This window comes from Candidatus Nomurabacteria bacterium, from assembly GCA_020631905.1.
GTDB lineage: Bacteria > Patescibacteriota > Saccharimonadia > Saccharimonadales > VXPC01 > JACKGQ01.
This window is the reverse complement of sequence record JACKGQ010000002.1, coordinates 1-56,677: the sequence shown is the minus strand read 5'-3', so window position 1 is coordinate 56,677 and position 56,677 is coordinate 1. Positions and strand designations below refer to the sequence as shown.

Annotated in this window: 61 protein-coding genes and 3 tRNA genes (1 of these 64 cut by a window edge); 44 read left to right on the top strand and 20 right to left on the bottom strand. The window is 45.7% G+C overall.

Annotated elements, in window-relative coordinates:
• The 3 genes in view from H6798_04370 to H6798_04360 are tightly spaced (at most 37 nt apart) and all read right to left on the bottom strand, a layout consistent with a single transcriptional unit that may run on beyond the window.
• A protein-coding gene (locus tag H6798_04370) for a hypothetical protein (GenBank protein MCB9821741.1) crosses the window boundary here: on the bottom strand, positions 1 to 309 show its 5' portion. The gene continues 126 nt to the left of window position 1, outside the view; 309 of the gene's 435 nt are visible here — the first part of the coding sequence; its start codon is at positions 307 to 309; the stop codon falls past the left edge of the window.
• On the bottom strand, positions 309 to 1,499 hold the full coding sequence (locus tag H6798_04365; protein MCB9821740.1) for a cation:proton antiporter: 1,191 nt from the start codon (positions 1,497 to 1,499) through the stop codon (positions 309 to 311). The genes H6798_04370 and H6798_04365 overlap by 1 nt, the downstream gene beginning before the upstream one ends.
• A 37-nt stretch (positions 1,500 to 1,536) precedes the next feature.
• A complete protein-coding gene (locus H6798_04360; GenBank protein MCB9821739.1) occupies positions 1,537 to 2,055 on the bottom strand; it encodes a hypothetical protein in 519 nt (172 codons plus the stop codon).
• A 189-nt stretch (positions 2,056 to 2,244) separates the two neighbouring features.
• On the opposite strand from H6798_04360, the gene H6798_04355 reads away from it, so the two are divergent.
• Complete coding sequence (locus tag H6798_04355) at positions 2,245 to 3,027, top strand: hypothetical protein (protein MCB9821738.1); 783 nt, start codon at positions 2,245 to 2,247, stop codon at positions 3,025 to 3,027.
• Positions 3,028 to 3,051: 24 nt separating this feature from the next.
• On the opposite strand, the gene H6798_04350 is transcribed toward H6798_04355, so the two are convergent.
• Entirely contained in the window at positions 3,052 to 3,738 is a 687-nt protein-coding gene (locus H6798_04350) for a hypothetical protein (protein MCB9821737.1), read from the bottom strand.
• A gap of 90 nt (positions 3,739 to 3,828) precedes the next feature.
• The gene (locus tag H6798_04345; GenBank protein ID MCB9821736.1) at positions 3,829 to 4,794 is read right to left on the bottom strand and encodes a hypothetical protein; all 966 of its coding nucleotides are present in this window, start codon (positions 4,792 to 4,794) and stop codon (positions 3,829 to 3,831) included.
• A gap of 98 nt (positions 4,795 to 4,892) precedes the next feature.
• Between H6798_04345 and H6798_04340 the strand changes: the two genes are divergently transcribed.
• The 4 genes from H6798_04340 (at position 4,893) to H6798_04325 (ending at position 11,894) form a co-directional block, all read left to right on the top strand.
• Positions 4,893 to 5,882 (top strand): hypothetical protein, encoded by a 990-nt coding sequence (locus H6798_04340; GenBank protein MCB9821735.1) that lies wholly within the window; start codon positions 4,893 to 4,895, stop codon positions 5,880 to 5,882.
• Between the two features lie 145 nt (positions 5,883 to 6,027).
• Positions 6,028 to 8,700: a hypothetical protein gene (locus H6798_04335; GenBank protein ID MCB9821734.1), complete on the top strand. Its 2,673-nt coding sequence runs from the start codon at positions 6,028 to 6,030 to the stop codon at positions 8,698 to 8,700.
• Between the two features lie 95 nt (positions 8,701 to 8,795).
• On the top strand, positions 8,796 to 9,947 hold the full coding sequence (locus H6798_04330; GenBank protein MCB9821733.1) for a hypothetical protein: 1,152 nt from the start codon (positions 8,796 to 8,798) through the stop codon (positions 9,945 to 9,947).
• A 354-nt stretch (positions 9,948 to 10,301) separates the two neighbouring features.
• Complete coding sequence (locus H6798_04325; protein MCB9821732.1) at positions 10,302 to 11,894, top strand: hypothetical protein; 1,593 nt, start codon at positions 10,302 to 10,304, stop codon at positions 11,892 to 11,894.
• 500 nt (positions 11,895 to 12,394) lie between these two features.
• Here the strand turns inward: H6798_04325 and H6798_04320 are convergent, their stop codons facing one another.
• The 3 genes from H6798_04320 to H6798_04310 form a co-directional block, all read right to left on the bottom strand.
• Entirely contained in the window at positions 12,395 to 13,102 is a 708-nt protein-coding gene (locus H6798_04320; protein ID MCB9821731.1) for an aspartate/glutamate racemase family protein, read from the bottom strand.
• Positions 13,099 to 13,677, bottom strand: a complete 579-nt coding sequence (locus H6798_04315; GenBank protein ID MCB9821730.1) for a hypothetical protein — start codon at positions 13,675 to 13,677, stop codon at positions 13,099 to 13,101. The genes H6798_04320 and H6798_04315 overlap by 4 nt, the downstream gene beginning before the upstream one ends.
• A gap of 174 nt (positions 13,678 to 13,851) precedes the next feature.
• Positions 13,852 to 13,928, bottom strand: a tRNA-Gly gene (locus H6798_04310).
• 481 nt (positions 13,929 to 14,409) lie between these two features.
• On the opposite strand from H6798_04310, the gene H6798_04305 reads away from it, so the two are divergent.
• The 14 genes from H6798_04305 (at position 14,410) to H6798_04240 (ending at position 25,122) form a co-directional block, all read left to right on the top strand.
• Positions 14,410 to 14,586 carry a hypothetical protein gene (locus tag H6798_04305; GenBank protein MCB9821729.1) on the top strand — a complete coding sequence of 59 codons (177 nt, stop codon included), beginning with the start codon at positions 14,410 to 14,412 and terminating at the stop codon, positions 14,584 to 14,586.
• 69 nt (positions 14,587 to 14,655) lie between these two features.
• A complete protein-coding gene (locus tag H6798_04300; protein MCB9821728.1) occupies positions 14,656 to 14,832 on the top strand; it encodes a hypothetical protein in 177 nt (58 codons plus the stop codon).
• Positions 14,833 to 14,923: 91 nt separating this feature from the next.
• Complete coding sequence (locus H6798_04295) at positions 14,924 to 15,103, top strand: AbrB/MazE/SpoVT family DNA-binding domain-containing protein (GenBank protein MCB9821727.1); 180 nt, start codon at positions 14,924 to 14,926, stop codon at positions 15,101 to 15,103.
• 57 nt (positions 15,104 to 15,160) lie between these two features.
• Positions 15,161 to 15,694 (top strand): hypothetical protein, encoded by a 534-nt coding sequence (locus tag H6798_04290; GenBank protein ID MCB9821726.1) that lies wholly within the window; start codon positions 15,161 to 15,163, stop codon positions 15,692 to 15,694.
• On the top strand, positions 15,687 to 16,703 hold the full coding sequence (locus H6798_04285) for a hypothetical protein (protein ID MCB9821725.1): 1,017 nt from the start codon (positions 15,687 to 15,689) through the stop codon (positions 16,701 to 16,703). The genes H6798_04290 and H6798_04285 overlap by 8 nt, the downstream gene beginning before the upstream one ends.
• A 71-nt stretch (positions 16,704 to 16,774) precedes the next feature.
• Complete coding sequence (locus H6798_04280) at positions 16,775 to 17,335, top strand: LemA family protein (GenBank protein ID MCB9821724.1); 561 nt, start codon at positions 16,775 to 16,777, stop codon at positions 17,333 to 17,335.
• A gap of 17 nt (positions 17,336 to 17,352) precedes the next feature.
• Positions 17,353 to 18,249: a M48 family metalloprotease gene (locus H6798_04275; GenBank protein ID MCB9821723.1), complete on the top strand. Its 897-nt coding sequence runs from the start codon at positions 17,353 to 17,355 to the stop codon at positions 18,247 to 18,249.
• A gap of 3 nt (positions 18,250 to 18,252) precedes the next feature.
• The gene (locus tag H6798_04270; GenBank protein MCB9821722.1) at positions 18,253 to 19,179 is read left to right on the top strand and encodes a hypothetical protein; all 927 of its coding nucleotides are present in this window, start codon (positions 18,253 to 18,255) and stop codon (positions 19,177 to 19,179) included.
• Positions 19,176 to 21,176, top strand: coding sequence for an NAD-dependent DNA ligase LigA (gene ligA / locus H6798_04265; protein MCB9821721.1), 2,001 nt, complete (start codon positions 19,176 to 19,178; stop codon positions 21,174 to 21,176). The genes H6798_04270 and ligA overlap by 4 nt, the downstream gene beginning before the upstream one ends.
• Before the next feature lie 51 nt (positions 21,177 to 21,227).
• The gene (locus tag H6798_04260; protein ID MCB9821720.1) at positions 21,228 to 21,800 is read left to right on the top strand and encodes a hypothetical protein; all 573 of its coding nucleotides are present in this window, start codon (positions 21,228 to 21,230) and stop codon (positions 21,798 to 21,800) included.
• A gap of 107 nt (positions 21,801 to 21,907) precedes the next feature.
• Positions 21,908 to 22,186 carry a hypothetical protein gene (locus tag H6798_04255; GenBank protein ID MCB9821719.1) on the top strand — a complete coding sequence of 93 codons (279 nt, stop codon included), beginning with the start codon at positions 21,908 to 21,910 and terminating at the stop codon, positions 22,184 to 22,186.
• Complete coding sequence (locus tag H6798_04250) at positions 22,171 to 22,917, top strand: hypothetical protein (GenBank protein ID MCB9821718.1); 747 nt, start codon at positions 22,171 to 22,173, stop codon at positions 22,915 to 22,917. The genes H6798_04255 and H6798_04250 overlap by 16 nt, the downstream gene beginning before the upstream one ends.
• 58 nt (positions 22,918 to 22,975) lie before the next feature.
• A complete protein-coding gene (locus tag H6798_04245; GenBank protein ID MCB9821717.1) occupies positions 22,976 to 23,836 on the top strand; it encodes a hypothetical protein in 861 nt (286 codons plus the stop codon).
• A 167-nt stretch (positions 23,837 to 24,003) separates the two neighbouring features.
• Positions 24,004 to 25,122 carry a hypothetical protein gene (locus H6798_04240; protein ID MCB9821716.1) on the top strand — a complete coding sequence of 373 codons (1,119 nt, stop codon included), beginning with the start codon at positions 24,004 to 24,006 and terminating at the stop codon, positions 25,120 to 25,122.
• A gap of 3 nt (positions 25,123 to 25,125) precedes the next feature.
• Here H6798_04240 and H6798_04235 read toward each other — a convergent pair whose 3' ends face one another.
• The 3 genes from H6798_04235 to H6798_04225 all read right to left on the bottom strand — a co-directional run bounded on the left by H6798_04235 (position 25,126) and on the right by H6798_04225 (position 26,950).
• Positions 25,126 to 25,845 carry a hypothetical protein gene (locus tag H6798_04235; protein MCB9821715.1) on the bottom strand — a complete coding sequence of 240 codons (720 nt, stop codon included), beginning with the start codon at positions 25,843 to 25,845 and terminating at the stop codon, positions 25,126 to 25,128.
• A gap of 180 nt (positions 25,846 to 26,025) precedes the next feature.
• Positions 26,026 to 26,102 (bottom strand) — tRNA-Ala (locus tag H6798_04230).
• A gap of 329 nt (positions 26,103 to 26,431) precedes the next feature.
• A complete protein-coding gene (locus H6798_04225; GenBank protein ID MCB9821714.1) occupies positions 26,432 to 26,950 on the bottom strand; it encodes a hypothetical protein in 519 nt (172 codons plus the stop codon).
• 206 nt (positions 26,951 to 27,156) lie between these two features.
• Between H6798_04225 and H6798_04220 the strand changes: the two genes are divergently transcribed.
• The 8 genes from H6798_04220 to H6798_04185 all read left to right on the top strand — a co-directional run bounded on the left by H6798_04220 (position 27,157) and on the right by H6798_04185 (position 36,151).
• Entirely contained in the window at positions 27,157 to 28,032 is an 876-nt protein-coding gene (locus H6798_04220) for an MYG1 family protein (protein ID MCB9821713.1), read from the top strand.
• A gap of 47 nt (positions 28,033 to 28,079) precedes the next feature.
• Complete coding sequence (locus H6798_04215; GenBank protein ID MCB9821712.1) at positions 28,080 to 28,961, top strand: hypothetical protein; 882 nt, start codon at positions 28,080 to 28,082, stop codon at positions 28,959 to 28,961.
• Positions 28,962 to 28,993: 32 nt separating this feature from the next.
• Positions 28,994 to 30,256 carry a hypothetical protein gene (locus H6798_04210; GenBank protein MCB9821711.1) on the top strand — a complete coding sequence of 421 codons (1,263 nt, stop codon included), beginning with the start codon at positions 28,994 to 28,996 and terminating at the stop codon, positions 30,254 to 30,256.
• Positions 30,257 to 30,958 carry an alpha/beta hydrolase gene (locus H6798_04205; GenBank protein MCB9821710.1) on the top strand — a complete coding sequence of 234 codons (702 nt, stop codon included), beginning with the start codon at positions 30,257 to 30,259 and terminating at the stop codon, positions 30,956 to 30,958.
• Positions 30,955 to 32,088: an aminotransferase class I/II-fold pyridoxal phosphate-dependent enzyme gene (locus H6798_04200; GenBank protein MCB9821709.1), complete on the top strand. Its 1,134-nt coding sequence runs from the start codon at positions 30,955 to 30,957 to the stop codon at positions 32,086 to 32,088. Before H6798_04205 ends, H6798_04200 begins: the two co-directional genes overlap by 4 nt.
• Entirely contained in the window at positions 32,075 to 33,058 is a 984-nt protein-coding gene (locus H6798_04195; GenBank protein MCB9821708.1) for a peptidoglycan bridge formation glycyltransferase FemA/FemB family protein, read from the top strand. Before H6798_04200 ends, H6798_04195 begins: the two co-directional genes overlap by 14 nt.
• On the top strand, positions 33,055 to 34,068 hold the full coding sequence (locus H6798_04190) for a peptidoglycan bridge formation glycyltransferase FemA/FemB family protein (GenBank protein ID MCB9821707.1): 1,014 nt from the start codon (positions 33,055 to 33,057) through the stop codon (positions 34,066 to 34,068). The genes H6798_04195 and H6798_04190 overlap by 4 nt, the downstream gene beginning before the upstream one ends.
• A gap of 1,012 nt (positions 34,069 to 35,080) precedes the next feature.
• A complete protein-coding gene (locus tag H6798_04185; protein ID MCB9821706.1) occupies positions 35,081 to 36,151 on the top strand; it encodes a sigma-70 family RNA polymerase sigma factor in 1,071 nt (356 codons plus the stop codon).
• A gap of 18 nt (positions 36,152 to 36,169) precedes the next feature.
• On the opposite strand, the gene H6798_04180 is transcribed toward H6798_04185, so the two are convergent.
• From H6798_04180 to H6798_04170, 3 genes are read right to left on the bottom strand one after another with little or no spacing between them, the layout of a single operon-like run.
• A complete protein-coding gene (locus tag H6798_04180) occupies positions 36,170 to 37,048 on the bottom strand; it encodes a hypothetical protein (GenBank protein ID MCB9821705.1) in 879 nt (292 codons plus the stop codon).
• A complete protein-coding gene (locus tag H6798_04175) occupies positions 37,041 to 37,661 on the bottom strand; it encodes a hypothetical protein (protein MCB9821704.1) in 621 nt (206 codons plus the stop codon). Before H6798_04175 ends, H6798_04180 begins: the two co-directional genes overlap by 8 nt.
• A complete protein-coding gene (locus H6798_04170) occupies positions 37,654 to 38,280 on the bottom strand; it encodes a hypothetical protein (GenBank protein MCB9821703.1) in 627 nt (208 codons plus the stop codon). The genes H6798_04175 and H6798_04170 overlap by 8 nt, the downstream gene beginning before the upstream one ends.
• Before the next feature lie 251 nt (positions 38,281 to 38,531).
• Here H6798_04170 and H6798_04165 point away from each other — a divergent pair, with 251 nt between their 5' ends.
• Positions 38,532 to 39,209: an NUDIX domain-containing protein gene (locus H6798_04165; GenBank protein ID MCB9821702.1), complete on the top strand. Its 678-nt coding sequence runs from the start codon at positions 38,532 to 38,534 to the stop codon at positions 39,207 to 39,209.
• Here H6798_04165 and H6798_04160 read toward each other — a convergent pair.
• Positions 39,206 to 39,796, bottom strand: a complete 591-nt coding sequence (locus H6798_04160) for an ATP-binding protein (protein MCB9821701.1) — start codon at positions 39,794 to 39,796, stop codon at positions 39,206 to 39,208. The genes H6798_04165 and H6798_04160 overlap by 4 nt on opposite strands.
• A 133-nt stretch (positions 39,797 to 39,929) precedes the next feature.
• Between H6798_04160 and H6798_04155 the strand changes: the two genes are divergently transcribed.
• Positions 39,930 to 40,472 carry a hypothetical protein gene (locus H6798_04155; protein ID MCB9821700.1) on the top strand — a complete coding sequence of 181 codons (543 nt, stop codon included), beginning with the start codon at positions 39,930 to 39,932 and terminating at the stop codon, positions 40,470 to 40,472.
• Positions 40,473 to 40,597: 125 nt separating this feature from the next.
• Positions 40,598 to 43,528, top strand: coding sequence for a class I tRNA ligase family protein (locus H6798_04150; GenBank protein ID MCB9821699.1), 2,931 nt, complete (start codon positions 40,598 to 40,600; stop codon positions 43,526 to 43,528).
• Here the strand turns inward: H6798_04150 and H6798_04145 are convergent.
• From H6798_04145 to H6798_04135, 3 genes are all read right to left on the bottom strand, one after another.
• Positions 43,525 to 44,202, bottom strand: coding sequence for a hypothetical protein (locus tag H6798_04145; GenBank protein ID MCB9821698.1), 678 nt, complete (start codon positions 44,200 to 44,202; stop codon positions 43,525 to 43,527). The two genes, H6798_04150 and H6798_04145, sit on opposite strands and share 4 nt — an antisense overlap.
• Positions 44,203 to 44,246: 44 nt before the next feature.
• Entirely contained in the window at positions 44,247 to 44,483 is a 237-nt protein-coding gene (locus H6798_04140; protein ID MCB9821697.1) for a hypothetical protein, read from the bottom strand.
• 454 nt (positions 44,484 to 44,937) lie between these two features.
• Positions 44,938 to 45,075 carry a hypothetical protein gene (locus H6798_04135; protein MCB9821696.1) on the bottom strand — a complete coding sequence of 46 codons (138 nt, stop codon included), beginning with the start codon at positions 45,073 to 45,075 and terminating at the stop codon, positions 44,938 to 44,940.
• Between the two features lie 249 nt (positions 45,076 to 45,324).
• Between H6798_04135 and lepB the strand changes: the two genes are divergently transcribed.
• The 11 genes from lepB to H6798_04080 all read left to right on the top strand — a co-directional run bounded on the left by lepB (position 45,325) and on the right by H6798_04080 (position 52,162).
• A complete protein-coding gene (lepB, locus tag H6798_04130) occupies positions 45,325 to 46,836 on the top strand; it encodes a signal peptidase I (GenBank protein ID MCB9821695.1) in 1,512 nt (503 codons plus the stop codon).
• A gap of 100 nt (positions 46,837 to 46,936) precedes the next feature.
• A complete protein-coding gene (locus H6798_04125; GenBank protein MCB9821694.1) occupies positions 46,937 to 47,086 on the top strand; it encodes a hypothetical protein in 150 nt (49 codons plus the stop codon).
• 57 nt (positions 47,087 to 47,143) lie between these two features.
• Positions 47,144 to 47,644 carry a transcription antitermination factor NusB gene (nusB, locus tag H6798_04120; GenBank protein MCB9821693.1) on the top strand — a complete coding sequence of 167 codons (501 nt, stop codon included), beginning with the start codon at positions 47,144 to 47,146 and terminating at the stop codon, positions 47,642 to 47,644.
• Positions 47,619 to 48,140, top strand: a complete 522-nt coding sequence (locus H6798_04115) for an NUDIX domain-containing protein (GenBank protein ID MCB9821692.1) — start codon at positions 47,619 to 47,621, stop codon at positions 48,138 to 48,140. The genes nusB and H6798_04115 overlap by 26 nt, the downstream gene beginning before the upstream one ends.
• Complete coding sequence (gene rnc, locus H6798_04110; GenBank protein MCB9821691.1) at positions 48,140 to 48,826, top strand: ribonuclease III; 687 nt, start codon at positions 48,140 to 48,142, stop codon at positions 48,824 to 48,826. The genes H6798_04115 and rnc overlap by 1 nt, the downstream gene beginning before the upstream one ends.
• Positions 48,827 to 48,911: 85 nt before the next feature.
• Positions 48,912 to 49,361, top strand: coding sequence for a 30S ribosomal protein S16 (gene rpsP, locus H6798_04105; GenBank protein MCB9821690.1), 450 nt, complete (start codon positions 48,912 to 48,914; stop codon positions 49,359 to 49,361).
• A gap of 279 nt (positions 49,362 to 49,640) precedes the next feature.
• A complete protein-coding gene (locus H6798_04100) occupies positions 49,641 to 50,078 on the top strand; it encodes a KH domain-containing protein (GenBank protein MCB9821689.1) in 438 nt (145 codons plus the stop codon).
• A 285-nt stretch (positions 50,079 to 50,363) separates the two neighbouring features.
• Positions 50,364 to 51,017, top strand: a complete 654-nt coding sequence (gene trmD, locus H6798_04095) for a tRNA (guanosine(37)-N1)-methyltransferase TrmD (GenBank protein MCB9821688.1) — start codon at positions 50,364 to 50,366, stop codon at positions 51,015 to 51,017.
• Positions 51,010 to 51,468: a hypothetical protein gene (locus tag H6798_04090; GenBank protein MCB9821687.1), complete on the top strand. Its 459-nt coding sequence runs from the start codon at positions 51,010 to 51,012 to the stop codon at positions 51,466 to 51,468. The genes trmD and H6798_04090 overlap by 8 nt, the downstream gene beginning before the upstream one ends.
• A gap of 30 nt (positions 51,469 to 51,498) precedes the next feature.
• Complete coding sequence (gene sodN / locus H6798_04085) at positions 51,499 to 51,891, top strand: superoxide dismutase, Ni (protein ID MCB9821686.1); 393 nt, start codon at positions 51,499 to 51,501, stop codon at positions 51,889 to 51,891.
• 34 nt (positions 51,892 to 51,925) lie between these two features.
• Positions 51,926 to 52,162 (top strand): hypothetical protein, encoded by a 237-nt coding sequence (locus H6798_04080; protein ID MCB9821685.1) that lies wholly within the window; start codon positions 51,926 to 51,928, stop codon positions 52,160 to 52,162.
• Positions 52,163 to 52,210: 48 nt separating this feature from the next.
• Here H6798_04080 and H6798_04075 read toward each other — a convergent pair whose 3' ends face one another.
• The gene (locus H6798_04075; GenBank protein ID MCB9821684.1) at positions 52,211 to 53,017 is read right to left on the bottom strand and encodes a ZIP family metal transporter; all 807 of its coding nucleotides are present in this window, start codon (positions 53,015 to 53,017) and stop codon (positions 52,211 to 52,213) included.
• Positions 53,018 to 53,294: 277 nt separating this feature from the next.
• Between H6798_04075 and H6798_04070 the strand changes: the two genes are divergently transcribed.
• Complete coding sequence (locus H6798_04070; GenBank protein MCB9821683.1) at positions 53,295 to 55,433, top strand: AAA family ATPase; 2,139 nt, start codon at positions 53,295 to 53,297, stop codon at positions 55,431 to 55,433.
• Between the two features lie 2 nt (positions 55,434 to 55,435).
• Positions 55,436 to 55,729 (top strand): DUF167 domain-containing protein, encoded by a 294-nt coding sequence (locus H6798_04065; GenBank protein ID MCB9821682.1) that lies wholly within the window; start codon positions 55,436 to 55,438, stop codon positions 55,727 to 55,729.
• Here the strand turns inward: H6798_04065 and H6798_04060 are convergent.
• Positions 55,718 to 55,990, bottom strand: a complete 273-nt coding sequence (locus tag H6798_04060; protein ID MCB9821681.1) for a hypothetical protein — start codon at positions 55,988 to 55,990, stop codon at positions 55,718 to 55,720. The two genes, H6798_04065 and H6798_04060, sit on opposite strands and share 12 nt — an antisense overlap.
• A gap of 240 nt (positions 55,991 to 56,230) precedes the next feature.
• On the opposite strand from H6798_04060, the gene H6798_04055 reads away from it, so the two are divergent.
• Positions 56,231 to 56,305, top strand: a tRNA-Gln gene (locus H6798_04055).
• Positions 56,306 to 56,677 lie beyond the last annotated feature (372 nt).

The window sequence follows — 56,677 nt, the reverse complement described above, 5'->3', positions numbered from 1 at the left end:
CTTTATCTGGCGGGTATCATCGTCTGTCCGCCTGCCAAGATAGTAGCGACAGTACCACTGAAACCAACCCATCGGGTCTTGGGGGTGGATCCAGCCCTTTTGTTGCCATACCTGTAACGGTTGCGAGGCCTCTATTTCGTAGTAATTAAGCATCGGGTCGGGCTTACCATTCTTCGATAATCTTGCGGACTTAAACCAGTCTATTGGGAACTCGCCAGGTATGTCTTCGAAATATGCTCCACCAAAAACACCTAGCTCGAGCATATCTTTTGGACTCAATTCTGGCTTGAACTCGTCGTGTATATCCATCAGCTGTTTATTACTGCTTGCTCAGGGTTAGCTTTTTGCCAACGAGGGATTAAGTAGGCTAAGACTGGCGGAATAATAAACTTAAAGATTATCGTCGAGCCTAGCAGAACTGAATATAACTTACTATCGATCATACCGTTATCGTGAAGTAGTTTAATAATCACGATGCTGGTGCTAAAACGTACCGATAAACCTATGCCCATAATTACCGAGCCATTCACTCCAAAGCGCTTTTTGCCTACAATGATGCTCGCGATAATTTTTGTTAGATTGGCCATTGCAGTGATAAATAAGATTAGTAGCGGAAACTGCACTAAGACGTGTGCATCTGTGTCTAGACCTACCCATAAGAAGAAGATCGGTCCGAACAAACCATAGGCGAGCGTTCTTATTTCAGATTCTAGGTGCTTAAGTTTGGTTTCGGGCAAGAAGTTGCGCAATGCCATACCAGACAATAGTGCGCCTAAGCTGGCTGCATCAATTAATTGGCCTATGCCGACAAAGATAAAGAACAGAAACATTACAAACAGAAAGAAGTAATCAAACCGATAATATCTAATTCTTTGGGCTGGCTTTCGGATACCAGTAAGCAGAATAGCCAAGCCAAACATTATACCGAGTACACTTGCGAATGTAGCAATTTTGAAGTGTGAGTGCCCAGACTGCAAACCGACTGCAATACTCGCAAGAACAATTGTGATTAGCTCGATTATATCGTCTATAACACCAATCCCCAGCATAGTCTGACCTAAGTTTGTTTTAATAACCTTAAACTCTTCCAATATTGGCAATAAAACAGATTCACCAACTGTCGCAAAAGAGGTTGCAGCCAAGATAGCGATTGGCCATTTCACGTCAAAGAAACTATATAAAAGTACAGAACCAATGGCTGCTTCGCTTAAGACGATAAACATTGAAGATGCAACAATATACTTTCCTTGTTTAAGCAAGTCTCGTAAATTAATCTCGAAACCGATTATAAACAACATGAAAAACATGCCCAGTTGGGCAAGAAAGGCGAATGCATCGCTATTAGTCTGGGCAGAAAACGGATTGTGGAAAGATAATGAGGTGCCAATCATCAAAGCTGCAAATATCCAAGGTATGCGCACTTTACGTAAAACCGCGCCGACAATTAAAGTGGCCAAGAAGAAACAAGCCAAAAACAATGGTAGATTGAATTCAAGCATCTATAACCAGTATACCATTAGCTATATCTAAAGGATTTTAAAGACCAAGCAGCTGGAGTACATATTTGGTCAGTGGGTCGGCTGTTTCCCCATATACCATTGCCCCGCCAAGCATGCCAGTTACCACCAGACTAATCACCGCTAAAATTGCCATGATCGAAACCAACTTTGGGTTAGCCAGTTTTTGGGCGAATTGCAGAATGCTTCTTTTGGTTTTTGGTTTAAGCCAATTTCTCTTAGCTGCAAACGCTACAACACTTGGCAGAAATTCAATAAACACAAGTAGTCCATAGAATATCGTAGCCAGACTCGAAAACAGTTCATGACGCTCTAGGAGGTCGTGGTCTCGGACAGTCAGTTCGGCGGCTGCCTCACCGGTCATACGGGCGACTAAGGCGCCAGCTAGTCCGATTAACAACAGCATTCGGTAGGCAAAACTCAGCTGTTTTCTGTATTTAGCAAAACGATTAAACTGCATGATGACTGCCAGGACACTGGCCAAGGTTAGTAGGGCTACGGGAAAATGGACGATAATCGGGTGGATATTGTAGTTCATATTAGACTCCTAAAATTATGAAGTCATTCTAGAGCTTCTATTGCAAGAAGTAAACGCTTATTCTTAATTGCTGAATGCTAATTTTCTCGAGTGCGCCATTATGAAGTAGTTCAACTAAATCTAATTAACCATAATATTGAAATTATTATAAAAAAGTGAAATTATATAAGTCAATCACAAGGAGATAATATGGAAATGCCACTTAGACCTGGCGTTCAAGCACCAAAAAACACTGGTCGAACGCAAACAGTATCGGAAGATCTCGGTAACAGATTAGCCGAACTTGTTGAATCTAGTGGTCGGAATGCGAGATTCGAACTAGCTGCGGCTATCGGTGGCACCGCCACAATAGCGGTTGCGGAATTATTGTCTTGGTCTGCAAAAATAGATGCAGTCGGAGGGCTTGCAATAATCGCTGCTGGCATTAACTGGCTGTCGCGCAAACAAGCTACCCAAGAAGTACAAAGCGAAATCGATCGTATGCCAAAATACGAGCTACTGGCAAATCTGCTACCTAGAATTTCAGAAGAAGTAGACACTAACGGTGTTATCGAACAGCTAAAATCGAATGATGAGCATTTAAAAAGGTCGGTTAAAAAAGTCCAAGACGAGGCGATGATTAATGCAATATACGATCAGCGAATAGTAACCGTATGGTTACTTGGGGTTATGCGCATCACAAAATACCATAGATCACAAGCAGGCTATCTTTACTGGATGGTCAAAGAACTTCATAAGCGATCGACTTGTGTCGGACCTGATGTGCAGAAAGATGATGCAAGTCGTCGACTGCATATTATGCTATGTAAATTAGACGAGTTATTGCCAATAGATCAGCAGGCCGATACCCTCGTGCCAGCCAATCAAATTACCGGAGAAAAAACCTGGGCGGGTTACCTAGAGCTTTTAAATGCTGGAAATGTTGTGAATATCGAAATGCTTGAACAGCAATATAGACTAGCGTCTGCTTAACTCTGAGCATGTACTAAATGATGTCTAGAGCTTATTCTTACGCGTAATAACCATCAGCCAGACAGTCGTGATACTGGCGGTTACCGAGCCAATCAGTGCTAACCAGAAACCAGGCTGGATACTCACGACTAATTTGTCGACCTCATCTCGAGGCATTTGGTTGAAGACCATCACTACTACAAACAACATCGGTAACAGTGAAGCAATCAATATCCAGCGCCAACGTCGCAAATAAGCTAAAGTGGTCAGTAGGGCCGAAAATGACAGCACGGTATAGGCTACCCGTTCCTTAGATTTAAGTTCGTTGGCGCCTAAGTTTCCGATATCAAATTTAAGCTTTAGCCAGTGCATTAGAGTTCCAACGAGCAGCATTAGTATGGCTACGCCAAAACTAATAACTGCAATTTTACGCCACTTATCTCCGTTACCTACACTCGCCGACATCGGTGTGGTTTGCGCGTAGTTTGGCATTGGATTGTATGCCGGTGTAGGGTTGGCGGCCGGCATTGATGCTTCTGCCGCTACCGCAGCAGGGGTTGAGTCCGCAGCTACAGGTTGCTGAGTGGGTTCCTGCATAGCAGGTGGCGTTGTTGACTGAGCCATCGGCTGCTCAGGCGTGGCTGGCATTGTGTTTACTGGTGCTGGGTTTTGTGGTGTGGCTTGATCCATCTGAGGCATCGCTGGCTGTTGAGGTTGGTTGTTTTCGTCCATCAAAAGACTCTCCTATTACTACTCATAATTTAACACGCTTAAGCTTTCGTCGCAATAAAACAGATACACCTGCAATAAACGTTGTTGCACCTATGGAAGGGTCGAAATTTGAGCGCTTTTGACTATCCCGCCAGCTTGCTCATCGAAGTCGCCACAATAAAGTCGATATTCACCACTTGAGCTTGTAGCAATATTCGGGTCATTACAGTCGAGTCCAGTGTCTTTTAAGTTCTCGAATTTTAGACCATCGACAGATGTGGCTGTCATTAGTTTTCTTGTTTCATTAACAAAGAAATACAGCACCACCTCGCCTTTGTCGTTAACTACTGCATCAGGATGCTCGGCAGTCGGAACGAGTGTACCACCAATTCGGACCCCATCCTGGACAGTCCAACTGATTAGATCATCTGATATAGCACTGTAAACATTAAAGGCTTTTAAGCCTTCGCCTGGTCTAGGTAGCTCCGAAAAGTAAGTATGCCATTTGCCGTCGCTCAGTTTGATAGGCGTAGAAATACCCGTAGTTGCATCAACCCCGTCTGGGGCAGTGATTCGAAAGCCATTTTCTTTTACAAAAGTTAGGCCGTCGACTGAGGTTGCGCTCGAAACGTTACCTTGGTCGATAAAGTACATCCGATATGTATTGTCTGCGAGTCTAATTATTCTTGGCATGCCAGCACCGTCGCCCAGACGTGCTCCAGTTTCGGCAGTAAAGTTTAGGCCATCATCACTAATTGCGCTGACAATACCTTGCTCTTGGGCAAAAGCGTAGATGCGCCAGCTACCATTGTCTAGCTGAATTGCCGACACATCGGCAACTGGCAAACCAGCCGTAACCCCAAAAGTACTCGGTTGGAGGCGTATACCATCTTCGAACTCGAGCGTTGAGTCAGAATCACTGGCTTGATTGTCTGTTTTTAGCTCTGTTTGGAGTTGATTATCGGGCTTTGACTGATTGCGTTTATATACGTAGTAGCCGCCAACCCCAGCAATCGCCAAGACCGCAACTACCAAAAATAACTCAACTATCGAGAAACCATTAGAAAGTCTTTTCATAAGCATATCTTAAAGTGCTTATGTTTGTTTGACAATATATCGTAGTTAGGCAGGGGGTTATGTTTAAGAAAATTCCAAACAAATGCTAGAATCAATCTATGTTTAAGCATAAGCAAGATGGTTTTGCGCATTATTTGTTGCTGGTCTTGATGCTAGTGGTGATTGGAGTCGTGGGCTACTTCTCTTACATTAAAGTGTTTAAAAAGGCTGAACCAGACCAGCCAAGTAGTAGCCAGACACAGAAAACATCTTCTGCCAAAACACCGAATTCTAACAGCCAAAACTATAATTGGTCGGAAATGCCTCAAGGTCCTTATCACGACAGTGTTTACTTCGTCGTGTCGAATCGGATTGATCAGTGGCCAAAAACTCCCGGTACATTACTCCAAGAACATGCTAGTGTGCCAGATGTTATCGAGAAAGATGGGGTCTTGTACTTATACTTTGTCGATGTCTCGACCGACGGTTTGCCCGAACAAATTGGTTTGCGGACATCTACAGATGATGGCGAAACCTGGAGTGATCGGCAGTTTATTGCCATCGAAGGTGTAGGCGATCGAGTGCCTGTCGACCCGGCACCGTTCTTGCTCGCGGATGGTCGCATTAGGCTGTTTTATCTAGACTTCAGCACGGCTCGCTCGGGCAGCGGCACCCATGGCATCTATTCTGCAATTTCCGAAGATGGCTTAAATTTTACTCAAGAAGACGGTGCACGGTTTGAATATAGCAATATCTACGACCCAGACGTCGTACAATTCGGTGATTTATGGCGGATGTACACTGGCACAGGTGATCTAAAGGTAATAAGCGCCACCTCAACCGATGGGCTTAACTTCACTTATGAGGGTGTTGCTTATAGCGGAGGGGCTATTCCCAACGTTATTTTAGACCGCTCAACCTACTATCTGTTTACTGGTGGCATAGATATAGCCACCTCAAATGATGGCCAGACATTTACCAAAACAAACTCAAATTATAACCCCGGCGCTATGGCAGCCGATCCCGGTGTAGTTAAACTGTCTAACGGCAGTTACTTGATGGTTTATAAGTCGAGCGACCTCAAGCCGACCGACCCACCAAAAAACTAACCACACTACATATAACTAAATAGACTATCTACATAATTTATGATAAAATAAGCTATCTATTAAGTGATAAATTTGCGAGCGGATTGTATTGAGTGAGCAGACCCAGGTTGACAAAGTAGTTACCTCCGCGGAGCTGGAGAAATTTTTGGACTCCGATTGGGAAACAAGAAGCCTATACGAAGCGATAAATCATCCAGATAAAGCAAAAGTCTTGTCTACTCTAGCATCGATAACTGTTAATCCGGATATTCTGGATGAGGATGGTAAGCGAACTAGCAATTCTCAATATGCTCATCATTCGATTGCCAGTATCATCGACTTTGGAATTAGATATTTCGCATTAACAATCGATGAAATGGCGAAAACCAAAGCTCAAGCAGCAGAAAAAGAACGATTACATGCTGAGTACGAAGGCATGAGTTGGGAAGAACGTGAAAAACGAGGTTGGTGGTCTGAAGAGCGAATTAAGGTAGATGACAGCAAGCTCATTCTAGATACTAGCTGCCTTGATCTAAAAGATGTCGCCAAGCATATGATTTCTCGCCAAATGAATGATGCATTTAATGTTGCGTACCAGGGCGAAACTCGTTTACCGTTTTTTGTGTCGTATAGGGTTGGTGCACCAGTTCAAAAAATACTTATAGCTGGCATCATCTTTTCTAAACATATTGGTGGCTTAAGCCAGGCAGAGCTTTTTGAGTCTGCTTCAATAATCGGTGGTAATACTGAAATGGTAGCAGGTGCATACCGTGACTTCGTGAGGGCAAGTTATGAAACGAGCAGATATCTAGTTTCAGGGCAGCCTGCGGGCTATGGCTACACTCGGGCAGAGGCAGGCTATGGCTTGATGCGCTCCAGTCGGCGAGCAGCCCACTATATACTAGAAGTTTCAAGAGTGTTCTGGGGACATGACTACCATATGTTTAATAATGATACAGATGGGTCCGATACCGAAATGCCGCATTTTACCAGACAAGATGCATTGTTTATGGCTACGGGTGAAATTGCCTTAAAGGTTTTAGTCGACAAAGAATCATATTTTGATCCACTCGATCCTGAACTATTCCTAGAAATACTCCGCTCCATTGAACCGAACAGTCGGGGTAAGCTGCTCGAAGATACACGTCATCTTTATGGTCCGAGTTTCGAGGAACTTGCAGAGGTTTTTGGGCTGAACACCGTAGTATCTGCAAGGGAGTATATATTTGAAATCCTTAAAACAGGCCATAACGATATTCTATGGGAGTATTACCATCGCTATAAAACTCAACCGATTATTGCTCTAGAAATCTTTCGCGGCAACATAGATTACCACAGTTATTTATTTACCGAAGGGATTTTAAATGGCGAACTTACAGATGAACATAGACTTCTCGGGATTACAGAGATTGGTGCGATAGGTATAGAGCAGCTCAAGAAGCTAATTTTAAGTATCCAAGGATTCATTGCTAGAAACGATAAAACTGCAGAGGACTACGCAAGCGAGCAGGCTAAAATCAAGGGTTCTAAAGTTTATGAAAGACTTTGGCGCGTGGCGGTTCGTTTTGACGACACCATATGGGGAAATACTTCGTCAGGCGAAATAGTAAATAAACTATATACTCTCGAGACCCAGATGGAATATCCAGAAGAAGCGACAGCGCCACTTAACACCGACACATATCAGAATAGCGGTAAGGTCGAGATTGTCGAGAGGAAGTCGGAACAAGACTCAATGAATCAAGAAGCAGAGCGCTATATCGATAGCTTCTGCGAGATTGCTAAACTTGCTTGGTCCGAAGATGAAAATCTGGATGTATATAGTGATCGTCTAAGTGATTTACACACTCGAGTTCTTCAGATACACGCTGGGCTCATACAAAAATTAGCAGAAGCAAAATCTGCGAGGCAGGCATTTAGAATCAATCAACAACTATCCGACTACGACAAAATTATCGATGGGAGTTACCTAGAAGATTTGTCCGAGGCTAGTGGTGTAACGGGATTTCTAGAGGCGTGCGCAAAACTTGGACACATCAAGCCGATGCGAGATGCCCTAAGAGAGAAAGCCTTGCGACTTGCAAAGGAGAACTTAGGTCACGAACTAAAGGTTGCCTTTAGACGCCTACTAGATAACACGAGTGTCCTAGACGACCTGAATGCAGTCTTAGAAGTAGTAGACCACTTGATTGTTCAGGAGTTTCTATTGAAGCTGCGGCCGAACGATATCAATTTTGAGGCATTTGTCAGAAGAGAGCTGTTTAACACTTCAGAAGTACGTGCAGCACTCGACAGATTGTTACGACCAAAAATGCAGTCAACTCACGTCAAAACCAAGACGCTACAGTTTATTCCTAACCGAGACATTGGCTTGGAACTGTCTGGACAAATTGGTGATGCTTGTTGGGCAACATCCTATCACAGTATTGCGGCCAGCATGCCTAACCTGACTGCCGTACTAATTGCTGAAGATATGGGTGAGCAGGTTAGATTTGTCGGTAGTGGTTTATTCATAGAGGCAACTACAGACGATGGAGAAGAGATTCTGATTATCCGGGGCTTAAACCCTATTCAGAACACAGTTAACCAGCTCGACGCTAGTGACTTTTTGGAAAAATATTTAACTTACGCCAAGTCGACTGCCGCGCGAGCCGGACGTAGGCTGGCGATGGTATATGACAAAAAAGGTAGCGCTTCAACAAACCGACCTGCTATTCACGACGCCATGTCGACACTTATGACCAATGGTCGATTAACACCAGTATCTGTGCCTGTCGAGCAAGTCCGCTTTAATGGGTATGGCTTGGAAAGCTCAATCTATTTGGTCGATGCTGCGTAGGACTTTACTTTTTTCCAAAAAAACATAACCATATAGACAAGCTGATTATTAAGAGCTAAAATCTTTGTAGCATAAAAAGGTATTTAATAACAAAAATGAAAAAATTAAACAACTCTGGCATTATCCACCATTTATTATTAATTATCGTGGCCGCAAGTGTCATCGCAGCTGTCGGCTTTACGGGTTGGAGAATATTTCTATCTAACGAGCAATCTGCCAACGCCGAAAGCGCCTGCCAATCATGGAGTGGCACAACTTCGCTCGCCGACACAATCAATAAGTACTCTTGTGTAGAAATTCAGCCAGGTACCTACGAAATCTCTAAACCAATTCCCGTTTTTGGCAAAAAGATAGTCAAAGGTGTTTCGGGCAAACGTGATCAAACAGTTCTCAAGGCAGTTGCACCGTGGCAAACTACAATTGGCGACGGTATCTTAAACGTTTTTACAGCCGATGGATTTCTAAATATAGATAGCATCACTTTAGATGCAAACAACATCGCCACCTACAGTTTAGTTTCGATGAATATGAATGTTGATAATGTACGGCTCCGAAATGGCACATGCTCGGCATTGGGTATTACCGGTAAGAACGTCACAGTCAAGAATAGTATTATCGAAAAGTCTGGCTACAAATGTGGCATAACTGGCGGTGTACCGGTTGGAGCTGGTATTTATGGCGAAGTTAATAAAAGTGCCAACGGAACTTACGATCGCTTCCTAAACCCGGTAATAGAAAATAATCTAATCGAAAGAAACTTTGGCCCAGGCGTTGATATCAATGGTGTCTGGGGCGGAACATTCAAAAACAACATTGTACGCTACAACTCAGATTGGGCAGGAGTCAGTATATACGGTGGTAGCTATTGGAATATCTCTTACAACCAGATAAGCCATCCGGCCACAAAATCTTATCAGATATATCACAAATATTGTGCCGGCGGACCATATGGCAAAAAGAGTGCTGCCCTAATCTTGTGCCAAGATACCGGAAAAGATGGTTTACTTACCAACTACAACACTGTTATTGGTAATAAGCTTTCTAGTAACTACGGAATTCTGGTTATTGGTGCCGATGAGCTCGTTAAATGGTATGCTCCTCGCCTAAACACATTTAAAGACAACGATATTTTTGGCTCGTATTATCCATGTGCCGACGATCTTAAGCTCAAGCAGTGGTACTCCGACACAAACACCTGGACTAACAATAAATGTGGCACCTATAACGGCCAACCTATACGTTTTTAGATAGCATTCACTAATTGCAAAAAATAATGACGATATATTTTCTCGATAGCAGTGCGGACTTGTTGTCTGCATTCCTGTCATGTCAAAGTACCTTCCGTTTCCGTTTGGTTTGTTAAGGCGAACTGTGCACGGTTATGCCCAAATCGCCCCAACAAAAGGAAGAAGCTTACTACACCACATTAAACACTACAAGTAAATGAGCTCATCATACAAAGCGACATCTAGTATATATAGTACTCAAATCTTGACTGAATTATTGTAATATCGCAAACAATATTGTAGAGTAGTTTCGGAACCTTACCAAATAACCGTCCCTAGTAATGGGCGATGGTTCATCACATCCAAAGGAGTGGCATGACAGTCACAGATACTAAGCCCGTGATTACGGATCGGGCGATCATCTTCCCTTCGGGGGAGCAAGTGATCGATGATCCGAATGCTGTGCTACGGTGGTGTACTCGTGCACCGCTGGAGGCAGAGCTCGATAGCGAAGAAATACGGAGAAAGAGGCCGCACCTACTGATGTGCTTCTTGGTCGACGACGTCGAAGTCCAGCGTGTGGTTGTGCCTCTAGAGGCCGGCCTGGCCCACCATTCGTTCGAATACCCCGGCGAGACCACCGTCATGATGGTTGTTGTCTGGCCGGAAAACTCAAAGTTGGGATGGCGCAAGCACATTCACCATTTGACTAAGCGGTCTGAGATCGATGGCAGATTCTTGCTCTCGGTTCTCGAGAGGGTTTACGCCGATCCGGCTGGCTTGATGGCTCAGATCGACAAGTTGGAGCGTGCAATTGACTCGCATAAGTGGGATCTGAGGCATGAGTTGGACGCAATGCGTCCGCTCCAGAAGGTCACCGATGGTATGGATCCAGACGAAGTCGAAAGACTTCGCTTGGAAGATGCCCTCGAAGAAGCTGAGTTCCGTCTCGAGCAGCACAATACTGATCCGGAGTTTCGTGAAGCTCATCGGCCGCAAGCCGATCTAGCAAAGATTTCCGAACTCGAAAGCCAGCTGGCTGGGTTGCGAGAGCAACTAAATCTGCTGAAATCGGAGCTCGAGCAAGAGCGGCGTTCGCCAGACCGCGACTACACGATTCAGTTTGTGTCGCGGATTGCTGGTTTCTATCGCTCACGGAACACTGGGCGGGAAGTGGTCGAGATCGACAGCAAGCTGTTCGCCCCGGCCAAAGCCAGTCGACTTGTCGAGTGGCTTGCAAGCAAGCACGAACGCGCCGGCCGGCCGGCCATGAACCAGTGCGATCGTCGCGACCGGGCGTTGGAGGTCTTGACCAAGAACGTCCTCAAGAAGCCGGGCTTGTTCTTGCTGGGGCTACTTGCGTGGCTCTGGAATCTGCATACGGTGGTCGTGTTGGCAATCGTTGGCATCAGGGATATCGACTACGGCGTGCTCGCTTCGCTGAAGCCCGCCTGGCGCGAAGACTTCATCAAAGAGGGCAGAAAGAAGCGACGCCGTACCAGCCGGTGGTTTACGAAGGTCGATGAGAGTGGCTGGTTGCAGGGTGCTACCAATCCAATCTTGTGGGTGTTCAATCCGCTGGTCTTTTCGATTGTTCTGCTAGGCACTTTCATCACCAGTCGGTTCGTCGGTTCGTCCCTCGTCTGGCTGTTGTTGTTGAGCCCAGTTGCGTTGGTGATTGCGGCAGGACTGATCTACCTCTTGCTGTACATCGTCTTCAAGCTGCTTTCCGTATTGCTTGGCAGGCCGCTCAACCAGCTACTCGAACGGCTCTTTGACTCCAATGCCAGGATGGAGAGGCGCCTTGCCGAGATCTCCTGCCGTGTTGGCGGTCCAGACGAACCCCTTGGTATCAACCGGCGTTCGTTGCCTCAAACCAGGCGTGTCCGCTTCGTTGCCAGCAAGGCCAAAGACTTGGTCTGCAAGCCGATTGCCAAGGTGCGTCCGGGGGATGTGAAGAAGAAGTAACCAGTTGGCGAAACTTTAGGCTCCTAGCTGGGGGTTCGCGTCTTCGGACGCGTTCCCCCAGCATGCCTTACTTTTAGAGTAGGGCTATTTATTATTAACCACCAAGTATTTAGAAGTTATGCTTCCGGCTTAAGTCTTAATATCGGCTTTACCAAAACCACTAATTCTAGATACAAAAAGTGGAATTATTTCATTATCTGGAAGCCGACAACTATGAAAATGAGCGACACTACATCTGCCAGCAACTCATTGCGAGTGTTTTGTCTCGATTTACCAATAGAAAATAATACCCATTGTGCTAAGCCCAAGAAAAAAAGGACGCCAACGCGTCCGATAATTCCCATTTGGTGCAAGATAGTTGACGCATTTCAAACATCTGCTATCAATGCACACAATGATTATAGACTAAAGCACTTGGTTGAGATATTTGGATTATCAGGCGACCTGTTGAGTGCTTCAAAGTGAGCTTTGGGCAGGCCGCCTGAGTTATAACAAATCCGTTAGTGTTGATGATAGTAATGAGCTGCTAGGGTTTTTGCCAATACCTCGTTAGAACTTACTATTGTAAGACCATCAGTGTTTTTTGTGTTGTCTATGGCAATCGGTAGTTCTGTGCAGCCTGCAATGACGGCGTCAAAACCTGTATTTTTTGCCGACTTCAACACTTTAGCTAGCAATCTACCCGCTTCTTTTAATTTATAGGCCATCACAAGGCCAATAGCTTCATCCAGCAATTTTTGCTGCTCAGAGTTTGTTACTTGAAACGCAACCTTATATTTTTTCAAATAGCTTTGGTAGAGGCTTTGTTTCTTGGATGTGCTTGATGTTAGCAGTAGGTAGGTTGTGTTAGCCTTTGATGCTTCTTTAGCTACTTCGTCAATTAAATTAACCAAAGTTGTGCTTGAATTGGTTTTTATCTTGCTCAAGTAAATATGAGCCGTATTACAAGCCATTCCTATTACGTTAGCCCCGTTTTGTTCTAGCTGTTTGACCATTGCAACAATGTCAGCTTCAAACTGAGGATTGAGAGTGCCGATATTATCAACTCCTTCTATGCCGTGATTAACCAGTACCACATCTGGATACTCACTATCCTCAACAGCATCATAGGTATCAGCTGCATATTTAAGCAGCTTTGCAAACACATCTGAACCAGCTAATGGTCCAATGCCAGATACTATCCCTATCTTTGGATTGTGCTTTTTCATATCTGCACCTCGCCGTTAAGGCTGTAGTATTGAGCTTCGTAACTTGCAAGGGTCGGAATTACCAGCTTACCTAGAACAACTGCAAGGTTACCTTGCTGCTTTTGATAGGTATCAGGCAGTATCGTCACTTGGTCAGGAGCAAGTTCAGCTTTTTGACCAAGCAGTATATAGTCAAGGAAGACGCAGGTTGGCTTAAAAGTCTCTGTTTTATGGTCAAACATTGTACCTAACCTTACGCCCGAAACTGAAACCACACCCTTTTTCAATTTCACAGCACCGTCATCAAGTAGCTCGCTTACTTTTGTCGGTGCACTCTTAGCAATCTCTGCCTCACTAAAAACGTGGGCAGCTTCCTGTTTCATAGCTTCTGCCGCTAACTCTGCTTCCTCAGTGCTTAAAAATGTGTCACCTGGCTCATGAAAGTCTTGTTCATTGTGGTAATCATCAACGAACAGAACCAAACCTGAATTAGGAAGAGTAGCCGCAAGCTCTTTACCAATTTGCCAGCCTTTAAGGCTTGCCTGTGATGGGCCGTTCACACTGTAATAGTGACCAGCCTCAATTATCGTTTTCACCTGTAAACTCCAGTAAAATTAAAAAGCTCCCTTTTCGGGAGCTATCTTGGAGCCTAATAATATTTAGCAATTACAAGGACAACTCCCGTACATACGTGAGTTGCGGCGAACTTGAATTGTAATTGCTAAATGTAGCATGTTTATTATTATATAGCTATTATGTTTATTTGTCAATGGTGCGGGTGAAGAGACTCTAACTCTCGACCTCTTCCTTGGCAAGGAAGCGCTCTAAACAACTGAGCTACACCCGCGTAAATAATTGAAATATACATGGAAGCTTATTTTGCCATCTTCCTTGGCCTGGCAAGTAAGGTCACGCCAGCGCGACCCCGCAACTTCGTTCTATCAAACAAGTTTGATGAAGAAGATTACCTTGCATCCTGCCACTGGCAGGCTTCACTCTAAACAACTGAGCTACACCCGCGCGTCATTGCTACTTCTGTCAATTTTCCGAACAGAACAAGTTCTTGGTATGAAAAATTGGGGTATGTAACAAGTACTTAGCGTCGGGGATTATAGACGTTTAGAGGTTTCTTTTCAACTGTTAAATTGAGGCGGATTGCCTTAGTAGACGGGTTAGAATATTATTGAAAGCGATAGGCGAAACATCAAGCTAGTCGGCGGAATTACCTAATGGGCCACCGAACAAACTAGTGAAGCCGAATATATCACCCAGAAGGCTAGCGTTTTTGGTCGATAAACGATCTAGTAACTAAACGAAGGGTTAAATACATGCAGAACAAAACTAAGAGCAACCATGACTACGAGAAGGAATATAACTGGAGTCATGAAAACAGCTTAAAGCATTGGCGAGCCTGGGGTAGCTGGTTTAGTTGGGGTTCACCAGTAGGCCTAGGGCTATTCTTTTTAGCAATAGCCGGTGCTATCTGGATAATTGGCAATATATAAAGCCATATCTCCAAAAAAAAGACAGTCTCTATCAGGCGACTGTCTTTTTGCTTGATGTACAATATGATTATGAATAAAACGGTACTTTATATTTGTATGTCGATTTTTGCCGGGATTGGCGGCTATATACCAACTTTGCTCGGCGATACTTCCTGGATGTCCGGCTGGGGAATTTTGGGCTCAACCATTGGCGGCATAGTTGGCGTACTAGTTGCCAGGAAATTATCGAGCGGTTCTGATATCTAGAATGTCGGATATATCACTGCACGGCCAGAAGATGCGCGTTAAAATTTAATTTAAATTTAATTTAAATTAAATTTCTAAGGGGAAGAAGACAATGGGAACAGTCCAATCTGGCAAAGAAGCCGAGCGCAAACTAATCAAAAACAGCAACGGCACTTATTTGGTAACCCTACCACTATCACTTGTCCGTGAGCTTCATTGGCAACAAGGCCAGAAACTAGTCATTAAAAGAGTTGGCCAAAAACTAGTTGTCGAAGACTGGCAAGAAAACTAGCCGATAATAGAGACAAATCAGTAGTTTAGGCTTGCGCCGCAGGTGTATAATATTCGTATGGGTAAATATGTACTTAGGTGTAAGAGATTTTTAGTAAAAAATAAACAATTAGTATTCTTTTTTAGCATCCCGGCGCTTATAGCTATTACTATGTTTGCGGTGCTATATGTGCCTAGCATGTTCTCTAATCCGCAATACGGGTTCATATATCAAAGCTGTTTATATGGTAGGTGCTATTCGAACAACAGTTATATAGTTGATTCAAGTGGAACTGTTCAGGTAGTTGACCCACTTGACACATACAAACCGAATTACGATTATCTGAGTGACAATTCACAACTTTATCTTTACGATCCACTAGACAGTAGCTCTAAACAAATCAGCTTGGAAGAGGCGCAAACCTACAGCTTAGATACATCTGTTACTTCTCCAGACGGCTATAAGCTAGAAAATTCTAGCAACACCAGTGGGCCATTTGTATACTCCTATAACGAAGGTCATGGGATCTACAAGAAGGGTTTATTAAGTAAAAAAATCGATGTAGATAATTTTTACAAAGAACAATTTTTAGGATGGGTCATCAATGAGTAACAAGCAATTACTAGACCAAATACAAACAAGTCTGAAAGCCGGCGAGATAACCGCCGACGAACTTAAAGCGTTACTCAAGAAAACCGACAAGCAAACTCAAGTTGAGCTACAGCCTGGTAAACACATTCATTTTAGTGCAACAAGCGTACTTTATTACATTGGCGGTCTGATAATGTTTGGAGCGCAGGTGGCTTTGTTGGTGCAATCCTGGGATACCTTAGGTAGTTTTGGCCGAATCGTTATGACCTTAGTGATAGGTTTAATGGTCTGGGCGTTCTCGGTGCTATTAAACAAAAACCAGACCTATGGCCCCCGCTACAAAGAAGTTGCCGATGCAGTAATGCTTACAGGTAGCCTGGGTGTTAGTACGGGTGTGTTTGTAACGATCAACGAAATAGCCCAAAAAGTTGGCAATACGGTAGGCCCTTGGCATATTGTTTATGGCTTATGTGTGATTGCGATTGCGCATTGGTTGCTCGATGCTATTGTGCGTAAAGATCTATCAATTTTGTTTGCAATGTTGGCAACAGCAGCAAGCATAACTGCCTTTCTGTTTGCAGTTCTACAAGATGTGGTTAGCGATACGCCAGAATATGGTGCTCTGTCGTTTGTGGCAGGTGCCCTAGTATTTGCAGGTTTGGCTACGGCTGTCGCCAAAGATAACTTACGAGCACATTTAAAGTATCCGGTCTGGTCGGTTTCGGCCTTTGTGGTTTTTGCGGCCATTTTTGGCCTAGCCAGTGGTGGAAACCTAAAGGTACTCTGGCAGTTGCTGTATCCCTTCATGCTCTATGGAGCGTTCGCCATCAGTGCTGCTAAGCGCTTAAGAACATTTTTGTTCACAGGTGGTTTTTACCTGTTTGCCTACATTATGCTGATTGCGATTCAGTATTTTGGCGACAATGGCGCCGGCCTAGCAGCCGCTCTGGCAATTGGTGGTATCGGGGTGATAGCTTCGGGTATATTTCTGGCCAACTTTAACGATCGACACTTTAAGCAAGCCAAATAATCTTTGATTTAGCTAGTGCACATGCTTAGAAATAAGGTATAATATTTGATGTAAATTTTTGGAGGAAAGAAATGCCAATAATAGTAGTTGTATTGATTGTAGTTGTTGTGCTTGGACTGGCTCTAGGTACGATGTATAACGGGCTTGTACGGGCTCGCAACCGTGTCGACGAAGCTTGGAGCGATATCACCGTTCAGCTAAAGCGTCGATACGATCTAATCCCTAACCTAATCGAAACAGTCAAGGGTTATGCAAAGCACGAAAAAGAAACTCTCGATGCTGTCGTTAGCGCCCGCAACCAAGCCATGGGGGCTCATGGTACTGCCGATCAAGCCAAAGCCGAGAATATGCTCGAAGGCACACTAAAGAACTTGTTTGCATTGTCCGAAAGCTACCCAGACCTAAAAGCCAACCAGAACTTTATTCAATTACAAAACGAACTTGTCGACACAGAAGACAAAATTCAAGCATCTCGCCGCCTCTACAACGGCTCTGCTCGTGGATACAACGATAAGACCCAGTCGTTCCCAACCAATATTTTGGCGGGCATGTTTGGCTTTAAGGGCAACCGCGAATACTTCGAAGTCGAAGACCGCGCAGCAGTTGAAGCACCTGTAGAAGTCAAGTTTTAGTAAGGAGTTAGTTAGCCTTGGAATCTCAGATTGCCGCGAATAATCGCAAGACTTGGGTATTATTTGGAGTGTTCTTCGCGGTCGTAGGTGCGATCGCCTACGCCGCCGGGGTTTACTTTGGTAGCTATTCGGTAACTGTTATGGCTATGGTCTTTGCGGTTGGCTATGCTCTTTGGAGTTACTATGCCAGTGCCAAGCTAGCCTTAATGCTTAGTGGTGCCCGAGAGGTAGATAAACAGGCTGCCCCCGAACTTTACCGAGTGGTCGAAAATCTGACGATTACACGCGGCATGCCTATGCCCAAGGTGTACCTTATCGACGACCCCGCCCCGAATGCATTTGCTAGCGGTCGCGATCCAGAGCATGCTGTAGTTGCGGCTACCACTGGCTTGGTGCAAATGATGGACAAAACCGAGCTAGAAGGTGTGATGGCTCACGAGCTAGGCCATGTCGCGAATCGAGACATCCGTGTGAGTATGATTGCTTTTGCACTGGTGGCAGTAATTGGAATACTTAGCGACTTTATGTTGCGATCGATGCGCTGGGGTGGCGCTGGCCGGCGTGATAACGACGATAATCGAGGTGGTAATGCGCTGGTAATCGTTGGAGTTTTGGCGGCCGCTATTTTGGCGCCAATCGTGGCCAAGCTAATCCAGCTGGCAATTTCGCGTCGGCGCGAATATCAGGCCGACACAACTGGTGCTCAAACAACGCGTTATCCGGAAGGCTTAGCACGAGCTCTCGAAAAAATTCAGAGTTATGGATCTAGCCTAAGGATTCAAAACACATCAACAGCCCACTTGTTTTTTGCTAACCCCTTAAAATCTGGAACTTTTACAAAACTTTTTAGCACGCACCCACCGATCGAAGATCGAATTGCAAAACTGCGTGAATTAGAAAATAAAGGGTATTAATTTGTGGTAAAGACATCTAAACCACGTCGTAGTCGGTCGGGCGAGAGACTAAAAAAAACCGACAAGTATCGATCGTTTCGGTTACAAAAAAAGATTCGACCGAGTAACAAACGCTTGCCAAGTTGGTTTAGTCTAACAAAACGGACTTTTAGTCATCTCAAACAGAACAAAATCATTTACCTAAAAGTTAGTCTGATTTATGCGGTGCTCTACCTGCTGCTGGTTCGAGGCATCGGCAGAATCACAGATTTGGATCAGTGGTTTAACCGGATCGATCTGAGTACGTTTGGCAAAAATCTAAACATATTTTCAGAGATAATTAGCGGGGCGACTCCAAGATCTGGAGCAGCTGGTGTATTCCAAGTGGTGATATTCACACTTTTTAGTCTTGCGTTACTCTGGGTAATACGTAGTTTACGTTCGGGTAGTAAAAAACTTAAGGCACTCGACGCCTACTATGCTGGTACCGAGCCATTTGTTCCGTACATTTTAGTTTTTCTGTTTTGTATTTTAATGTTACTGCCGATGGGACTGGGCAGCTTAGTTATCGAGACAGCTCGTCGCAACAACCTAATTATTAGCAACTGGGAGCAGGCAGGCTTTTTGGTATTTGGTTTGTTCATGGCGGCTATTAGTCTATTTCTATTGGTTGGCGGTTTATTCGGTTTGATTGTTGCAAGTCTTGGAAAGGTTCGTCCGGCCGAAGCAATTGCTATCGGCTGGCGGACAGTTCGGCACAGGCGGCCGTTAATCGTCTGGCGGATTTCTGCCATGCTTGTGGTCTGCATGTTTATTGTCACCGTAAGCGTATTGCCAGTAGTGTTCATCTATTCTGCCGCCGCAGAGTACGTTTTTTATCTGACAATCATTTTCTTACTCCTGTTTGTGCACCTATATATTTATGAGCTATATCGTGAGGTTATTGAGTGAGCCAGAGTAGGTACCGCGAACTAGTCGAGCTACTCAACCGCTATCAGTATGAGTATCATGCCCTCGATAATCCAAGTGTCGACGACGCTGTTTACGATGGTTTGATGCAAGAGTTAAAACAGATCGAATCCGAGCACCCAGATTGGGTAATACCAGAATCGGTTACTCAGCGAGTTGGCACGCAAGCAAGCGAGGGCTTTGAAAAATTCACGCATCTCCAAAGAATGATTAGTCTGCTCGACTGTTTCAGCGACGCCGAGGCTGTAGCTTGGTACGAGCGGATAGCCAAGCTTGATGAGCGTGTGGCAACAGCCAACTTTTGGGTAGATAGCAAGAAAGATGGTTTGGCCTGCGCCCTACACTACCAAGATGGCTTGCTTCAGACTGCGGTGACTCGAGGTGATGGTAATGTCGGCGAAATAGTAACCGCCAATGTCAAAACCATTCGAACCGTACCCGTTCGACTGCCGGCTGGACACCGATTTGCTCGCGGCCACACCGAAGTGCGCGGTGAGATAATTATGACCAAGGTCGACTTTGAGCAGCTAAATGCTAATAGGGCAGCAGCCGGTGAGTCTGAGTTTAAAAATCCGCGCAACTTGAGCGCCGGCACGATTCGCCAACTCGATCCGCGTTTAGTTGCCGACCGACCGTTGCGTTTCCATGGTTACGACATGTTAAGGGATGATCCAAGCGAAGTGCCCAGCAATCAGTTTGCATATCAAACAATGCACGAGCTTGGTTTTTTTGTCGACAGAGTAGCCCACCTCGAGCCAGAGCTAAGTGCGGTGCTTGAATATGCTAGCCAGTTCGACACCCTACGTCATAATTTGCCATACAATACCGATGGGTTAGTAGTAAAAATAAACGATCGACAGCTTTACGATAGTCTCGGTACAGTCGGCAAAAATCCGCGGGCTGCGATTGCATACAAATACCCAGCCGAACAAGCAACCACAGTGGTCAAAGATATTGTGATCAGCATTGGTCGAACTGGCGCGGCTACACCAGTAGCAGTCTTTGAGCCAGTAAATGTTGCTGGTACAACCGTCCAGCACGCTAGCTTACACAACGCCGACGAAATTGCCCGCAAAGATGTGCGGATTGGTGACACAGTAGTTATTTTTAAGGCTGGCGATATAATTCCACAGGTCGAGAGTGTCATCTTTGAGCTGCGGCCCAAAACTGCAAAACGCTACGATTTCGAGGATGAACTCGACAAGCAGTTTCCAGACATGCAGTTTGTGCGACCGGAGGGTGAGGCAGTTTACCGCGTAGTAGGCGGAGGAGCACTAGTGCTTAAACGAGCCCTACAACACTTTGCAGCCCGCGGAGCCCTAGACATTGAGGGTCTGGGCGAAAAGAATGTCGAAGCCCTAGTGGATGCTGGCTTAGTCGAAGATCTAGCCGATATCTACACGATTAGCAAACAGCATTTGCTCGAGCTCGAGCGGTTTGCCGAGCTGTCGGCCAGTAACTTAGTCGCGGCAATTGCCGCCAGCAAACAACCTCAACTAGAAAGATTTATCTTTGGCCTTGGGATTCGCCATGTGGGCGCTCAGACCGCCATCGATCTGGCTAATCATTTCGGTAGTATCGAGGCACTCTCGCACGCCTCGATACCCGAACTAGAGGCCATCGATGGCATCGGTTCGGTGGTGGCCGACTCGATTGTGGCATGGTTTGCCGATATCGATAATCGTAATTTAGTCGAGAAGTTTAAGAAACTTGGGCTCAAGCCTGTTTTCGAAGATAAGTCGACGGGCAAACTAGCCGGTAAAAGTTTTGTAATTACTGGTAGCCTCGAGACTATGAGCAGAGATGCGGCCGCCGAGCAAATTCGGGCGCTAGGAGGCACCTTTCAGACAAGCGTCGCCAAGGGTACAACTTATTTAGTTATGGGAGCCAAAGCTGGAGCGAGCAAGGCCGACAAAGCCCGACAACTTGGCACCGAAGTTATCGACGAGCAACAACTCCTTAAGCTAATTGATAAATAGTCAGTTTGATGCTATTATACTATTGTTCATCGTCGAGCTTTAGGAGGAAAGATGAACTGGTTCAACAAGCTGCCCAAGAGCTTGGCGATTGCAATTGCTTTCGTTGTGCCGACCGTGGTCTATGTATTGGCGCTTGGCCTGTTCGCCCAGTTGTGGTCGGACACGCTCAGCATGTGGTGGTGGCGCTGGCCAATGTACAAAGGTTCGGTCGTCGGACTTTGGTTGGCAGTCGCTACTGTTGGTCTGGTTATGACCAAAGTGCTCTACTACAAGCACGACAACTCGGCAGAGGTCTTACTTACGCAAATTGGCCTGGCGTTGTCAGTAGTCTTGGCACTGGGTATATCGCTGATAGCCGATGAGGAACTCGATGTTGTCAACCGGAGCGCAAGGCTCAAGACAACACTCGAGCAGGCCTACGGCTTGCCGGTGGCTAGTGCCCGGGCTTACGACGGCTCGACTGCGAACGCGGTTGTCGAAGTAGCCCCTGGCTGCTACGTGAAAGTCGAGGTACGTGGGAATACTCCCGCAGAAATCTCCTTGGTCTTCACGGAGACCACAGGCATCGTTCATGCCTACCGGCCGGCCGATGCAGGTCAGATGACCAAGCTGTGTGACGATTAGGTAGATTAGCCGCAAGCCGATCTACCACATCCCCCGGGGAAACCCGGGGGATTAACATTTTATTGCTTAAGCTTGCGTTTGTAGCGAACGAACGGTTTAATATAGTTATGAATAATAAAGCCATGCGGAGGTGTAGTTTGGTCGAGTCGGGGGTGGCTCCGTTAGCAGTCGTAATTCGAAACGCCGTCGAATATATAACGGGTGACGTAGTAGATGTAGTTGTGCCAAGTATAGAGGCTAACGATGTAACTCTGGACACCGAGACACTTGCCGATCCAGACTTGTCCAAAGAATGTTTTTTGCGGGGGCCACGGCAGGCTAGAGTAGTGTCGTTTGCCGGTTGCATCGGCTGTAAGTACAATCCAGACAAATGCCAAGATCAGTAACAAACACCGACGAGACTACGGTAGTCCCTCGGGTTGAGGGAACAACGTTTATTGGGGCGCCAAAGGGCTTTATTGGGCATCACCCAACATTTACAGTCCATAATGGGAGTCTCGAAACTCACCACATACTCAGGCCTATCAAATATTGTGATGGAGTTTATGTATTTGAGTGCCCATACGAGCAGATTCCACCTGCAGACAAACAACGCATGTTGTTCAAGCGTGAGTACAATCATGCGGCCAACGAAATTAAGTTAGCTACTGGCAGCTCGGGCGGCAAAGTGTTTATTAATATTATTAGAATATTGGAAGTAGTATCAAGCACACCGGTATCTGAGGAGTTATTTCCATACGGGCTTCGAGCTATCTTGTCGCACGAAAATCTAGATAGAGTCGTCGGTATTGAAATCGAAATGGTCGAGAAACTTTTGCGTGGAGAGTTTGATGATATCAAAGGCATAAATAAATTATTTACTAGCTATGGTAGACAAATTACCGAAGCCGTAATGCATGGTCCGAATCGATCAGAATATCTTTTCGAGCCGGTAGATGCTATGAATCACTTATCGGTGATGCATCTTGGCTATGCGGCCCTCGAGCTACTGCCACCTGAAGTGCTAGAAGGGTTAATTGGTGGCGAGCTCGAGGAGGACGTGCGTATCGGAGACGTCCTGGTAGCCTTGGGCTTAAATGTGCCCGATTTTGTGGCCAAGCCAATCGTCCAAGCTTAGCCCTTATACTTGATGTTGTTTAATTAATAGCTAAAATTACTTTCAATAAAGGAGATGTATGACAACCACATATAACACAGAGAATGGCGAGCCGGATTACTTAGTCGAGGTTGCTCTTGCATCCAAAGATTTACGCTGCCAAGCCATAGCTGCTCGCCTTGTAGATCAATTACTCAATTCAGTTTCTGGAGATGGAGTCGAGCGCACGGCTCTAAAAGCCGAGAACCTAAGTTTGGCTGAGCGTACCGAACTTGCCCAAAGGCTTTTTGAAGTCTACCTTGGCTATCCCGAAGCCTTTGAGTGCGGGTTTAAAAAGGATGTAGCTTTAACACCGGACGCAATCTTCCATGCATTGCCAATGATCCTACGTGAAGGTGGATTGCCGCTAGTGCAAGTTGACTGGGGTTATAAAAGGGTCGATGCCGAGACGCTAGACCAACAAGCCGAAATGCGTGAACAAGTTGCCAAGGCTTTGTGTATGCATCCGCCTAGTGCAGACTTTGTTCGAGAACATCAACTGGTACCTGCTCAGAATATCCAACTAGCTATTGATAAAGTAATCGGACTACTTAATTCGGCTAACGAAGGAACTGTTGAAGGCCAAGCGAGTCGACGACGATTTGACGGTCTGATAGACCACATCATTGATCGAGATTACGATGATGGCTACAGCAAGCTTCAAGCAACTATCGGCCAACTTGAACAAATTGTACATAGAGTTAAAGACAAAGACTTTAAATTAAAGGTTCAAATCGGTGTCAACAACTTCGACACAAGCTTGAGGGATTTAATAGCACTCTGCCGTGAGGGTGCGGAATTAGTCGAAATTGAGCATTTACAAGTTGCCGCCAAAAAGCAAGCAGCTTTCGGAGCTGTGCTTTCTGGTGAGGCAGCAAACTATATAAGCCCGAGAGACTGATCGCCCAAATGATCCGGTTGACTCAGCCAGATAATCTGCGACAATATAAGCATAAGCTCAGGCGCTTAAGGCCCAGTTGAAAACAAACAGCCTAAAACCAATATCATCCGGGCCGGGTGGGCGCGCCTGATCTTTAATTGGCAAAAGTCCTACCGCGGTTATTAGACATGCCTACCAATAACGGACAATCCAAGCCATCAAAGCGAAAACTACCTGAAAACGAGGTGGCTGTCAAGGTGCAGTCTCCACCCAGCGACCCTTTGAGCCAAAGTGTTGGCATGGTGGCACATCCTCAACCACCTAACACTGGGCTAACCAACCCTTACGCAGGACGGGTAAATCCCTACTCGAATTCCGAGCTGGTTCGTCAGCGGACCCGATTGGGCAATCAACTGTTCTATACGCTTGTTACTTTTGTCTTGCTTGGCTTGGCATTGGTTGGCTATATCTATTTGCCAAAAATATATAATCATTTTTTTAACGATCCGAATCTTGCTTTCGATCGTAGCCTAGAGAACTCGCTAAGTGTAGAGAGTGAATTTTATAGTTTAGAAAGTTCGGGTAGTCTGGGTATTTTGAGTGCCCAGCAAGATCGGGATGGTTCGGATTTTTACAACCCAAAATCTTCTGGCAAGCTACAGCTCGACCTGTTGCTCGATAAGTTTAATATCGATGCCAATATAGAATATGTGGCCACAAGCCAAGAGACTGTGGCTGCTAACCTCACAAAATACGAGATTTTTGCAGATGGTAAGCCGCTAGATAATGCCAAAACAAGCCTAGTGGCCAACAAATGGGTCGAGCTACCTAGTGTGGGCACCAGCGACGAAGATAGCTTTACGCTGATATTTTTGGGTAGCTGGAGTGAGCTAAACACAGTTTTTCGCCCGATTCCAGCTGGGATGCTCAATCAATCAGACTTAGACAAGGCCAAGCAGCTGCTGGCCGAGCATAACCCATACCAGCGCGATTGTTATCGGACAGATAAGTACATTAAATGTAGTGTTAGTCTCGACCGCGATGCCCTCAGTGCTTTTTACAGCGAACTAACGGGTGCAAAGATTTCTGAAATAGAATATTTTGCCAGCCTATGGCCTAAGTCGATGACTGTCTATATTAACCCGGCGAATGATCAGATATCAGAGATACGTTATCGTACAGATAGTGCCGATATCAAAATAGTTGCTGGCTATAACCAAGAACATGCCAAGATTGTCGAGCCAGTTGGAGCTCTAAAACTCGACGAATTTAGGCAATTTGCCAAAAAGTTCGAAGCCTCACTCTAGCTACTAGCTAATAGACTGCATGAAATTTCGTGCAGCAGTTATTAACCATTCATCACAGCCATTGGCCTCGTAATATTCCTTTGGTGTCTGCTTGAGTTCGATGCAAAAATCTCGCCACCATAGCCTGTATTGGTTAGAACGAACCATCGTATTAAATATCGAAGTTATATCATTAGGTATATAGTCGAGTTGCGTAGGTTCGAGGAATTTGGTAAACGATCTAGTTTGGCTCGTTTCTGACATTCGAATATCTACGAACGACCATGGAGATAGATAGATACCAATATCAGTTTGTTCGTCAGGAAGTTTGACGTATAGCCAGTTTAAATTGCCGGTACTACGTCTTATTTCAGTTAAACCAGAGTCAACCATTGCTAAAGCCGCTCCATCTATATCGTCAAACGCAAATAATAGAATTAGTAAGGTTGATTCTGGATTTGGACGTCTTAGCTCGATAGAACCAACTGGTATATCACCATCAAAGTCAGCATATGTATATACTCCTGGGTACAGTTGCTCGATTGAGTTCATAGAAGTCTCTTTTAGGTATGAGCGCAACTGCTCAAAAAGTACTCCATCCGGCATAGCAACAGAAACTCCAGAAAGCCTAGCGAACATATGATTGCCCACAACTCCGATCGCTCTTTTTATGGTATGTTCTGCCTCGGCAGCCTCGATGAATAATAGTCGGTCGAGATAACTTAAGTGATCGGTGCTTGACATGATATGCCAAATATACAAATAATAGATATTTTGCTCAAGCATAAGCGATACGAAAAAGATGAAGCAGGCTAGTGGAAATTCAATTTAAATTTAATTTAAATTAAATTTAAGGCCTACAATTCATCAAATAAATTGGGCTTAATATTATTAAAAACCCGCTAGATAAGCGGGTTTTTAATTTGGTGGAGCTAGTGGGACTCAAACCCACGACCTCTTGTATGCCATACAAGCGCTCTAATCAACTGAGCTATAGCCCCGCGTAGTAGTCAATCATGACTACCAAGAGCTTAAGTTTTGCAAACAAGTGGCAAAACTTCAAGTCTTGATAGTCTATTGCTACACCTCTCAAACCAAAGCAGGTTTTGATTTGGACGCAAGCAAGCTTACGATTTGCGGAGCTGATTTTAACAAATAACAACTGTTTACGCTACGCTAATCTTTTTTAGTGAAGTGGGGCTTTTACCCAGAATTCATGGTTTGCATGAAGTCTAAGGAAAAGAGTCATAGATAGAAAGTCGAGCATTTGTAGGGCAAGGTGACCAGGTGGCCGAACCGGAAGCGAGTGCCTCCGGTTCGGCCAAGTGGGTCAGTCCCAGACGACCTCGATGTCGTCTCCTTCATCGTCATCTTCCTCGTCGGAGAAAGCGAAGAGGTCGTCGGCGATTTCGTCGGAAAGATCGATGTCGCCCTGGCCGGCGAAGACGACGAAGAGCGGCGAGATCGGCCTGATAGTGCCGCTAGTGATCAGCTCGTCCATCTTGGCCTCGATCTGGGCATTGACAGCCTCGATCTCGGCCTTGACGCTGGCGACCAGCTGGTTGCCGCGCTCGTTGTTCTCGACCAGCGCTATCTTCAGACTGCGCCGCCGCTCCTCGAACTGGGTGTTGACGACGTCGAGCTGGTCGGTCGTGTAGCCGGCATAGTGCATACCGGCAAGCTTCTCATCGGCGCTGAGCCGGTACTGTTCTCCCCTCAGTCTGAAGATCTCGGCGGTGACCGCCATGGCGGCCTCGCTGGCCAAGATCTCACACTCCTCGGCGTTGAGCTCGTCGAGCCGGATCTGCAGCCTGACGAGCTCGCCAATTACTTCGGTGTCGGTGCTCATGTCGTGTCCTTTCGTTGGAGTTTTCTGGTGAGCTAGCTGGTCTGGGTAAGCAGAACAGCTAGCTCACCAGAAATCGACCCATGCAGGCACAACTCTATCTATGACTTGTTAATGTAGGTACACAAGAGGTACCAACTTATACTATAGCATAAAATACTATAATATACAATGTAAAGCCAAGTTGAACAGACTGTTATACTACAGACATGAGAATTGCGACTCACGACGGGCCCTTCCACGCCGATGAAGTCTTTGCAACGGTAGTTTTGCGCAAGCTTTTTCCAGGCGCAGACTTAGTGCGTAGTCGTAATTTAGTGGTGCTTGCCGACTGCCAGATTGTCTACGACGTCGGCGGGGTATACGATCCGAGCAAAGGTCGGTTTGACCACCACATGGCGGAGTTTAACGTGTATCACGAAAATGGTATCAAACTATCGAGCTTGGGGTTAATCTGGCAAGTTTATGGTGCAGATTACTGTAGTGGCGACCAAGAGCTTGCCGAACTAATTAACCAAAAATTTGTGATGGCAATCGATGCCAATGATAATGGCCAGGAACTGTTTGCGTTGACAGATTTTGGTGTTCGACCTAATGATATCGACCTATACATTAAAATGTTTTACCCAGCGTTCGACCAGCCTCAAGATTACAACCTAGCCTTTAGCCGCGTGCTAGATTTTGCCACAGGGGTTTTAGAGCGGGTGGTTGCTAAGTACTCTGCCGAGATGCGAGCATTAACTCAACTAAAAGACGCCTACAGTCAAACTTCTGATAAGCGTTTGCTTGTACTAAGCAACCCGCTGCCTTTTGGTGATTTTGCCAGAGATCAACCCGAACTTCTTTATGTAATCGCGCCAAATTCGATAGGAGATTCATACAATATACGGGCAATCACCGATGACGAACGTGGTTTTAACCCGAGGCAGCCTTTCCCAGCCAGTTGGGCAGGCTTGAACGATACCGAGCTCGAAAAGGCATGTGGGGTGGTTGGGGCAAAATTTTGCCATAACGGACGTTGGCTGGCAGGGGCGTATAACTTAGAAGCAGCTCAACATATGGCCGAGCTTAGCCTAAATCAGTAATAAATCTGGAGTCTTTATTTATTGCACGTTATGCTAAAATATACTCAATGATAAAAAATCGATACGGATTAATGGCGACTGCCATGGTGGTGGCTGGGCTGGGTGTAGCAATCTTTGCGGTAATGGTCTGGTACAAAGCCATTTATTTAGACGAACAACGTACTTTCTGGGGTGGAATTGATAATGCTTTGAGCGTTGGAACTGTCACTAAAAGCGGCAGCACAAACAATGCCAATCAGAATATAAGTCAGGCACAAACTTTGAGCTTCCGGGGTGATGTGGGGGTTCAGAATTTGATAACCGTAGCAAGTCCAGATGAAACTGAAAAGATTAGGGTCGAAACTCAGGGCTATGCCGATGCCGATTATTTTAGATATCTAGAACTCAAGCTAGCCGATCAGGCACAATCCGACAAAGCTGTCGATGCGCTTAATGTATGGGGTGTCAGTGACAGCGCAGCCGGCTCGAACCCTCAACTATTAGTTGAATCACTAGTTTCATCTTATGTTATTTATGGTAATTTTGGTGGTCAAACCAAAGATAACCTTAAGCAAATTCTGCGCGATGGTGTATACAACGTAGATTTTGCGACGGCTATCCGAACCAAGAGCGAGTCTGGGCGACCAGTTTATGTTTATCGGGTATCTGTAGATATGCAAAAGTTCAGCAAATTGTTCGCAGAATATATGAGGTCGCTTGGCAACGCGACTCTGGCCGGTGTGGTCGAGGCGCAATCCGACAGTTTGTCTGGAGTCACTAAAAATGTAGATCTGTCGATAGACGCTCGTTCGCGCAACATTATCTCGATTGTCGACCTTCAATCTGGCAATAACGGAGATATCTACACAGCACAGGGTGCATTCTCCAACTTTAGCCGGCCAACTGATGCTATTGATTTCAGTGAGTTACGAGCACGACTAGATAACTAGTTTAAGCTTTTTACATCTGTTAAAATACAATCATGAAAAGTATGCTGATAGCGCTCAAGAAACGCTTGTATCTGTTTGGGGCTAGCTACTTTATGTTCTGGTCGAAGCTTTCACTCAGGCGTTGGAATCCGCGCGTGATAGTGGTTACTGGTTCGGTGGGCAAGACCACCCTACTCCATATCTTAGAAGCGCAATTCGGAAGCAGAGCCCGACTTTCGCATCACGCCAATAGTGCCTACGGCTTGGCTTTTGATGTTGTCGGACTAAGGGGTATCACTGGTAGTCGCTTAAAGTGGCTATATTTGACATTGGCTGTGCCTCTCAAATCCTTGTATTTTCGTCATCATCAAGAATTTTACGTTGCCGAGGTAGATGCCGATCGTCCGCACGAAGCCGAGAAGATCGGAAAATGGCTAAAGCCAGAAGTAGTATTGTGGGTAAGTAGCGAGCACTCGCATGCCATCAACTACCCTATTAGGCCAGGTGTAGATGTAAGGCAGCAAATTGCCGAAGAATATGCAAAGCTGGCACATTTAGCTAGCAAACTTATAATCTACGACCAAGACAACAGTTTTATGCAGGGGTTGCTAAGTGATTCGAACGTAACCTTAAGTGGCGTAAAAAAGACAGATGTTCAAAACTATAAGGTTACATCGAGGAATAGCTCGTTTAAGATTGCCGGCCAGATCTACGAGTTTGCCCAGCCAATGCCAGAGTCTACAGCTTTGCAACTGTTGATGGCGCTTAAACTACTAAGTTATCTAAACATTCAACCAGTCCAAGATTTAAAAAACCTCACGATGCCCCCCGGAAGATCGAATTATTTCGACGGGGTAAATGGGCTACAAATTATCGACAGCAGCTATAACGCGCATAATGCTAGCGTTCAAACAATGGTAGATATGCTTAGCAAAATTAATCACAAACCAAAGTGGCTGGTGCTCGGAGATGTAATCGATCAGGGTGTTTTTGAAGCTGAAGAACACATGCAACTAGCCGAATACCTAAGCCACCAGAAACTAGACAAAATAATCTTGATCGGCCGACGAACCCACAACTATGTACTGCCAGTTTTAAAAAAATCAGGCATCGCTAGTGAATCTTTTAGATGGCCAAAAGAAGCCTTAGAGTATTTAAAGAAAAATTTGACCGGAAAAGAAGTAGTTTTGTTTAAAGGCAGTCAGTTTCTAGAAGGAATCATTAAGCACTTACTGGCAAATCCTGCCGACGAACAATATCTGTGTCGGCGTGAACCGGCCGCGCAGAAACAACGACAACACTATGGGGTTGGCTAGATGAAACTATTTATTATCCATGGCTGGGCTTACTCAACTGCAAAATGGCAGACAGCTCTAGACTTGCTTGCAAAATCGGGTGTCGAGCCTGTGATGTTAAATGTACCAGGCTTAACTTCGCCAAGCGATCAGGTTTGGAATATCGATAGCTACGTAGAGTGGCTGAATGAGCAACTAAAACACACAAAAAATCCAGTCGTGCTCGGGCACTCAAACGGCGGGCGAATTGCACTAAACTACTGTCTAAAATATCCTACAAAGATAAAACATCTATTACTGCTCGACAGCGCTGGCATAGCCAATACGTCTAAACTAGTAAGCTTCAAACTGAATATTCTCAAAACCTTAGCTAAACTACTCAAGCCAACAAAATTCATACCTGGTTTCAATAAGCTCATCCATCGCTTAATTGGAGCTAGTGACTACCAACAGGCACCTGCCAATATGAAACAGACACTCCGAAACATGATCGAGTCCGATAAAAACTTAGAACTTTCGAAAATCACTACTCCAGTATCTTTGATTTGGGGGCATCAAGATGGTCAGACTCCACTCAACGATGCCTATAAACTTAGCCGATTGCTACCAGGTGCTAAATCCGTCGAGGTGATCGATGATGCTAGGCACGCACCTTACGATACACATCCACAAGAGTTGGTTGAACGTCTTATAAAAATTATCGATACGGAGAAACTAAGATGATCTTCGACTCGTTGGGATCAAACTATACTTTTAAATCGGCAATCAGGTTTTTGTTGGCGACCGGGAACAAACAAGATTCTCGGCAGCTAAAAGACTACCTCAACCAAAAATATCGGGGACAATCGGAGCTCTATTACCGCGGTCGAGGAGCTTTAACCGAAGCCCTAAGGCGCAGTGGTGCCAGATCGGTGGCGGTTAATGGCTACACTTGTTATGCGGTCGAGCAGGCAGCCCGAGCTGCCGGTGTAGCGGTGGTTTACGTTGATATTGCCGAGAACAAATATCATTTTTCGATAAGCGAGTTGCAGGCTGCTTTCAAAAAACAGGCATTCGAGGCGGTGATAGTTCAGAATACCTATGGACAATCGATAGATATTGCACAGGTCGAAAAATTCTGCCAAGAACGTAAACTGGCATTAATCGAAGACCTAGCACACAGTGTGGGCGGGTATTACCCAGATGGTCGGGAAGTTGGCACAGTTGGCGATTTTACGATGTTATCTTTTGGGCGCGACAAACACATCGACGTTGTTAATGGTGGGGCTTTAGTCGACAGAAAACACGCTCAGAGTCAGCCACGAAAATTAGCTAAAGCTCCACTTTTGACTCGAAAACGAGACCGTCTGTATCCGATAATCAGCTGGAAACTAAGACGAATACTGTTCCCAGTAGGTTTAGGTGGGGTTTTTCAGAAACTTTTTCAAGGACTGGGTTTAGTAGTAAGAGCGAGTGATGGGGCAGTTTGTGATGACCGCTCACTGCCAGACTACCGAGCCAAAATAGTTTTAGCCAAATTCCGTGTGCTAGAAACAGACAGGCAGCGCCGACTTCAACTATGCGTATCGGTAGGCAGACAAGTTGAATCCGGCGACAATCCAATAAGATTGCCGATAACTGTCGAGCCTAAAAAGCGCGATCAACTGCTTTCAAAGCTCAAGCGCAAAGGCATGTACCTATTTGATATTTGGTATAGTACGCCAGTTTATCCACAGCGGTATATGTCGAGCTCTAGTTACCAGCCTGGCAGTTGCCCACGAGCCGAAGCAGTTGCCGCAAGTATAATCAACTTGCCTTTGCATATTAATGTTACCGAGCAGAAGCTCATGGAAATTAGTAATGAGCTCAAATAAATTCGATTTAAGCCTATACCCAGAAGCCAATTTCTTGGTTTCGCCTGCCTACCTGCGGTCACAGGCGGGTCTAAATCGAGTCATTGAATATATCGATCACGATTTAATTATAACTGGAGTCATCCGCGAAGCTCGTCGGGGAAGGTATTTAGAGGTTGCTGGCAATCCTTTAACCAATTGGCAAAATCCGGAGCTTGCCCAGAGGACAGTAAATAAGCTAGCTGAAATTTGCCGCCAGAACAAATGTGTGTTTGCCAGAGTTCGGCCACAGCTAGAAGCAAATCAGAACAACCTAGAGGTTTTTAAGAATTTGGGATTTGTGCCTGCACCAATGCACTTGCTTGCAGAAGATACGATTCTCATTGATCTTCGGCAAACGGAAGAAGAATTAATGGCTGGTATGCGCAAAGGCACACGTTACGAAGTTCGGCAATCTCAAAAACTAGGGATTAAGATTAATCAATTAGATATAAGTCAACAAAACATCGAAAAATTCGCTAACTTACTTGTCGAGACTGCCGATAGACAACATTACGTTGTTGGCTCAATTGAACAAATAAAATTAGAGATAGCCGAGATGGGTGTCGAGGGTATGATCGATTTGCTGGAAGCCGTCGATTCAAGTAATCAGCTTCTCAATATGGCAGTGATTGTTCGATATAACCAAGAGGCCGATTACTTGTATGGGGCAAGTAGTTTGGTGGGTAGAAAGCTACCCGGAGCCTATGGTTTACAGTGGGAGGCAATGCGCATAGCCAGACGGGCTGGCAGCACTCGTTACAATATGTGGGGTGTAGCGCCCGAAGGAGCGCCAGCCAATCACCGATTTGCAGGAGTTACGACGTTTAAAAAAGGGTTCGGTGGTGACTATTACCATTTCTTGCCGGCTCAAGATTTGGTGGTTAACAAACCAAAGTATCAATTAAATAAAGTCGTTGAAACTATCAGACGTAAAAGGCGGCATCTATGATTGACTTAAAAGATATTACCGATGAGTCAATATGGCAAGAATTTGTCCAGGGATTCGAAGAGGTAAATTTCTTACATTCCTGGCAATGGGGTGAGTTTCATAAAGCTCGCTACAAAAAAGTAATTCGGCGCGGCATATACGACGACGAAGTGTTAGTTGGCGTATACACTGGCCAGGTAGAAGACGCCCGACGCGGTAGGTACTTAGCTATTGCTGGTGGACCGTTGTTAAAAAACTGGGCTGATGCCAAACGAGTCTTTAAAGACATTTATCAGCAGGCCGATCAGCTGGGTTGTGTGTTTGCTAGAGTTCGGCCACAGTTGCGCTTGAGTCCAGAAAATCTAAAAATATTTAGTGATAACGGCCTTAGACCTGCCCCGATGCCGCTAAGTGTTGAGCATGCTGGAATAATCGACCTAGCTAAATCAGATGATCAAATATTAGCCGATATGAGTCAAAGTTTACGCCGCAAGATTCGTAAAGCTCAACGATCAGATATCAAGATAGAGGTAAGCGATAATCTCGAGATACTCCAGGACTTTATTCAGATTCATAATCAACACGCTAAGCGTCAAGGCTACGTAGCTTTTAGTCCGGAATTTATCACCAAGCAGTTCGAAGCCTTTAAAAACACTGGCAATATTCTAATCTACACGGCTCGCCATGATGATCAAATCTTAGCTCAAAACTATGTAATTTTTTACGGCCCCGAGGCCTCCTACCATTATGGCGTCAGTACTTTTGAGGGCATGAAATTGTCGAGTGCGCCACTACTGCACCTCGAAGCCATGGCCGAGGCTCGTCGACGTGGCTGCAAACGCTACAACTTTTGGGGTATTGTCGACGAAGACCAAACCAGCCACAGATATTACGGGGTTAGTCAGTTTAAGCGCAGTTTTGGCGTAGAAGAATTGAAATATATCCCAGCCCACGATTTAGTAGTCCGCCGAGCGGCCTATGCAAAGAATTGGCTTATCGAAACTGCTCGTCGTAAGATCCGTAAGCTTTAATAAGGCTTAAGCTTGCTTCTTGCCAGAATTTCAGCATACTTTAGCGAGCATGACTACAGATATAGAATGTGAGGCTAACAGCACTCCGGAATGGGCTGGAGATCTAGTTAGGAGTATCCCAAGAAAACAACTCGAGCTAGCTCGCTATGTTGTGGGTCTGATTAATGGAGAAAGAAACAAAACACAAGTAGTCCGAGAAGTATTAATAGGCTGTGTGGCCCTTAGCGATATCGGAGAAGTTGAAGGTCCGAGATTTGAAAATGCTAACTCGGCACAGGTGTCTGTTGCAAGGACTATGGATCGACTAAATGAGTTTTTTGAACTTAGGTACGGCCAACCAATAATCATCAAACCAGATTTCCATGGTCCGTACTCGGCCAATCCAAAACTTGGCCAGCAGTTCGTCGATCTGAGGGATGTCATGCTGCCAACAGTCCAGGGTGCAGACCCAACCGAATTCATGACAGAGGCAGTTGCCGAGACTTACGACCCAGGATATCAGGCCGACTACACACATATTCCTGTCGAAGTACGCGTAAAGCGAACAAGACCTAACCGGAGAAAGCTTGATCAAGCCAGAAAAATATTTATGTCTGAACAAAGCAGTGACCTTGGTGTAGCAGATATGTCGCCAGCCACAACTAACCATAACGAAGAACTAGCTTTAGATAGAGACACTCAAGAAGAATTCTTAGTTCGTTTTTGGCAGTCGTTGGAAGAATCCGCTCTGGTTATGGGGCTGTTAGATGGCAAGCGAACTTTTGTGGAAATTACAGAAGAGTTAGAGAAACTTGATATGATTGGAGTCAGAGATCCACGCTATGTTGTTTCGAGCCGTGCTAGGGCTATCAATAAGTTATATCAGGCGCGTACTGGCAAGCAGCTAATAATTTCGTCCACACAAGTGTGCCCAAGGGTAATAAATCCCGAGCTTGCTGCCGAGTTTGAGCTGCTTAAAACAACACTACTAGCCCGGTTGAGCGAACAGGCCACAGGTAGAGCCGACCATATTATGCAGATATTTGCACTGGCCGAACCAAAAAGACCACCTACATACACGGCCAGTCCTAAAAATCCTACTCCTAAATCACTGAAACCCAAGGGTGGCTCGTCAACTAATAACAAGAAGCAAAGCACCGGTAGGGGTAATGGAAGAGATAGTAAAAATGGCCAAGATGATGATCTTGTAGGGCGTTATCTGAAAGAGATTGGAAGACACGCATTATTAACACACGATCAAGAAGTTATGCTTGGCAACACGGTAAGGGTGGGCATACAGGCTTCTAATGAACTTAGCACATCGAATACACTAAGCCCATCCAGAACTAGGCAGCTAGAAAGAGCTATCAAAGACGGCGAAGCCGCTAAAGTAGCTTTTGTAAAGGCCAATTTAAGACTGGTAGTTTCGATTGCCAAGCGGTACCAATCATCAGGCCTGCCTCTGTTGGACCTCATTCAAGAAGGTAACCTCGGTTTAATGCACGCGGTAGATAAATTCGACGAACAAAAAGGCTTTAAGTTTAGTACGTACGCGACCTGGTGGATAAGACAGGCAATAACCAGAGGTATTGCTAACACCGGCAATTTGGTGAGACTACCGGTGCATGCTGGCGATAACCTAAATAGGGTTCGCAAAGCTAGCCTCGGACTCGAAGCCGAGCTCGCCAGAAAACCTACACATGCAGAAATTGCTGCGAAAACTGGTATGCCACTAGATAAAGTTATCGAAGCAATACGATTTGGAACTACTCCAATCTCGCTAGATGCGCCGTTAAAAGAAGGCGAAGATACGGTTATTGGCGATATGGTGGCGGATCGAAATGCTGTTGATCCAGAGGTAATCGCCGAAGTAGCTGTAGTAGCAGATGAACTAGAGAATATTTTGTCTCGATTAGATAAAAGAGAGCAGGATATCCTTCGAAAAAGGTTTGGGATTGGCACAGATAAGCCACAAGCCCTCGAAGAAATCGCCGAGGACTACGGAGTGACTCGAGAGCGCATTCGTCAAATTCAAGAACGAGCCTTGGGTAGATTAAGGCATCCTTCACTTGGAGCAAGTCGGCTCAAAGAATTCTTGAGCTAGTCACGAGCTAAGCAAAACTCAAGATTGTTTGCCTATAATCTCGGTAGCGGCGGCGATAAACTTGGCGGCCCGCTCGGGGCTAAATCGCGAAGTTTGGGGCTGGTCACGACGCTTAAAAACACGCAGTTTAGTTTCGGCATCTGCCGACAGGTTATCAAAGCGTTGAGCAAGCCACCTCAGACCAGTTAAGTCTCTTGGGTTTGGACCCAAGCCGCCAGCTATACTAATTCGAATATCTGTTTTGGTTTGGATAGCCTCTATCAGCTTGGCGTATTTTGTGCGGTCGAAGGAAGTGCCGGTGCCACCAGATGTGTCAAGTAAAACATAATTGACTGGGAGCAATTTAAGCTTCTCGGTAAAAACATCTGGCGGGGCTTGGCAGGCTTGCTGGTTGGCCTGCAGAATGATATTTCTAGCTAAGCCCATTTGGCGAATCATTTTAAGGGTGTCGGTGAAGTCGGCGCTAAGCCAGTCGAGGTTATTTAGCTGGATGATGCTAGTTGGTGGAATTTGCCTTACAACAGTTTTCGAGTACATCCCAGCGTAACCATGACTCCTCTCACCGATGGTATGTTCGCTACAAGCCCGCATAATGGCTCGAACAAAACCAAGTGTGTTACGTGGAGTAGGATCTCTTTGGTTGATATGTAAAGCCAGTTGACCACGCCCAGCATTGCGAGTGGCCTCGGCTACATCTGCGATAGCATCTGGACCGCTCGGATACCAAAAGCTACCGCGTTTAGTTTCGGCACCAATGAAGCTAGAAGCCGACACCTGGACACCGTATAGTACCGATCGAGGACCCAGATTATGAAGACCTGCAGTTTTCTCAATTTCATTGCCACTAGCCATGCCACAGACCGATACATATTGTTCGGGACCTAGATGACTACCCATTTTGAACTCCGTCGAAACCGTAGCCAACCCGGGCGCTGAGCAGGTCGGCGGCGTGCACTAACACCGCCATCGGCTTCATAGTGCGCTGGTGCGGGGTGTAGTCGGCATCGCGTAAACCTTCGGCGTATTGCAAGGCATTTTGTTGATTTGGGTCGAGCTGGAACTGCCAGTTGGCAAATAACTGTTCACGAAAGCGTTTGCGGCCGGGCTTGGTGGAAAGCCAGCACTCAGCCTTAAACGTGCCATCCACAAAATTGTAATGATAGCCGAACGGTTTTTCGATGTCGTGTAGTGCACCAATTAGTAGGGCATCGCCGAGCTCAAAACGCTCATCTTCGGCAATCGTAGCAAGCCAACCAGACTGCTCGCAGAATGCGTAAAGCAGGGCGATTGTTCGATTGACCTGAATTACATGTTCGATGTATCCACCAGGCCAAGCTTGATGAATTGCTCGAGAACCCGGTGCCAGGCAAATTTGTTGCCAGTGTGTTTGGTAGAGTAATCGAAGATCGTAACCATTATCTCCTGGTATTTCACGGAATAAGGCCGCCTCGAAGAACTGATCGATTAGTCGGGTTCGGACGCGTTCACCTGGATATTGTTCGTTAATCATTGGCGTCTCCCATTAATCTATCCAGAGCACCTTGATGTTCGATTATCTCCTGGGTAGTGGTGACTGTGTTAGTTTGAGCTTGCTCGAGCGCGAATCGCGATAACATATGGCAGCCTGTCATTGGGAAACTGTCGAAAGTGCTGCCGAGATTCTGAAAGATCGGCTCGAAGCCAGTTAGGCCTTGTCGGCGCCAACCAAATGGATATAGCTGACCAAGCTGACCGCGAGCAATGCTTGCGGCACCAACGATGGCAGAGCGGACATGCCAGTAGGTGGGCGTATAGCCCGGCTCGGTTTGATCTTGGCCGTCTTTCATCTCGACGAATATTAACAAACCACTAAGTTTTGAGATTTGCCAGCGCCAAAAATATTGGGACTTTATAAAATATTGCTCCAGCCAAAAGTTATCTGGACTATTGCCGGCAATTACCATCATCTCTGGATAATCTCCATAGAATCCTTCGTGCGGTAAAAAGCTGCACATTAGGGCTGTTTGGCCAGCTTTCGAGAATGGCCGAACTCCCCACTTTGCCTCAATATCTGTTCGATGGTAGATTGTTTCGATATTTTTACCTAAGTCTTGTATTTGTTCTGGCAGTAGTTCTGTGCTTGTAGCCATTGCTAACCTCCTTATGATCAGCAATTTAACTAAACTTCAATGCTTGTGCTAGACAGGACTTTTGGACTCAAATTAACTTGAGCTTCGTATTTTGCTTCTTGGCGTCAGGTCTTCAGGTGCGGATAAGATAGTGGTTTTCTCTGGTAGAAGCGATACATTGGTATCGGTGATAGCAGAAAAACTGCTAGATTGTCTGCAACTAAAGTTCTGAGCGGGAATCAAAGTGCGGAACTCATGTTAAACTTGAGTATGTGAAACAGATAGATATTAGCCATCATATACAGCGGCGAATCTTTAACCGTCTAGTTGGTGCCGAGAGCATGCGCTACAGCGAGCTCAAGCCGAAAGAGCTCGAGGCCAACGCCTTTATGTATCATCTCAACGAGCTAATTAAAGCCGGTTTAGTCGAAAAGCAAGACAAGCAGTACCAGCTAACCGAGACCGGCAAGGCTTTAGCGACCCGCTTTAGTATCCGCGAGTCAGGCATTCGGCTTATGCCGACAACCTTGAGCGTAATTTATCTACACAGCCAAGACGAGCAAACTTTATTGTATCGTCGTAAACGCCAGCCGTATATCGATGCACTGGGTTTTCCGAGTGGCAAAATCCATTTAGGCGAAACTCTAGAAGAAGCCGCCTACCGCGAGCTCGAAGAGAAATGTGGTTACCAACCCAAAGAAGTCAAACTAACTCTAAAGGGTGAATTCAGCTTGGTTAGCAGGCGAGATAAATTTATCGAGAACCACGTGATCGGTCATTTATGGGAGGGTATGGTTATCGACAAGAAGACACACACCAACCATGCTGGTGAGACGTACTGGGCAGATTGGCAAGCAGAAGATTACAGCCAGTTTATACCTGGGTTTAAGGAATTAATCGAGGCTAGCAAACAAAGCAATCAGTTCGTACTCGATCTCAAGTTTGATTAACTTGCTTTCTGGGTTGCTGCCAAAAAACCTTCGATTTTTTGCCTGGCAAGTTCGGCTCGAGCCTCGAGGCCGACAGCTGGTAGATCGGCCATATTGCCGGCAAAGCAGTTGGCGTATACGGAGTGGGTTGCCAGGGCAATTCGAGCGGCAAATTCCCTGGACTCACGACGGACAGGAGTATTGGCGTAAGTTGGCAGTTGTTCGAGGAACAATGCAAAGCTGTAACGAGCCGCTGCCGCTAGACGGCTAACATGCCGGGTAGCTAAATCGCCAGCGGCGTTGATAGCGATAAAGGCTAGGTTGTCGACAAGCGAACGGTCGCAAATTACCAACTCACTGCCGGCTGCCAGAGCCTCTAAGCGCAAAGATTCGTCGACTACTATTGGCAGGAACGACGGGTAGTCGGTGGTTGGCAGGATTGGCGTATAGTCGGGGTCGATCGCTTGTTTGTCAAGCTCACGTAGAATTACCGACTCGGCTGGTTCGGGCACAAAATGGGCCTCTGGGAATGCTTCCTTTAGTTGATTAAAAAGAGTAGTTTTGCCCGAGTGTGGTCCGCCGGTGAGAACTAACTTTGTTTGTGCCATAAGGCTTGCTCCTGTTTACAACAAGAGCTTATGGCCACCTAGTTACAAAAAACAGCCAATAGATTTTACTCAAAACATATTGAGTAAAATATCGAGCGATTGTGTTAGGATGTTTTAGATTAAGGAGACTTTAATGGCAGCAGAACTACCAGTCGAGATAGAAGGCAAGTGGCTTATAGAAAACGATTTGTGGCGACAGCAAAGAGTTTTGCGGGTCGTAAATATCTTTCAAGGCTATCTCAAACCAGATTCTAGCGGCATGGCAAGACGTATACGCTACAGCCACACAGCTGGCGATGAATCGATGCGTAGCTGCCAGTGGCTTCAGACCGCTAAAGGTGAGCGAGTTAATGGTCAAGCTACAGAAGTGGAAACCGATATTACCCGGATAGAGTTTGAGGAGCTTTGGCCACAGACTGAAGGCAGTAGGGTTAGTAAGTCTCGGTATTATCTAGACCTAGAGGCAGCGGGCAAAATCCGCGCAAAAGAAGTGATTGTCGATATCTTCCAAGGAGATCTACTTGGATTAGTCATGGCCGAGATCGAGGTTGCAAACCTAGAAGATTTGCAAATGCTTCGTGAACAACCACCAGTTTGGTGTGGCTTAGACGTTACCGATATTAAAGGGTACTCGAACGCTCAGCTTGCATGTAACGGTTTGCCGAGCAGTGCTTGATAATCAACTTACATCTGTTAGAATTGTCGTTATGCAGAAGAGCTACTATTTTGGGTTGTTTGTCCTCGCCTAAGCGAGAGTAACTTCATTCTTCTATATATAGCTAAACTAAACGGATAAAAACCATGAAACGATACAACCCGAAAGATATTGAGCCCAAGTGGCAAGCCTGGTGGGACGAGCAAAAGACATATCAGGCCAACCTGGCTAGTGACAAACCAAAATACATCGCCATGAGCATGTTTAACTACCCCAGTGGGGCTGGTATTCATATCGGCCATGCTATGAATTACACAATCAGCGATGTGCTAGCCCGGGTTAAGCGCCAGCAAGGCTACGAAAGCTACCACCCTGTTGGCTGGGATGCTTTTGGATTGCCAGCCGAAAACTACGCTATTAAAGCTGGGGTTAGCCCCCAAGCTAGCATGGCCACGATTATTCCGAGCTATCACAAACAGTACAAAGCTATGGGTTGGAGCAACGACTGGAGTAAAGAGATCGCTACTCACGAGCCAATTTATTACAAATGGACACAATGGTTGTTTAGCGAAATGTATCGGGCCGGCCTGGCCTACCAAGACGCGCGGATGCAGTGGTGGTGTACCAAATGCCAAACCGTACTGGCAAACGAACAAGTAATCGACGACAAATGTTGGAGGCACGACGGTGCCGACGACCCGATTGTTGAAAAGCGTGAAGTCAAGCAGTGGTTCTTTAAAATCACCGACTACGCCGACGAGCTGCTCGAAGCCACCGATGCCCTAGATTGGACAGAGGCTGTCAAAACTGCCCAAAAGAACTGGATTGGCAAGAGTAAAGGCGCCGAAATAATATTCAATATCGACAACACAGACCAGTCAATAACTGTCTTTACAACGCGTCCCGATACTTTATTTGGGGCTACATTTATAGTTTTGGCTCCCGAGCACGAGTTGGTGGCGAGTGTTACAACTCCGGAACAAAGAGAGGAAGTCGAAGCCTACCAAAAAGCAGCAGCCAAGAAAGACGAGGTCGAGCGCCAAGCCAACAAAGACAAGACAGGTGTGTTTACTGGCGCTTATGCCATTAACCCTATCAATAACAAGCAAATTCCAATCTGGATTGCCGACTACGTTTTAGTAGGCTACGGTACAGGCGCAATCATGGCCGTCCCGGCTCACGACGAGCGCGACTTCGAATTCGCTACAAAGTTTAATTTAGAGATAACTGAAGTTGTTGCACCAGAGTTTGGCAATCCTCTAGTAGATGCGGTTGATGTGACCGGTCCGGTGGTTCTTGGCTATGATCCCGAGACGGATAGATTCATGAGTTTAATAAACACCAAGAACGACATGCGCTGGCTAGCATCGGGTGGTCTAGAAGATGGCGAAAGTTATGAAACCGCAGCCTTAAGAGAGTTAAAAGAAGAGGCAGGTTTTGAGAATGTTTCAAAACTTATACAGCTAGGCGGACCAACTTACTCTTACTACTTTAATCCAAACAAAAACAGCAACCGTCGATCGTTTAGCTACCTGTATATGGCAGTGATCGACGAGACAGAACAGAACAAGCAGATGCTTGAAGAGCACGAGGCATACAGAGTAGATTGGTCAACGCTTGATGAGATAATAGCGGACTTTAACAACGAGCCCGAGGGACGTGGGCACTGGTTAATTGGAATGGAGAGGGCAAGAGAAGCCGCAAAAGCTCATAAAGAGGGTAGAGAATACCAATCAGAAGTTTTCACTGAAGAAGGTGTGTTATTTAATTCGGATAAATATAACGGGCTATCAAGTTCAGAAGCACGGGAGCAGATTGTGGCTGATCTTGCCAAGCAGGGTGTAGCCGAAGAAAAGACAATTTATAAGATTCGTGACTGGAGTGTTAGTCGTCAACGTTACTGGGGGGCGCCGATTCCGATGGTGCACTGTGTTGAGTGTGGTCCGGTACTTGTACCAGACGACCAATTACCAGTGGTTTTGCCAGAATTAGAAGATTTTGCCCCAAGTGGTGATGGCCGCAGCGCTCTAGCACGCGCAACCGACTGGGTGCAAACTACCTGCCCGGAATGTGGCGGGCAAGCCGAGCGCGAAACCGACACACTCGACACCTACATTTGCAGCAGCTGGTACATGCTACGTTACTTTGACCCAAGCAATGAAAAAGCCATTTTCGATAGCAAAGTTGTCAATAAATGGATGCCGATCGACTTTTATAACGGTGGAGACCACGCTACGGCTCACATGATTTATGCCCGATTTATTACACGTTTCTTACACAAACAGGGTTTGGTGGAGAATCCCGAGCCATTCAAGCGTTTCTTGTTTAACGGCAAAGTTACTGCAAGTGACGGTACGATGTTTAGTAAGAGCAAAGGCAACGGGGTCGACCCGCTAGAAATAATTAACGATGGCTATGGTGCCGACGCGCTGCGTACCTATCTAATGTTTGCTGCCCCGCTAGAGCTGTGGATGCGTTGGGATCCACAAGGTGTGCCTGGCACTTTCCGTTTCTTAAACCGGGTCTGGAACTTGGTGCAAGAATTTAACGATGCCAAAAGCTCTGAGAACCAGAAAAACATAACTGATAATGTCGATAAGCTCTTGCTACAGACAGTTCACAGCACAATCCATAAAACCAGTAAAGACCTAGAAGATACCAAGTACAACACGGCGATCGCCTCGATGATGGCTTGCACCAACGAGCTATATAGACTCAAAGAAAAAGATGGTTACAGCTCTAGCCATTGGCAGTTTGTGCTCGAAAGTCTTGTGCAGCTAATTGCCCCGTTTGCCCCGCATACCGCCGAAGAGCTATGGCACGATCTAGGCCATGAGGACAGCGTAAACAAAGATCACTGGCCAGAGCACGACGATGCATATTTGACAAAAGATACAGTCACGATTGGCGTATCGGTTAATGGAAAGGTCAGGGGAGAACTGCAGATAGCAGCGGATTCTGCCGAAGTCGATGTGCTAGCAGCAGCCAAAGAGCTAGAAAACGTCAAAAAATACTTGAGTGGCGGCACCAAAAAAGAAATCTATGTGCCCGGCCGCCTAGTTAATTTTGTAGTTTAGTCTAGTACAAGTGCTGGCAAGTGTTCTGGCGATAGTTCAACACGCCTACCTAGCCAATTTGGTACTGATTTCGGGATTACGAGCGCCTGATTATCTGGATCTACACCAAGAACGTTAGACCTAAACATGTGAATAATTCGAGCAGCTCGGCGAGAAATTGCTTGTTCATGGAGTTCCTCCATAGATTTTCCAGATGCTTCTGGTGCAGGGCGAGCAACGTTGTTATCGCCGTGGCTACTAAAACTGTATCTAAACGCATCTAACTCACCTTCCGAGTCGAATATTGCAGTTAATCTTTCGTCCCCAGTCCCCTCAGAACTTACACCAACTCCAACACTCAAAACATTTGGCAGGCGCACTATTTGCGGTCCGCCGAATCTGCGGTTCCACTGGGCGGTTGCGTCTATATCAGGAGCTCCTTCTCTTTGGGCTTCCGGGTTATGCCAGTGGACTACTTCGGAAGTTTGATACCTTTGATTTCGGAGTGTGTCTCGATCACCGTGATCGTAAACTGCATTTACATATTGGCATAGCCAACGCAAGTAGGCTTCGCTTGCACGCCGATCTTCTGGGGTGACCAGGCCGTAATCTTCAGTATGTAGTTCGGGAGGACGGTGGTCGGCTAGCTGCCCACCGTGTTTGGCTCGTTCTTTATGTCGATTTCTTCTACCCATTCTGCAAGCATATCGTCAAGAAAAACATTCTGCAAGCATAAGAGCTAAGGATCATAAATGCCTTCTGGGTCGCCTAGATCGCGTTCGGTTTGTTCTAGGCCTTGATCGTAATACTCGGTTTGCCAATCGTATGGTTGTTTGTCTGGTTCGGACTCAACAGATAATTTGGCGGTTATAATTTTGGCTAACCGCTGGTATCCCCGATAAGCAGGATGTCGCTGGTATGCTCTAGCTTTATCGGTAGGAATGGCGATTATATTGTCGTCTGACTCGTAGGCCATGAACACAAGCATAAACAGAATATATAGAATAGTCAGCAATCTATGTCACACCTGGCAACAAGCCGAGGCAAATATGTACATTTTAGGAAATAGGGAACATTGAATGGGTTAAGGCTCTCTCGCCCGACGGGTCAGAATCGACCCGTCGGGCACCTCGTGGGCCACTCCTACGGCTGACGCCAAGGAGCGTTCGGGTCCAGGAAGCCACCCCAGTCGGGGTTGGCGAGGCGCTGCCTCGTCCGGTACCCAACGGGTTTGACGTATGGCCTATGTGTCTTTAACTGACCCAAAAGCCAGAAAAAAGCACCGAGGCAACTGAGCGCTGCGATCAACGCAGCGAACCCATGCGGCGCATACGCGCCATCGATATGACACCAACAGCGCCAAGTTACGTACATCAGCGCGCCTGTGGCTAAAGCCATCAGGAGTGCGCTTCCGAGCACGATTAGCTTTTTCATCGGGTCCTCCTGAAAATTTGAGCGAACTGGTTGGCGATCGCCATCGCGGCAAAAACTATTGCCGTGGCGATCAAGTTGATCACCACAATGATGACTAGCTCGCCATCGTAAGCCGGTTGCTTTTTGGCTTTCACTTGTTTCTCCTTGTTTGTGCCGGTTAAGGCGTGGCACGCTGAGTCGATTTGCCCGCGCGAGGAGAAAACATGCTACTTAAGCCAATGTTCCCCTAAAATATACATATAGTTAAAGAACGTGGCTTGCAATAAGCCACATATTATATTATAGCATAAACACCTATGTTTAGTCAAGCCACCCTACGTATCGCAAATCTTTTTTACGAGCTTATGCTATCTGCTGTTAAAATATATTAAGTGATCCGATATATGCTTCAGAAACTGATTACTTTGCAAGTAGCTATTCTGCTGATTTTTGCATTTCTGGGTGTACCGACAGCAGCTGCGGCTACAGATATGAGTTGCGATCCAGCTACCGATTATCCTCAGTTTAGCTCTTTATTTCATGTCCCAGAAGCAAGCTACGACATATATGTTCGATTAAGTAATCACGAAAAAAAGTCGGTAAATTTCGATCTATTTAGTGGCAACGATAGCTCCGATTGTCGCCAACTTGGCCGGGTTAAGGCTAGCTCAACTTCTTGGCAAAAAATCGGTAGTGATTTGAAGTTTTTGGACGAGGATGCAACGTTTTTATATGCAAAAGTCCCAAACGAAAATCAGCTTGGCACATTACCGCCACAGATTGTTTTTATAAATAGTGATTTAGGCTGTTCTCCTGAAAAATGTCGGACAGACTACAACGACCAACAATATACGATTGTCCCACAAACAGTCTCTTATCTTTACGATAACCTAAAAGTGTCTTTGATCGAACAATTTAGCGGGGTAGATGTCGAAAATGTTAATTATTTTGTCGATGGCAAGCTACTGTATAAAAGCGATAACACATCATTAGATAAATGGCGGTTATTGCCCGGACAACATACGGTAGTTAGTCGAGTTAAATTTACGAACGGTCAGGCTTTGATCTTGAATCAATCGCTCAAAATCGATATCAACCCGATTCAGATAATTGCTCCATACTATCTAAAGCTTCTACCAATCTTAAAACCAGTTGGGCTATTTGTAGCCTTACTGCTCGGCTACTATGCTGTCTTACTTCTTCTCCGGTCGATTAGTCGAAAAAGACGATGGAAGCAAGCTCATTTTAACAACCCAGAGTCGCCGATAATACCAATCGATTTAAAAACGAAATATAAGCTAGCCGAGAATCGCCTCGAGCTCGAGCAAGCCAAGAAATATTTGTTGCCAGCTGTAATGGTGTCTTTGGTGGGTCTTGGTGTTTTTTATGTGCTGACAACTTGGGTGATTGCCGTTTTTCGGGTCGACGGGGTTAGTATGGAGACAACTCTTCACAACAACAGCCATCATCTAATATTCAAACTGCCAGACACCTATGCTCGAATTACTCGCTCGCAGTACATACCAAGCAGGTATGACGTGGTTATTTTCGAAAAAACAGACACCTCGAACATTCAAGGTATCGATCTTAGCGAAACTACGCATGTGGTCAAAAGAGTTATTGGCCTACCTGGGGAGCGAGTGGTTATAGATGGTGGCTACATACTTGTCTATCCAAAAGATTCAACCAACCCAATTGAGGCCGATCTTCAGCAGCCTTGGTCGACGGTTTTATCGCCAAGTTATGGCACCAAGATTGACATTACGCTTAAAGACGACGAACTTTTTGTGGCTGGTGATAATCGAGTAGATTCAATCGACTCACGCATTTATGGTCCGATTAAAATCGATGAGCTCCGCGGTAAGGCATTATTCCGACAACCTAGCGATAGGGCGGTGTATCAACCGGAACTTTAGAATTTTGTTCAAAGCGCAGATATTAACACAATCAACTTGCGATCTACCTCTGTTTAATGTATAATTCTGCGGATTTAATCTAAACATAAGGAGGTTTACTTTGGGTAAGCCAAAGAAACAGACTACCAAGCGACGCACAGGTAATCGTCGTAGCCACTTGGTACTAAAGTTGGCTCGAGCTGTGAACGCAAAGTCACCAGTAAAGGCACGCACAACTAAAAACGAAACTGGCTCAAAAAAAGCCAAATAAACATTTCAGCTCATGGTAAAATGAGCTGCAGTAGGAGAGTATTAACAAGGTAATTCTATGGCATCGAACCGACACTTAGGCCGGATAGTCACACTCCAAACTCTTTATGAGTTTGATTTTCGGGTGGGATGTGCCGACCCAGATGTCGATATCGCCGAGATTTTGCAGCGCAATATTCAGCGCTATAGCGAAACTATCGAGGATAAGCAATTCATAGAAGACCTAGTTAAAGCAGTTCTAGAAAAGGCCAAAGAACTAGACACCGAGCTGCAACCGATTGCTCCAGATTGGCCGATTGATCAGATAGCTAGAATCGATAGACTAGTCTTAGAGATTGGCCTATACGAGCTAAAGTATAGCCCTAGTGTTCCACCAAAAGTGGTTATTAACGAAGCTGTCGAGCTAGCCAAAGGTTTTGGTGGCGACAACTCGAGCAAATTCATCAATGGTGTACTCGGAACTGCCTATAAAAATTTAGAGCAATCTAAAAAAGCAAAAACTTCTACCAAATCTAAGAAGAAAGAAGTTGCTGATGGTCAAAAGACCGAAACCATTTAAAGAGTTTAAGAAATTTGTAAAACGTCATCGTCCGGCAATCCAGGATGTCTTAAAAGAATCGCGCTCTGGCGGAATAGTTTACCGAATCAGTAAATCTGGTGATATCGAGTTTCTGTTGTTTCAGGATGCTCGTGGCAGGTGGTCGATACCCAAGGGCAGCCTGGAAGAAGGCGAGCGCCCCAAAGAAACTGCCCGTCGCGAAGTTCACGAAGAGACAGGCCTAGATATTAACGATCTAGAAACTCAAGATTACTTGGGTATAAATAACTTTAGGTATCGGCGAGAAAACAGCTTGGTTTTAATCAGAATGAAAGTATATTTGGTTAAGGCCAGTGGCAACACCGACAAGATAAAAGGCGAAGACTGGATGATGGGTGTCCGTTGGTTTAAGGCCAAAGATGCCCTCGATAACATCGAATACGATGATATCCAAAAGTTGATGCTAATTGCGATTAAGAAGATAAAAGAAAACCATCATGTTAAGGAGAAAAATTAATGCAACCAGTCGACTATGATGAACTAGCCATTAAAATAACTGGCAGTAAATTTACCGACCCAGAAATCTTTATCACTGCTTTTACGCATCGATCCTATCTGAACGAGCATAAAAAAAGTGCTAAAGAACACAATGAAAGACTCGAGTTTTTAGGTGATGCTGTGCTCGAACTGGTAGTCACCGAGTACCTGTATGCGCATTATGACGAGCCAGAAGGTATCCTAACCAACTGGCGAGCAGCTTTAGTGCGCACCGAGAGTATCAGTGCAGCCGCTCACCGACTTGGATTCGACCCATACCTACGACTATCACGCGGTGAAAAACGGGGTTCAGATCGAGCCCGAGACCAGATTATGGCCAACACCTTCGAAGCAGTGATTGGCTCGATTTATTTAGACAAAGGCTATCAGACAGCTGCATTGTTTATCGAAACCAACATATTAAGCACACTCCAGGAAATTCTCGAAACTGGTTCGTGGCTAGATGCCAAGACCCGCTTGCAAGAGAAAGTTCAGAGCGACGAAGGTATGACTCCAGTTTACAAGGTATTAGAAGAAGAAGGCCCCGATCACGAAAAAGTCTTTACGGTTGGTGTATATGTGGGCGATAAGCTACGTGGTGAGGGCAAAGGCCCATCTAAGCAGATAGCCCAGCAGGAAGCCGCCGAAAAAGCTCTAAAAAACTAAAAAACTCTACCTCTGTTGACAAAAGGGTTCGACTCAGTTAAAATCTACGGGTTAATTTGTGGAAAAGTAATAATAAAGGAATTTAATGCTAGTAATTCGCATGCAACGCACCGGTCGCCGCGGACTCGCTCAGTACAGAATGGTTGTCCAGGACTCGCGTCAGACACCTACAAGTGGCAAAAATGTCGCTAGTTTAGGCCACTACGATCCGCACACTAAAGAAAACGGTGTCGACATCGAAAAGGCTAAATTTTATCTTGAGCATGGCGCTCAACCATCTAACCGAGTCGCCAAGTTTTTGAGCGATAATGGTGTTAAGTTGCCAGACTGGGTAAATCTAGACAATAGCAAAGCCGCGAATATCAAAAATGCCGAAAAACTTCGCAAAAACCGTCCAGTCGAAGAAGTTGCCGAAGAGCCAGCTGCCGAGGCAAGCGAAGCTGTCGATACACCTGCCGAAACCGAAGAAACTCCAGCGGCCGAAGAACCTGTTGTCGACACAACTGCCGAAGCCGAAAAACCAGCCGAAGCTTAGGAATATACCGAATAGTTTACAAAAAAAGAGTCAATTTGGCTCTTTTTTTGTAAATTTTACTTAAATAACAGTTTAAGTACGAAGTGGAAATTTAATTTAAATTAAATTTAAATTAAATTTCAAAAATATGCGATTAATAATTTTGTGCTAACGAAAACAGAAAAAATGGTTATTACTCAAACCTTAACATCTTTCCTCTCACCCCTTAAGATCAGGCAGTTCGAAATGTATTGAGCGAGTGGTATAATGTAGTTACATTAATAGTAGGAGAGGTGCAGTATGTCGAATATTGACCAAGATTTTGTTGAATATGTAGTAAAGTCGATCGTCAGCCAGCCAGACAAGGTAAAGGTAGACCGCAAAATAGATGAAAAAGGAGTCCTCTTAACGCTCGAAGTCGATCAAGAAGATCTCGGACGTGTTATTGGTAAACGTGGAGCAACCGCTCAGAGTATCCGCACACTTCTTCGCGCTTTAGGCACAAAGAACGATGCCCGTTATAATCTTAAAATCGCCGATAACGGTGAGCCAAAAATGAGTTCTGGTCGCAGCCAAGGCGCATGGGGTTCAGACGATAGCTCGTCTAGCGCGAAGCCAGCGGATGATGCAGCTGATGCGTCTACTTCGGACGATGTGGTTGAACCAGAAGAGGCCACCGAAAGCGTTGCCGATAAGGCTCGCAAAGAACTAGCCGATCTCGACGATCTCGATATTTAAAGATTCTTGCTTGTGTTTTTGTGATCGAGACTGTAGAATAAAACAACTCGATCATGATATTTAAGAGCTCATGCGAGCCGATATACCACTAGGTATTCGGGAGCTTTATGTGATCAAACAACCGCCTTTTGTTGGCGGTTGTTTGTGTTTTAGACCTAAAAATTGTGATATAATAAACTTAATGAAAATTCAAATAAAAGGAAAAGAGCAGCCAGCAGCGGCGATTTATTCGACGCTCCTGCGCGATGGGAAAAACCTGGGTTTTTCCCATAAGGCGGAGCCGAAGTGAAAATTCAAATAATCAGTCTGTTTCCAGAAGTTTTTAAAGAGTATCTGCAAGTTGGCATGATGCGAAAGGCGGTTGAAGCCGGCAAAGTTGAATTTATCTTAACAAACCTAAGAGATTATGGCCTTGGGCCACGCCAGACTGTCGACGACACACCTTACGGTGGTGGAGATGGTATGCTACTTAAGCCAGAGCCAATCGTTGCGGCGATTGAAACAGCCAAGCTAGATTTACCAAATAGTAAAGTCATCTTAATGACCCCCCGTGGCGAAACCTTTAGGCAGTCCGATGCCACTGGGCTAGCCGACGAAGGCAAAGACCTGATTTTTGTGTGTGCTCGCTACGAAGGATACGACGAACGAATTACTGCATGGGTAGACGAGCAACTCAGCATAGGCAATTATGTGTTGACTGGTGGTGAGCTACCAACTCTTGTGGTAATCGACGCTCTAGTACGCCTAATCCCTGGTGTATTAGGTGGTGATCAAAGTATCGAAGTCGAGAGTTATAGCGACGACAAAACCAGGGAACACCCTCAATACACTCGCCCAGAAGAATTTAGAGGTGTTAAGGTACCAGATGTTTTGCTCAGTGGTAACCATGCCCTAATTGACCAATGGCGAAGAGACAACCAAATAAATGCCGATGAGTGAAATCGAAATATTTCCTGGATACCCTGTCGACCAAGAGGTGTTAGCTAGAAGCGGACTGTGCCCTCGCTACTATGATTACATCGAGGTAGTGCCAGATAGCAATCCGGTTTTCGGTGGTATGCCATTTAACTATGGTTTTCCTGGGCAACTTGGCCATAAGGTTTATGTTTTTCGCGATATATTTAATTTTCTTAATGATAAATTTGTCGAGCAAGGCTTGCCATCTCAAAGAACTGTTGTAGATTATCTGGGTGTAATCGCTGGCATGACTACTGCAATAGCTCTGAGTCACGAGTTCTCCGATACTGCAATGAGGCTTATTGATAACCAGACTCTAGGCTTAAAGATTTTTACTCAAGAGGATTTATTGCGTGCTCGCAGGGCATTACAGGCTGCCGAAATAGAAATGCCAGTACTCCGCGATATGCTCGATCAATGTTTAGATGTATAATATCCTGTAGTTGAAGACTGGAGGGACAATATGAAAAAAGTATACGCGCACTGTGATGTGCCATGTGGAATCTACGAAACAGATACAATGCGTCATGCGGCCGACACTTGCCGCCGGATGGTTGAAAAGATCGAGGAGCTTGGCGAAGATACCGACCTAGAACATCGTAACCAGTTTGTCAGGGCTGTAGTGGTCAAAGAAGAACATGCCCAGAAGTGCAAAGACCAGCTGTATTTGCTCTGGAGTGATTATTTTAAACCAGAGCATCTTGCCGACTTCCCAAATCTTCACGACCTATTTTGGCGGGCTACGAAGCAATGTGGCAAGGTTAAGCAGACAGTTAGCCTAGAAGTGTGCGACGAGTTAATTAAACTAGTTGCAGAAGTCGCTTCGGTATTCGCTCAGACAAAAACTCAACATTAAGATGATTTACATCCGCAGGGTCCAGGGTAAAAGCATGCTACCCAGCTTAACTCCAGGACGAGTGGTAGTAGCGATCCATAAAAAGTGGGATATTGGCGATGTGGTTATTGCCCGAGTTCGTCAAATAGAGGTTATTAAACGTGTATCGAGCTTTTCGGTTTCTAAAGTTTGCCTGAAAGGTGATAATCGCAACCATAGCCAAGACGAAGATGTTTACGAATCTCAGGTTATTGCTAAAGTTGTTTGGCCTAGAGGTCTTACAAAAGTCTAATATGCGTTGCTTGACGATTTAACGTATACGGCTGTTGGCAGTTTAAAATTACTGATTTATTACAGTTGAGCTGCTATTTGGCTCATGAGAATCTGTATCGATATATTGATGCATAAAGTTCGTGAGTAGGCTGACACCAATAACTCCAACTAGCAACATAATTGTTTGAGGTCCGGCAATTTTCTTGGCTTCGTTTTCGTGAATAGTCGGGATTATGTCACTAACAGCTATGTAGATAAACATGCCCGCGATTAGGCCTAAAATACCATCGAGTGAGAGTCCATGGGAATCGCCTAACTTAAAGAAGATTATCGCGGCCACTGTGGTCGCGAGGGCGCTAAAGATATTTACGTAAATTACTTTTAGTCTGGACATGCCTTTATCGAGCATTAGGCCAAAATCGCCAATTTCCTGTGGGATCTCGTGAGCAGCTACAGCCAGAGTAACCACTATACCCGTCTGAGAGTTCAGTAAAAATGCCGAACCAATCGCAATTCCATCTATAAAATTATGCAGAGTATCGCCAATTACCAAAAGTGATACGGTCGGATCTTTTGGGCCGTTTTCGTCGTGAACATGATGGTGGTGGAACCAGTGTAGAAAGCGCTCGAGGATAAAAAATCCGATAATCCCGATTAGGGTATAGGTTAGGGCTTTTTCGGCATCTCCGACATGAGATGCTTCAGGTAGGAGATCGACGAAAGCAGCTGACAGCAGTGCTCCAGCAGCAAAAGGTGTAGCATAATTCGAAAACTTTCCAGCCGTTTTTTTATTTGAAATAAGTAAAAACCCACCAGATAGCGACAATACGCCACCAACCAACGAGAAAAATATTACTGTCCAGAGACTAACCATTACTTAATTCTACCACTAAAATAGTAACCAAGACACGGAATTTCAAAATTAGCACTCTTGACTTTAGCGTCAAGAATCCCAGTTTTTTGCTTCTGGCTATACATTTACACTGTGCCTACAAAACCTGGATGCAGATTTATGTAAGGAAATTACACAAATTTGCCCCAGAACTTGTATCTACTAGTGAAAATACATATCCAAAAACAAATAAACTGGCACTCTTGACGCTCGAGTGCTAATTTGCGATAATGGTTGTAGTAAAAGGAGTCTAATAGCTATGGATCCGCAAGCACAGAACCAAGAACCCCAGAACCCACTCGATCAGTTTGGGCAGGACTATACCGAGCTGGCCGAAGCCGGCAAGCTCGACCCAGTAATTGGTCGCGACGAAGAAATTCGCCGCTGTATGCAGGTGCTTAGCCGCCGAACCAAGAACAACCCGGTGTTAATCGGCGAGCCAGGTGTTGGTAAAACCGCCATTGTCGAGGGCTTAGCCCAGCGGATTGTGCGCGGTGATGTGCCAAGTAGTCTTAAAAATAAACGGGTAGTAAGTATCGAGATTGGCAACTTGCTAGCTGGCGCTAGTTTTCGGGGCCAGTTCGAACAGCGCCTAAAAGACATTCTAAAAGAGGTCGAAGATTCGGGTGGCGAGATAATCTTATTTGTCGACGAACTTCATACCATCGTTGGTGCCGGCAAAGCCGAGGGTTCGGTCGATGCCGGCAATATGCTCAAACCACTGTTAGCTCGTGGCAAGCTACATATGATTGGCGCCACCACAATCAACGAGTATCGCCAGAATATCGAGAAAGATGCCGCTCTAGAACGTCGCTTCCAACCAGTTTATGTTGGCGAACCTAGCCTAGAAGATACAATCGCTATTTTACGTGGCATTCAAGAGAAATACGAAGTTCATCATGGGGTTAAGATTACCGACCAGGCGATTGTCGCCGCGGCGCGACTAAGCGATCGTTATATTTCCGATCGGTTTTTGCCAGATAAAGCCGTCGACTTGCTCGACGAAGCCACCAGCGGCTTAAAGATGCAGCTCGATAGCATGCCAATCGAGCTCGATCGGCTAACTCGGCGCAAAATGCAGCTCGAAATCGAACTTTCCGCGCTCAAAAAAGATAAATCCGACCAAGCCAAGGCTCGCAAAGCCGAGATCGAAGCCGAAGTCGAGAAGATCAAAGCCGAATCTAGCCAGCTAGAAAAGCGCTGGCAAACCGAGAAAGATATTATCGACAGACTTAACAAGTCGAGCGAGAAGCTCGAGGGTTTGCGGGGCCAGCTCGATCGCTATGAGCGCGACGGCGAGCTAAACGAGGCTGCTCGAGTTAAGTATGGCGAGATACCCGAAACCGAAAAGCAACTAGCTGAGGCTTCGGCCGAACTGGCAAAAATTCCCGAAACCGAACGTTTACTACAAGAAGAAGTTACTGCTCAAGATATCGCCGCGGTAGTTTCGCGCTGGACAGGTGTGCCAACCGAAAAGTTGCTAGAGAGCGAAACCAGCAAACTTACCCACCTCGAAGAATATCTACATCGCCGAGTAGTTGGCCAGAACCAAGCCGTCGACTCAGTTGCCAATGCGATTCGCCGCTCACGGGCTGGCATTGCCGATGCTAACCGGCCAATTGGTAGTTTCTTGTTCCTTGGCCCAACTGGCGTCGGTAAGACCGAACTTGCCAAAGCTCTGGCCGAGCAACTGTTCGACGACGAGCAAGCGATTGTGCGGATCGACATGAGCGAGTACATGGAACAACATGCGGTTTCGCGGTTGATTGGCTCGCCACCAGGTTATGTAGGCTACGAGCAGGGTGGCCAGCTTACCGAGGCCGTGCGCCGCCGCCCGTATTCAATTATCCTGTTCGACGAGATTGAAAAGGCTCACCCCGAAGTGTTTAATGTGTTGCTGCAAGTACTCGACGATGGCCGGCTAACAGATGGCAAGGGCAGGGTGGTTAACTTTACTAACACCATCGTGATTATGACTAGCAATATAGGTAGCGAGCAGATTCTTCAGTGGGACGAAGCCAGCGCCGAGCAACTAGACGAGTCTGTGCGAGGGCTATTGCGCCAGCACTTTAGGCCAGAGTTCTTAAACCGAATCGACGATATTGTAGTCTTTGAGCGGATCGAACCCGGCGCCATGCAAGCGATTGTCGACAAAGAGCTAGCCCGGGTGGCCGAGCATGTTAAGCAAACTAAAGATATTAGTTTAGAGTTCGAAGATTCGCTTAAGCAGATGTTGGCCGAAGAAGGCTACGACCCAGCTTTTGGGGCTCGCCCACTCAAACGACTAATTCAATCTAAATTACTCAACGAGTTGGCTCGGCAGATTGTTGACGGTAAAGTTATCGAAGGCAAGAAATATAAGATCGGTTACTCGGGTAAGAAAATAAGCATCGTGTAGATATGCAGCAATTAGCCGTTAAAGTTAAACCAAATAGCAAACAGGTAACTTTGGCATGGAACGGCGAAAAGCTGGCCGTTCGGTTGACTGCATCACCGCAAGATGGCAAAGCCAATCGACAACTTGTCGAAGTATTAGCTAAGGAGTTTGGACTAGCCAAGCGCCAGGTGGTTATAGCCAAAGGTCATACTAGCTCAAACAAATTACTACAACTAGATGTCAGCCAAGCACAACTAGACCAGCACTTGGCTGGTTTAGATCAGTTGCCCGAGCAAACTAAGTTGCTACCACTGTAGACTGCGAACTTCTTCGTCGGGGGCTTCTAGTTCGGCTTGTTCAAGTAAGTCTACCTGCTGAATTTTCTCGATAAAATCTTCGGCAGAATGAAAAATCGTGCTGTTATGAAACTTGTTTAAAGCAGCGTGTATGGCTTTAGGCATCGATAAATTTTCGGCTGCTTGTAGGAAATGCCTGATCGTAGCAGGATAGGTGCTCACTTCTTGGCCGAGTCGAGCAAACAGGTCGTCTTTGGCCTTCAAATTTTGTAGGGTTGTCATCTCACCTCCTTACACTTATATTATACGCCCAGTAGTCAAATATTTCTTTCTAACAGAGGTTGAGAAAAGTCGCCCCGCCAAGTATAATCTGCTGGTTGTACATGCTCTAAAATGTACGCCAGTACTAGCCAATTCATAACTTGTTATGAATTGAGATGAGCAAAGATGATCTATCGGCCTGACGATTTTACTACTTGATCGTAAAATCGCCTACCCGATAGTTGTCATCTATTGCGACGATGGGATGTGGCCAAGTGGTAAGGCGCCTCGCTCTGGACGAGGAGATCGTAGGTTCGAATCCTACCATCCCAGCCACGAAATGAGATTAGCTTATGCTAATCTTTTTTCGTGCTTGTGATTGGTTGATTGGGTTCTGTGAATGGGCAGCGAAGCTGCTATATTCGCATGGTTCGGGCATCAAGCTCGCTCGCAGAAGCTTGCTTCGAGAACGAGAGAAGTATGCACGATGTCATCCTGCCGTCCCAGCCAGACTCAGCACCAGACAACAAAGACCCGGTTCCATGACCGGGTTTTGTCGTCTCTTGAGGTAATTCCGGTTCGAATCCTGTTTGACCGTAAACCCCCATGGAAACTGGACAGTAATCTAAAGACCGGGTTCCTTGACCATGATCTAGCGCCAATTACTATGCACTAAGTTAGTTAAGTATCAGTACTCGTAGTAGGTGT

What these genes read in the sequence shown, in the direction of transcription:
- H6798_04355 (MCB9821738.1), top strand. Translation starts at nt 2,245, where the DNA reads ATGGAAATGCCACTTAGACCTGGCGTTCAAGCACCAAAAAACACTGGT.
- H6798_04305 (MCB9821729.1), top strand. Translation starts at nt 14,410, where the DNA reads ATGCAGAACAAAACTAAGAGCAACCATGACTACGAGAAGGAATATAAC.
- H6798_04235 (MCB9821715.1), bottom strand. Translation starts at nt 25,845, where the DNA reads ATGTCAAGCACCGATCACTTAAGTTATCTCGACCGACTATTATTCATC.
- H6798_04285 (MCB9821725.1), top strand. Translation starts at nt 15,687, where the DNA reads ATGAGTAACAAGCAATTACTAGACCAAATACAAACAAGTCTGAAAGCC.
- H6798_04330 (MCB9821733.1), top strand. Translation starts at nt 8,796, where the DNA reads ATGAAAAAATTAAACAACTCTGGCATTATCCACCATTTATTATTAATT.
- H6798_04360 (MCB9821739.1), bottom strand. Translation starts at nt 2,055, where the DNA reads ATGAACTACAATATCCACCCGATTATCGTCCATTTTCCCGTAGCCCTA.
- H6798_04150 (MCB9821699.1), top strand. Translation starts at nt 40,598, where the DNA reads ATGAAACGATACAACCCGAAAGATATTGAGCCCAAGTGGCAAGCCTGG.
- H6798_04090 (MCB9821687.1), top strand. Translation starts at nt 51,010, where the DNA reads ATGAGTGAAATCGAAATATTTCCTGGATACCCTGTCGACCAAGAGGTG.
- H6798_04180 (MCB9821705.1), bottom strand. Translation starts at nt 37,048, where the DNA reads ATGGGTAGTCATCTAGGTCCCGAACAATATGTATCGGTCTGTGGCATG.
- nusB (MCB9821693.1), top strand. Translation starts at nt 47,144, where the DNA reads ATGGCATCGAACCGACACTTAGGCCGGATAGTCACACTCCAAACTCTT.
- H6798_04185 (MCB9821706.1), top strand. Translation starts at nt 35,081, where the DNA reads ATGCAGATATTTGCACTGGCCGAACCAAAAAGACCACCTACATACACG.
- H6798_04140 (MCB9821697.1), bottom strand. Translation starts at nt 44,483, where the DNA reads ATGGCCTACGAGTCAGACGACAATATAATCGCCATTCCTACCGATAAA.
- H6798_04340 (MCB9821735.1), top strand. Translation starts at nt 4,893, where the DNA reads ATGTTTAAGCATAAGCAAGATGGTTTTGCGCATTATTTGTTGCTGGTC.
- H6798_04320 (MCB9821731.1), bottom strand. Translation starts at nt 13,102, where the DNA reads ATGAAAAAGCACAATCCAAAGATAGGGATAGTATCTGGCATTGGACCA.
- H6798_04345 (MCB9821736.1), bottom strand. Translation starts at nt 4,794, where the DNA reads ATGAAAAGACTTTCTAATGGTTTCTCGATAGTTGAGTTATTTTTGGTA.
- H6798_04060 (MCB9821681.1), bottom strand. Translation starts at nt 55,990, where the DNA reads ATGACAACCCTACAAAATTTGAAGGCCAAAGACGACCTGTTTGCTCGA.
- H6798_04200 (MCB9821709.1), top strand. Translation starts at nt 30,955, where the DNA reads ATGATCTTCGACTCGTTGGGATCAAACTATACTTTTAAATCGGCAATC.
- lepB (MCB9821695.1), top strand. Translation starts at nt 45,325, where the DNA reads ATGCTTCAGAAACTGATTACTTTGCAAGTAGCTATTCTGCTGATTTTT.
- H6798_04170 (MCB9821703.1), bottom strand. Translation starts at nt 38,280, where the DNA reads ATGGCTACAAGCACAGAACTACTGCCAGAACAAATACAAGACTTAGGT.
- H6798_04325 (MCB9821732.1), top strand. Translation starts at nt 10,302, where the DNA reads ATGACAGTCACAGATACTAAGCCCGTGATTACGGATCGGGCGATCATC.
- H6798_04080 (MCB9821685.1), top strand. Translation starts at nt 51,926, where the DNA reads ATGCTACCCAGCTTAACTCCAGGACGAGTGGTAGTAGCGATCCATAAA.
- H6798_04155 (MCB9821700.1), top strand. Translation starts at nt 39,930, where the DNA reads ATGGCAGCAGAACTACCAGTCGAGATAGAAGGCAAGTGGCTTATAGAA.
- H6798_04175 (MCB9821704.1), bottom strand. Translation starts at nt 37,661, where the DNA reads ATGATTAACGAACAATATCCAGGTGAACGCGTCCGAACCCGACTAATC.
- rnc (MCB9821691.1), top strand. Translation starts at nt 48,140, where the DNA reads ATGCAACCAGTCGACTATGATGAACTAGCCATTAAAATAACTGGCAGT.
- H6798_04295 (MCB9821727.1), top strand. Translation starts at nt 14,924, where the DNA reads ATGGGAACAGTCCAATCTGGCAAAGAAGCCGAGCGCAAACTAATCAAA.
- H6798_04350 (MCB9821737.1), bottom strand. Translation starts at nt 3,738, where the DNA reads ATGGACGAAAACAACCAACCTCAACAGCCAGCGATGCCTCAGATGGAT.
- H6798_04210 (MCB9821711.1), top strand. Translation starts at nt 28,994, where the DNA reads ATGAAAAGTATGCTGATAGCGCTCAAGAAACGCTTGTATCTGTTTGGG.
- H6798_04065 (MCB9821682.1), top strand. Translation starts at nt 55,436, where the DNA reads ATGCAGCAATTAGCCGTTAAAGTTAAACCAAATAGCAAACAGGTAACT.
- H6798_04220 (MCB9821713.1), top strand. Translation starts at nt 27,157, where the DNA reads ATGAGAATTGCGACTCACGACGGGCCCTTCCACGCCGATGAAGTCTTT.
- H6798_04100 (MCB9821689.1), top strand. Translation starts at nt 49,641, where the DNA reads ATGTCGAATATTGACCAAGATTTTGTTGAATATGTAGTAAAGTCGATC.
- rpsP (MCB9821690.1), top strand. Translation starts at nt 48,912, where the DNA reads ATGCTAGTAATTCGCATGCAACGCACCGGTCGCCGCGGACTCGCTCAG.
- H6798_04260 (MCB9821720.1), top strand. Translation starts at nt 21,228, where the DNA reads ATGAACTGGTTCAACAAGCTGCCCAAGAGCTTGGCGATTGCAATTGCT.
- H6798_04160 (MCB9821701.1), bottom strand. Translation starts at nt 39,796, where the DNA reads ATGGCACAAACAAAGTTAGTTCTCACCGGCGGACCACACTCGGGCAAA.
- H6798_04205 (MCB9821710.1), top strand. Translation starts at nt 30,257, where the DNA reads ATGAAACTATTTATTATCCATGGCTGGGCTTACTCAACTGCAAAATGG.
- H6798_04070 (MCB9821683.1), top strand. Translation starts at nt 53,295, where the DNA reads ATGGATCCGCAAGCACAGAACCAAGAACCCCAGAACCCACTCGATCAG.
- H6798_04365 (MCB9821740.1), bottom strand. Translation starts at nt 1,499, where the DNA reads ATGCTTGAATTCAATCTACCATTGTTTTTGGCTTGTTTCTTCTTGGCC.
- H6798_04290 (MCB9821726.1), top strand. Translation starts at nt 15,161, where the DNA reads ATGGGTAAATATGTACTTAGGTGTAAGAGATTTTTAGTAAAAAATAAA.
- H6798_04225 (MCB9821714.1), bottom strand. Translation starts at nt 26,950, where the DNA reads ATGAGCACCGACACCGAAGTAATTGGCGAGCTCGTCAGGCTGCAGATC.
- H6798_04245 (MCB9821717.1), top strand. Translation starts at nt 22,976, where the DNA reads ATGACAACCACATATAACACAGAGAATGGCGAGCCGGATTACTTAGTC.
- H6798_04115 (MCB9821692.1), top strand. Translation starts at nt 47,619, where the DNA reads ATGGTCAAAAGACCGAAACCATTTAAAGAGTTTAAGAAATTTGTAAAA.
- H6798_04215 (MCB9821712.1), top strand. Translation starts at nt 28,080, where the DNA reads ATGATAAAAAATCGATACGGATTAATGGCGACTGCCATGGTGGTGGCT.
- H6798_04250 (MCB9821718.1), top strand. Translation starts at nt 22,171, where the DNA reads ATGCCAAGATCAGTAACAAACACCGACGAGACTACGGTAGTCCCTCGG.
- H6798_04075 (MCB9821684.1), bottom strand. Translation starts at nt 53,017, where the DNA reads ATGGTTAGTCTCTGGACAGTAATATTTTTCTCGTTGGTTGGTGGCGTA.
- sodN (MCB9821686.1), top strand. Translation starts at nt 51,499, where the DNA reads ATGAAAAAAGTATACGCGCACTGTGATGTGCCATGTGGAATCTACGAA.
- H6798_04300 (MCB9821728.1), top strand. Translation starts at nt 14,656, where the DNA reads ATGAATAAAACGGTACTTTATATTTGTATGTCGATTTTTGCCGGGATT.
- H6798_04145 (MCB9821698.1), bottom strand. Translation starts at nt 44,202, where the DNA reads ATGGGTAGAAGAAATCGACATAAAGAACGAGCCAAACACGGTGGGCAG.
- H6798_04255 (MCB9821719.1), top strand. Translation starts at nt 21,908, where the DNA reads ATGAATAATAAAGCCATGCGGAGGTGTAGTTTGGTCGAGTCGGGGGTG.
- H6798_04195 (MCB9821708.1), top strand. Translation starts at nt 32,075, where the DNA reads ATGAGCTCAAATAAATTCGATTTAAGCCTATACCCAGAAGCCAATTTC.
- H6798_04190 (MCB9821707.1), top strand. Translation starts at nt 33,055, where the DNA reads ATGATTGACTTAAAAGATATTACCGATGAGTCAATATGGCAAGAATTT.
- H6798_04240 (MCB9821716.1), top strand. Translation starts at nt 24,004, where the DNA reads ATGCCTACCAATAACGGACAATCCAAGCCATCAAAGCGAAAACTACCT.
- H6798_04280 (MCB9821724.1), top strand. Translation starts at nt 16,775, where the DNA reads ATGCCAATAATAGTAGTTGTATTGATTGTAGTTGTTGTGCTTGGACTG.